Here is a 57,671-nt window from a genome sequence, read left to right on the forward strand (position 1 = left end):
TTTTACCCACAAGTAAACAACATTAAACAAGGGTTGGTCCGGTCGGCGGCGGAAGCCGTACTTGCCGGTCTCTCAGGAACTAAAGGGTAAGGGGTATCCGGGCGAATGGGCACAAGCGTGTCCGCTCAGCGAATCGCCTGGTTGGCGCCTTTCGCTGCTTATCCCAATGCGAGTTACTGACTGCCTTTGTGGCTGTCAGGGGCGGGTCGATGCGGGGCTAGTGAGTGCGTTTATGGCGGCGGCTGAAGGCTAATCGAAGTTACTGACTGCGTTTATGACAGAAATGGGGCGAAAAATGGCTTGAAAGTGTCATAAAGTTGCACAGTTTCAGATTTGCAGCCCGTATCCACGCATGCTGCCCGCGTTCACAAGTATGGCCTCCAATCGCGTGCACAATCCGTCCATCACAATTACAGCCCCAGTTCACACGCAAAACCCACAAACGCATTCGCAACTACGTCCAACTCGGTCCAAACATGCTTCGACAGCGCACAGGTTACCTTCGATAGCGCGCCAGTTATCCCCGTTATCGATCGCTGCAAACAGGCCAGTACCTGTATAAATTAGCCAATACTAAACGATTGGAAGAACCCTGCCCTAAATATTGCGCAAATTCATAACGTATTTATTTGTTAAATAGGGAACCCTAAGCTAATGTTTGCCAGGTAATGATTACCTAAGTTAGTGATTGGGTAACCGCGTCCACCGGACGCATGTTTAACAATCCTACTGTGACCGAAGGGATGCCTTTAAGTGGCGCGTTCTAACTCCGGCCGTATTCGCAATATCGTAGTCGCATCTGTTTCGAGCCTGGGGCTTGTACTTGGTGCATGTTCTACTGATGCCGGTAACGAGGATAAGTCTGCAGCTGCAGGCAACAAATCCACCGTTACCGTTACTGACAATCACGGTGAGCAGACCGTACCGGCCGAAATTGACTCTGTTGTGGCAACGGATAACCGCTCCTTCGAGATGCTCGATCAGTGGGGTATTAAGCTGGCTGCAGCTCCGAAGCCGATTATCCCGTTTACGGTTTCCGACTACAAGGACAATCCTGACGTTCAGGACATCGGTAATCACCGCGAGCCGAACCTCGAGATCGTTGCAGCTGCGGACCCGGACTTGATCGTCAACGGTCAGCGTTTTGACAAGTACTACGACGACCTGAAGAAGCTCGCTCCGAACTCCGCCATCGTGGACTTCGAGCCGCGCGAGGGCAAGTCGCTGGATGAGGAGCTCAAGCGTCACGCCGAGGGGCTTGGCACCATCTTCGGTAAGGAGAAGGAAGCCGATCAACTCATCGCGGACTTCGACAAAGCTCTGGAGCGCGCTCGCAAGGCCTACAACCCGGACGTGAAGGTTATGGCGCTGAACTCGTCGGGAGGCACGCTCGGCTACATTGCTCCGACTGTTGGTCGCACCTTCGGCCCGCTGTTTGATCTGATTGGCATGAAGCCGGCACTGGAGGTCGACAAGGCCAGCGATGATCACCAGGGTGATGAGATTTCCGCCGAGTCCATCGCTAAGGCGAACCCGGATTTCATCATGGTTCTCGACCGCGATGCTGGCACCTCGGTGCGCGGTACCGATGAGTACCGTTCGGCGCAGTCTGTGGTCGAGGAAGCTGCTCCGCTGAAGAACGTGAAGGCCGTCAAGGAGGGCAAGATCTACTACGCCCCAGAGGACACTTACACCAACGAGTCCATCATCACGTACACGGAGATTTTGAACGAGCTTGCCGACGCCTTCGAGCAGGCCTAATAGTTCTCTGGCCAGTCACAGGAGTACCTCACCAACTCTATGCAGAAGTTACTGGAACCCCGATTAGCCATTGGGATTGCCGTTGTGGCAGTCCTGGTGGCTATGTCGCTGTTTGTAGGCCAATACGACATCCTGGGCGCCGACGACGGCTGGCAGATGTTCGCTACCACGCGTATTCCGCGCACCATTGCGCTAGTGCTCTCGGGTGCCGCGATGGCGATGTGCGGCCTGGTCATGCAGCTGCTTACACACAACAAGTTCGTCGAACCCACCACGACGGGAACCACGGAATGGGCTGGGCTTGGCCTGATCTTCGTGATGTATTTCTTCCCCTCAGCGTCGTTGCTCGGCCGGATGAGCGGCGCGATTATCTTCGCTTTCATCGGCACGGCAGTGTTCTTCCTGTTCTTGCGCCGAGTGACGTTGAAGTCGAGCCTGGTCGTACCCATCGTGGGTATCATGCTGGGCGCGGTAGTCAGTTCGATTTCGACTTTCTTTGCGTTGCAGACAGACATGCTGCAGTCGCTGGGCGTGTGGTTTGCAGGCTCCTTCACTGATATTTATAAAGGGCAGTACGAATTCCTGTGGCTGGTCGTCATTGTGGTCGCAATCGTCTTCGTATTCAGCGATCGGCTGACGGTAGCAGGCCTTGGTGAGGATATCGCGACCAACGTTGGACTGAACTACAAGCGAATCGTGTTCCTGGGTACGGGACTAATCGCGATTGCAACAGGCCTGGTCACAGTCGTGGTGGGCAATTTACCCTTCCTGGGCCTCGTCGTCCCGAACATCGTCTCCATGTTTCGTGGTGATGACCTGCGTTCCAATTTGCCATGGGTGTGCCTGGTGGGCATTGCCATCGTGACGATCGCGGACATAATTGGCCGCGTCATTATCGCCCCCTTCGAGATTCCGGTATCGGTGATTCTCGGCATCCTGGGTGCTGCCATTTTCGTCTATCTGATTGTGGAGCGGCGTCGTGCTTAATCTCAGTTCAACTCACACGATGGCCAACCAGGTTGGGCCGCAAACGACGTCGTTTAGCACGGGCGCCGCGGCGCGCAGGTACTGGATTATCATTGCTGTGCTGGTGGGCTTGGCGACGTTGTTTACCGCGGGTCTGCTCACATGGGACAACCCGTTGCCGTTCGGCACGGAGGGCTTTTGGCTGATTGCGCGTCGTCGTCTTGATGCCGTGATTGCCATGATTGTGGTTGCCTGCTGTCATGCAATTGCGACGGTTGCGTTCCAGTCGATTGCGAATAACCGAATTATTACGCCGTCGATTATGGGATTTGAAGCGCTGTACGTGGCTATCAGTACCGCCGCGGTCTACTTCCTCGGCGCGACGGGTCTGATGAATGCCGGCTCGGTTGGGGCGTTTGTCCTGCAGCTTACGCTGATGGTGGGGCTGTCGCTGGTGCTGTACGCGTGGCTGCTGACTGGGAAGAGCGCGGATATGCACAGCATGCTGCTTGTGGGCATTGTCATCGGTGGCGGGATGGCCTCGGTATCGACGTTCATGCAGCGCATGCTGACGCCTTCGGACTTTGACCTGCTGACGGCGCGGTTGTTCGGCTCGGTCAACAACGCTGATCCGGAGTTTTTCCCAGTGGCAATTCCGCTAGTGATAGCGGCAATCGTTGTAATCGCGCTGCATTCGCGGGCGCTGAATGTCATGTCGCTAGGCCGTGAGGTTGCGACGAATCTGGGCGTGAATTACCAGGTTCGGTCCATCACCGTGCTGGTTGCGGTGTCGGTGCTAATGGCAGTATCGACGGCTATGGTCGGCCCGATGACATTCCTCGGCTTCCTGGTCGCGACCATTGCGTACCAGGCTGCGGATACCTATGACCATCGCTTTGTACTGCCGATGGCGGGGCTGATCGGCTACGTCACGTTGGCCGGTGCGTATTTCATTCTCAATCACGTTTTCTATGCTCAGGGCGTGGTGTCCATCATTATCGAGCTGGTTGGCGGTTCGATCTTCCTCTACGTCGTTTTGAAGAAGGGACGGCTATGATTCTCCTCGACAGTGTAAGCAAGAGCTATACCAGCGAGGTGTCAATTGGCCCCGTTGACCTGGAAATTCCGACCAACTCCATCACGGCGCTGATCGGACCGAACGGTGCGGGCAAGTCCACGCTCTTGACTATGATTGGCCGCCTTCTGGCCGTCGATTCCGGCGACATCAACGTCGGCCCGTACAACGTGGGCAAGACCAAGTCGAAGGATCTGGCGAAGGTGCTGTCGATTCTGCGTCAGGACAATCACTTCGTCACCCGTCTCACCGTGCGCCAGCTAGTCAGCTTCGGCCGCTTCCCGTACAGCCAGGGGCGCCTGACCGCCGAGGATGAGCGCATCATCTCTCAGTACATCGAGTTCCTCAACCTTGAGGCGCTCCAGGGCCGCTACCTGGATGAACTCTCGGGCGGTCAGCGTCAGCGCGCGTATGTCGCAATGGTGCTCTGTCAGGAGACGGATTACGTGCTTCTCGACGAGCCGTTGAACAACCTGGACATTTCTCATTCGGTCGACATCATGTCGCACCTGCGCACTGCAGTGCGCGAGTTGGGTCGCACGATGGTGGTGGTGTTGCATGACATCAATTTCGCGGCTCGCTACGCCGATTACATCTGTGCGGTCAAGGATGGCCAGATTGTTGAGCACGGCCCAACCTCAGAGCTGATGCGTTCGGAGGTTCTGAGCCCAATCTTCAACACTCACATTGACATCGTCGAGGGCCCGCACGGCCCGGTCGCCTGTTACGGCTCTTAAGCCAATTCCGAGCCGGCCCCACGCAGCCGATACAATCTAGCCTCATGACTATTACTGCTGCCGTTGACGGTTCCGCCTTGCACAACCCCGGACCTGCCGGGTGGTGCTGGTATATCGACGACAGCTGCTGGGCCGCCGGCGGATGGAGAGAGGGAACCAACAACCGCGGGGAGCTCACTGCTCTTGCCGAGCTGCTCCGCGCTACCGCGCACATCCCCGACGAACCTCTTTTCGTACTGTGTGATTCGCAGTACGTGATTAACTCCGTTACCAAGTGGATGCCGGGGTGGAAGCGCAAGGGATGGAAGAAGCGCGACGGCAAGCCCGTCCTCAACGTCGATATCTTGCAGGACATCGACCAGCTGCTCGTCGGCCGCAATATCCACCTCGAGTGGGTTAAGGGACACTCCGGCCACGACATGAACGAGGCCGCTGATCAGCGCGCCCGCGCGGCCGCCACTGCGTATCAGAAGGGCACCGCAGTGCCCGAGGGGCCAGGTTTCGCCGGCGCGGGGAGTCGCGGGCAGACGAATGCAGCACAGGCGAATGCAGTGCCGACAAAAACCACGCCCGCCGCGCCTATCTCCGAGCCCAAACAACCCAAGACCGCAACCTTCGAGCAGGAGGGTCTCTTTGACCTCGCTGCCGACACCACCGTGATGCCCGAGGACGCCGCCAAGGAAGCGCTCACCGTTTTCCGCCGCGCCGCACATCGCGCTGAACAGGGCAATGCTCGCGCCCTCAAGGCATTGCTTAACGACGCCCTGGGCGCCAACCTCGCCGTGCCAGACGGGCTTTCGGATGCCGAGCATGAGCTCCGCGTCGAGGGAACCACCGCTACCGCGCAGTTCACTACCGACGGCTGGATTGGCTTGGCTGTCTGGGATTTGTCCCAGGCAGTGGGGAAGGCCACAGGTTCCGCGCGTTTGCTGGGCTGGAATGTGGGTAGGTCTTAGCAGTAGTATGAAAGTTTGGTCTTTTAGGTAGACCACCAGGCAATCCGGGGTTACTGGTAGCCTGAAAACACATAAATTCTTTTACTCATTACATATAAGGAGCTCCGACTTCATGGCTGAGCACGTAGGTCCTCGTTCCGGCGAAGGCCGAGGAAATCGCGGAAACCGCGGGTCTAACCGTTCCCATGGTCGTGGCGAGGGCGGCTTTAACGGGCGCAACCGCAACGATCGTCGTGGACAGGGCGGTGGCCCAGGTGGTCGTGGCCGTGGTGGTCACGGTGGTCATGGCGGCAACCGCGATTCCCGTGGTTCGCGGGGCTTCCGTCGTGATGATCGCGACGATCGTGACTTTAACCGCGGTGACCGCAATGAACGCGGTGGTCGTGGCGGTCGTGGTTACAACCGCAACAATCGCGATGATCGTAATGAGCGCGGCGAGCGCGGTTACAACCGCAACGACCGGGGCGACCGCAATGATCGTCGCGGCCCGGGCGGACGCGGTGGCCAGGGAGACCGCAACTTCGACCGTCGTGGTGGTAAGCCACGTCGCTCCAACCGTGGTGGCCGCTTCCAGGATGAGAAGCGTACGCACCGCACCGGCCCGCAGCGCCCAGGTTTCCGCGAGGAGCGCATTGAGGCCCGCAAGAACGAGCCGAAGCTGCCAGATGACATTCGTGCAGACGAGCTCGACCCGAGCGTGCGCCAGGATTTGAAGAGCCTAGCTAAGGACAACGCCGACAAGGTCGCTCGTCATATGATTATGGCTGCAATCCTGATGGCTGAAGACCCGCAGCGTGCCCTGGAGCACGCCCGCGCAGCGAAGGACCGCGCAGGCCGCGTCGGTGTCGTTCGTGAGACCGCTGGTGTTGCCGCTTACCACGCAGTTGAGTGGAAGGAAGCCCTGGCGGAGCTGCGTGCTGCTCGTCGCATCTCCGGTGGTCCGGGCATGCTCGCGGTGATGGCGGACTGTGAGCGCGGCCTCGGCCGCCCGGAGAAGGCCATCGAGCTGGCTCGCTCCGAGGAAGCCAAGCAGCTGGACAACGAGTCCAAGACTGAGCTGGCTATCGTCGCCGCAGGTGCCCGCCGCGATATGGGCCAGATTGATGAGGCTCTGGTTGAGCTGGAGACCCAGGATCTGAACCCGGACCGTGAGGATTTCGAAGCAGCTCGTCTGTTCTACGCCTACGCTGATGCGCTGATGGAGGCCGGCCGTAAAGACGATGCCAAGGTGTGGTTTACCCGCTGCGCCAAGATTGATGTCGACCAGATGCTCGATGCTCGCGAGCGCATCGAAGAGCTGAGCAAGTAACCGGCCTCGCCGTCCGGCTCGCACAACCAGCCACCGCTGGCGCACCGCTGGCGCAATCCGGCTGCGCATCTACAATTCGTCGTAAAGCGTTCCTATTTCGTAAAAGGAGAAATGCACCCCCATGGCTTCTGTCGCTTCTTCCTATGATGCCGCTCTGCTTGATTTGGATGGCACGATTTACGAAGGTGGCGCGGCGATTCCGAACGCCCTGGAGGGGCTGACCGAGGCGGCGCTGCCGATGGTGTTCATTACGAACAACGCCTCCCGTGCGCCGCAGACGGTGGCGGATCAGCTCAATGGGCTGGGCTATGACGTTCACGCGGACGATGTGATGACGTCGGCGCAGGCGGCCATCGAGATGGCGGCGGAGGTCATTGAGCCGGGCTCGAACGTTTTTGTGTTGGGTGCGGAGTCGTTTAAGCAGTTGGCTCGTGAGGCGGGGTACAACCTCGTGGATTCTGCTGATGACAACCCTGCGGCGGTGTTCCAGGGGCTCAACCGTGAGATGACGTGGAAGCAGATGTCGGAGGCGGCGCTGGCGGTGTCGCGAGGTGCGCGCTTCCTGGTGTCGAATTTGGATACGACGCTGCCGTCGGAGCGCGGTTTTTTGGTCGGCAATGGTTCGGTCGCTGCGGCGATTTCGACGACCACGGGTGTTGCGCCGCTGTCGGCGGGTAAGCCGAAGCCGCCGATGTTCATTAAGGCGGCGGAGCGTGTGGGCGCGAAGAATCCGCTGGCGATTGGGGACCGTCTCGATACCGACATCGCGGGTGGAAATGCTGCGAAGATGGACACGTTTATGGTGGTCACGGGCGTTTCCACGCATATGGATGTCGTCGCGGCGCCGCCGGAGCACCGTCCGACGCTCATTGGCGCTGATATGACCGCGCTGAACCGTGAGCTGGATCAGGCACGTCCGGCTCCGCAGGCTGGTTTCACCGCGCGTTACGACGACGCGGAGGCCGGTGTCATCGTTCTTTCTGGCGGTGACACGGAGGATCCTCGGTTGGCGAACCCGGCGGAGGCCGCGGTGGCGGCTCTGCTGACGGTCGTGGATGTGGTGTGGAACTCTGAGGCTGGTCGTGCTGGCGCAGTCGAGGTCACGCAGGTCCGCGCAGAGGGCCCGGCTGCTGAGGCGGCGCTGGCTGCCTGGCGGAAGTGATAGCTGATGAGCGAGATCGCACCGAAGCCTGGGCAGGGGCCGGGGCAGGAGTCTGGTCCCGTGCCGGGGCCGAAACCGGGTCCCTCTGCTGCACCCAGCCCGGCGGCAATGCCCGGTGCGCGCGAGGTAACTCCGGAGGCCGTCCGGGAGCAGGTTGCGGCTGCACTATCCGCGCCCGCGCCGACTCCGCAGGAGAGAGTCGCGCAGTTCGAGCGGGCGCATGAGATTTTGTATGAGGCCCTGGGCTCGTCACGCAGGGAAGGAAAGTGAACGCGGTGGCAAAGAAAGCTCCTAAGCGCAGGCTCGATGCGGAGCTGGTGCGAAGGAAGATTGCTCGCTCCCGTGAGGCGGCAGTGGACATGATTAAGGCCGGCCGAGTCGAGGTCGGCGGTTTTGTCGCCTCCAAGCCCGCGACCGCGGTGACAGGCGACGTGTCCATTCGCGTCAGTGGCCTGGAAGAAGACAAGAACTGGGCATCGCGCGGGGCTCACAAGCTGCTCGGAGCACTGGAAGCTTTCGAGCCGCAGGGCCTGGACTTGAAGGGCCGAAAGGTGCTGGATGCCGGTGCCTCCACGGGCGGTTTTACCGATGTGTGTCTGCGCCGCGATGTTAATACCGTCTACGCCGTCGATGTCGGCTACGGTCAGCTGATTTGGCGCCTGCAGGATGACCCACGGGTGGTTGTGCTCGACCGGACTAATGTCCGCACGCTGACCCCGGAGATTCTCGGTGGCACGGCCGATGTCATGGTCGGCGATCTGTCGTTTATTTCTTTGAAGCTGGTCCTGCCAGCGATTGTCTCCTGCTTGGACGAGGGCGCTGACCTGCTGCCGATGGTCAAGCCGCAGTTCGAGGTGGGTAAGGAACGTCTTGGCTCCGGTGGTGTCGTGCGCAGCGATGCGCTGCGTCAGGAAGTTGTCCAGGAAGTCGCCGAGTACGCCCGCACGCTGGGGTTGTCCTTCCGCGCGGCTGTGGCCAGCCCGCTTCCGGGTCCGAGCGGCAACGTGGAGTTCTTCCTGTGGCTGGTGAAAGACGGCGGCGCCAGCGATATTGGTGATGAGGCTATGGCTGCGGCCATCGCTAAGGCCGTCGAGGAGGGGCCGCACAATGACTAGCTCACCGACCGAATCACCGACCGGCTCACCGACTAGCGCGAGGAGCAGCTCAGGGATTAGCAAGCCGAAGACCAGAGCGGGCAAGCGCGAGATCCTGCTGGTCCCGCACACTGGCCGTAGCGCCAACCTGGAAATGGCCGCCGAAGCGGCCGAGCTGCTTGAGGCCGCGGGTATCGATATCCGCGTGCTGGCCGGTAAGAACCCGGAGGCGTTGGCCGCGCACCCAACGCTTGGCAAATACCCGCGCTACTGGCATTCCCCGCAGGCGGCGTCGGGATGCGAACTCGTCCTCGTCCTCGGCGGCGACGGCACCTTCCTGCGCGCCGCAGATATTGCACACTCGGCTGACCTGCCGGTGCTCGGCATCAATATGGGGCACGTGGGCTTCCTCGCCGAGTGGGAGCAGGAGTCCATGACGGAGGCGATTAACCGCGTCATCAAGCGCTCCTGGCGTATCGAAGACCGCATGACCATCCGCGCCACCGTCCGTGACACCACCGGCCGCGTAATTGGCTCCGGCTGGGCGCTGAACGAAGTCAGCATCGAAAACGTCAACCGCCGTGGCGTGCTGGACGTCATTCTAGAGGTCGATCGCCGCCCGGTGAGTTCCTACGGCTGCGATGGCGTACTGATTTCCACGCCGACAGGCTCCACCGCGTATGCCTTTTCCGCAGGTGGTCCCGTACTCTGGCCAGAGCTCGACGCAATGCTCGTCGTGCCCAACAACGCCCACGCGCTGTTCTCCCGCCCGCTGGTGATTTCGCCGCATTCGACCATCGCGATTGAGACCAACCACGACACCGCCGAGGCTGTCGCGGTGCTCGACGGTTTCCGCAACATCACCATGCCACCGGGCAGTCGCATCGAAATCGAGCGCGGCGCGCAGCCGGTGCGCTGGGTGCGTCTGGACGATCAGCCGTTCGCCGATCGTCTGGTGCACAAGTTCCGCTTGCCGACGTCCGGGTGGCGCGGCCCCGCCGAGGCCCAATAGCATTTTACCCACGGCAGACAAGACCCAACTTCAAGGGAAGGACTGATTGCAGGCGCCATGCTGACTGAGATTTCCATCCGCGACCTCGGCGTTATCCCCGACGCGACGCTTGAATTCAGCCCAGGCCTGACCGTGCTCACAGGTGAAACCGGTGCGGGTAAGACCATGGTGGTCACCAGCCTCAAGTTGCTCTGTGGCGCGCGTGCCGACGCCGGCCGCGTGCGCACCGGCGCCGACAAGGCTCTGGTGGAAGGCCGCGTTTCCACCGAACACCTCTCGGAGGAAGAGTCAACCACCATCGATGCTGTGGTCGCCGAGCTCGGCGGCGAGCGCGATGAGAATGACGAGTACCTGCTTGCCCGTCAGGTCTCCGCGAAAGGCCGCTCCCGTGCGTGGGTTGGCGGCCGCAGTGCGTCGGCTGCGGCGCTGGCGGATGTCTCCACGCGCCTGATCGCGATTCATGGCCAGAATGATCAGCTGCGCTTGCAAAGCGCTGATGAGCAGCGCGCGGCCATCGACCGCATGGATGCCGAGACCATCGCGCCGACGCTGGAAACTTACCGTCAGCAGCGCGCACACTGGCGCACCCTGGTCAAAGAACTGGAAGAGAAGACCTCTAAGCGCCGCGAGTTGGCCATGCGTGCCGACCAACTCAGCTTCGCCATCGAAGAAATCGACGCAGTCTCGCCCGAACCAGATGAGGACCAGGACCTGGCCTCCCAGATCCGCCGCATGCAGGACCTGGATGGTCTCCGTGACGCTGCAGCCGTGGCGCTTGCCGCCATCGATGGCGCCGCCGCCGTGAGCACGACCGGTATGGATGCCGCCACCGAGGACTCCGGTGCTGCCGAACTGCTCGGTGCCGCCGCAAACGAGCTCGCCGGCTCCAATGATGACGAGCTCACCGAGTTTTCCAACCAGCTCAATGAGCTGACCAGCCAGCTCTCCGAGATCTCCGCTGGTCTCGGTGCGTTTCTCTCTGGCCTGCCCGAGGAAACCGAGTCCCTGGACAAGCTCATGCAGCGCCGGGTGGAGATTAAGAATCTCACCCGCAAGTACGCCCCGGACATCGCGGGCGTGTTGGCCTGGCGGGATAAGGCGGAGCGCAAGCTCGCCACGTTGGATGTCTCCGGCGAAGCGCTGGACAAGCTGACCGCGGAGATCAAGACCGCGGAGAAGAAGCTCGGTAACACCGCGCGGAAGCTCTCCAAGGCTCGTGCAAAGGCCGCACAGCATCTGGAACAGGCCGTGACCAAGGAGCTCAAGGGCTTGGCCATGCCGCACACTTCGCTGGTGGTGGAGATCACCAAGGCCGACACCTTTGGTCCCGCTGGCGTGGACAATATCGAGTTCAAGCTCCGTGCCCACGAAGGTGCCGAGCCGCGCCCGCTGGCCTCATCCGCATCCGGCGGTGAGCTTTCCCGCATCATGCTGGCATTGGAAGTTGTCCTCGCCGAAGGACAGGCTGGACACACGATGGTTTTCGATGAGGTCGATGCCGGTGTTGGTGGGCGCGCGGCTGTAGAAATTGGCAAGCGCCTGAAGCAGTTGGCGGTGAATAACCAGGTGATCGTCGTCACGCACTTGCCTCAGGTGGCGGCGTTTGCGGATACCCACTTGGTGGTCAGCAAGGATGCGCGCTCGGGTGCGGTGTCGTCGAAGGTGACGAGCCTGGGCGATGAGGAGCGGATCGACGAACTCGCGCGGATGATGGCGGGTTTGGACGATTCGGACTCCGGGCGGGCGCATGCCCAAGATCTTCTGGATCAAGCTCGGCGCGCCTTCGCGGCCAAGTAGCTGCACTTATGTTTCACTAAGTGCCATGAGTCTGTTCTCTCGGAACGAAAAAGATCTTCCTGGCATTTCGGGGACCGTGCGGGACGGTTCCCGCCTGGAGCGTGCGCTCAAGCGCATGGGCGAAGGCGACATCGTGGTGATTGATGCGCCGGATATCTCGCGTCCACTGGCACAGCAGTTGATTGATGCCAAGGTCGCCGCAGTGGTGAACACCGGCGCGTTTACCACAGGTTTTGTGCCGAATTACGGCCCGCAGATGATGCGCGACGCCGACATTGAAATGGTTCAGAACGTCGGCGACGAGGTCTTTGAGAAACTCAAGGACGGCAAGAACGGCAGGCTTCACGACGGCAAGCTCTACCACGGTGACCGCCTGATTGGACAGGGCGACGAGGTCGACCAGGACGAGCTGGAGCGCGCCTTCGACGAGGGCCGCACCAGCATGGTCGACCGCCTGGAGGCGCTCTCCGGCAACTTGGTGGAGTTCGCCAAGACCGAATCCCCGCTGTACATCGATGGCCTGGGCATTCCGGATGAGACGGAGCCGCTGCGTGGCCGCAAGGTCGTTGTTGTTAGCCCTGGTGAGGGACACCGCAAGACTCTGGAAGATCTGAAGAACTTCATCCGTGAGTACGAGCCGCTGCTCATCGGCGTCGACACCGGTGCGGACACGCTGTTCGACTTGAAATACGAGCCGGACTACATCATCGGCGATCCAGAGAACATCAACTCCGAGGCGCTGCGGTCCGCCGGTTGCGTGATTCTGCCTGCCGACCCGGACGGTCACGCAGTCGGCCTTGAGCGCATTCAGGACCTCGGCATTGGCGCCATGACGTTCCCGGCGCTGTCCGATTCCGCCACTGACCTGGCGCTGGTCTTCGCCGCGCATCACGAAGCCGACATGGTCGTCTCCGTCGGGGCCCCGCAGAACATCGACAGCATCTACCACGACGAGGATCAACGTGGTGTGCCATCGGCGCTGCTGTCGCGTTTGAAGGTCGGGGAGAAGCTTGTCGACGGCCGCATGGTCGCCGACCTCTACCAAGTCAATAGCCGCGGTTTCGGTGTGGCTTGGGCAATCCTGGCCATTTTCGTTGCCGTTGCGGTGATCTTCGCTATCGCTGGTACCTCCGGCGATGGTTCTGTCAGCGAGAATCTAATTGATACCTGGAACTCTATTGCACTGTGGTTCCAGGGACTGTTTAAGTAGTTATAGCGGTATCTTGAGCATTGTGAGCGCCTGAGTTTTCAGCTGTCCGAGCTGATCGAGGCGTCGGCGAAAGGAATAAGGGACGGGCGATGGGGAAGAAGCGCAGGAGCGGGAAGTTTACAGCCGGTGTGACAGGTGCTGCCCTCGGTGTGGCGGCAGGTGCTGCGCTGGGTGCTTATGTGCTGAACCCCGCTGGTGCTAGCATTGATTTCGGTACCGGTGCCGCCTCTGAGCGCGATGCTGCCGTCGCGCGCGCTGATGCGCAGCAAGCGCGTGCCGATGAAGCCAATCGCATTATCGAGCCCATCGTCGGGGAGATCGTCAAGGATTCACTGAAAGATGTGCCTGTTCTTGTTATCGCGACTCCCGATGCCACCGATGAGCAGCTTGTAGGGGTTTCCGAGACCCTGCGCGCTGCTGGTGCCCCGGATGCGGGCGTGTTGAAGTTGACCGATAAGTTCCTCTCTTCTGCTGGCGCGGATGAGTTGAAGGACACAGTCGCTACCTCGTTGCCCGCCGATGTGGAGCTAGATCCGGAGCGCCGCGAACCAGGCCGTCAGGCTGGCCAGGCGTTGGCACCGGTGTTGGAGCTGGATAAGGATGGGGGAGAGCGAGCTTCCGCTACCGACCGAAAGCTACTGCTGGAGGCTCTGAAGGGCGGCGGGTTCGTCGAGTACGACGAGGGGACGCTCCGCCCGGCTGCTGGCATTGTGATTGTTGGTATTCACGGCACTGTCTCGCGCGCTGCGATTGATAAGGGCGAGGACTCGGAGTTTGGCGCTGGCTTGGTTGCGGATCTGGCGGTGGCGCTGGCTGAGGGCTTCGGTGCTGGTGAGGATGCGGCTGGTCACGTTGTGGTGGGGACGGACAGCTTTGGCCGTGAAGGTGTCAGTGCTCTACCGGACGAACGCTGGGGTGCCGACCCTGCTGTGAAGCGTGTGGACGCGGTGTCTGATGCTGCGGGGCAGGTTGGGGTTGTTGGGGAGTTGAAGAGGTAAAAAACACATGGAGGTTAGTCGGGAAACGGTAGAGCGGCTTTTCAAGTTCTCTTCTGACAGAAAGTGGGAGGTTTTCCATACTCCTGAGAATCTTGCTAAAGCGATCTCAATTGAGTCTGCTGAGTTGCTCGAGCTTTTTCAATGGGATGCAGAATATGAAAAAGCTGACCTCGAGGATGAGCTTGCAGATGTGCTGAGCTACTGCCTTTTACTGGCTCGTAGGGCTGAAATCGATCCGAATGAGGCGATTGCGAAGAAAATCGCCTTAAATGAAGTGCGCTATCCGCGTAGTAAAAGCACGGGAAGCTCGCTTAAGCACGACAGGTTGTAACGTGACCAAGAGAAAACTGCTTCCAGCGCCAAGGGCATTTGTTGAACAAGTCGACTACGCAAGTAGTGGCATCGACGAGCTAAAGGGTAAAGATACTCCTTACCGCCGTTTTATTATTGACTACCCTACGGTCTACATCATTTCATTGCGGGATAACAAGGGATCGTATCGAGTCTATGTGGGGGAAACGAACTCGATCGTCCAGCGAACGACCCAGCATCTCGAGGGAGATACAAAGGCATCTAACTCCAAGCGAAATCTCTGGATTGATTTACGTGATGGCGTTGGAACCCAGATGTACGTGATTGGGCACTCTCTATTTAATAAGTCGTTGACTCTGGATATTGAGAATCGACTTATGCAGTACTTGCCTAGCAACGAATCGGTGAAGTCTGCCAGTGAGACCAGTGTTGCTACTGAGAATGCGCGAACAAATGCGCAAGGTGATTACTTCACCAAAGAACATTTAGACAAATCTTTCACCCAGATTTGGTCTAAACTACATGCTCTGGATCGACAGCTATTTCCAGCTGAACGTATTATTCGCGAATCTGCACTTTTTAAAACATCACCTTTCCATGAGCTAACTAGAGAGCAGTCTGATGCAAAGTTTGAGATAATTAATGCAGTTGTAGATCAAATGCAATCAATCGCTGACTCTAGGCTGATTATGGTTTCAGGCGCTGCTGGAACTGGCAAGACAGTATTGCTTAGCAGTGTTTTTTATGATTTGAATCAAAAGCTCCCAGCTATTGAAGAACGTCTTGGGAAATCGACCCTTGACGCGTATATGCTAGTCAACCACGATGAGCAAGTTACTGTTTATCAGCAGGTTGCTGAAAAACTCGGCATTTCGAGTACTAAGAATCTTAAAGTCATGAAACCGACATCCTTTATCAATCATCGGAATCCTGGGGAAAAGGTGGATGTCGTTCTAATCGACGAAGCTCATTTGCTGTGGACACAAGGAAAACAGTCGTACAGGGGTAAAAACCACCTTAAAGATATTCTGGAACGTGCACATGTAGTGGTAGCAGTGTTTGATCCTGACCAGATTCTTGCCGCAAATCAGGTGTGGGAGCCGGCGGATTTGGAATGGATGGAGCAACGAGTCGATAAAAATATTGATTTAAAGCTTCAGATGAGGATGCTTGCTTCGGAGGATACCATTCAGTGGGTACGCTCTTTTGTCGATGACGGTATTATCCATAAAATTCCGAAGGATAATAAATATAGTATTAAGATTTTCGATGATCCTAACCAGCTTTACGAGTCAATTAAGGACAAAGCTTCGAATGTAGAGGAAGGATTGTCCAGGTTAATAGCCACTTATGATTGGCAGTTCTCGAGTGCTCGCCCACCTGCGGAGAATGAATTCTGGCAGGTTCGAGTCGGTGATTTTTCAATGCCATGGAACAATCAAAAAAAGAGTACTGAGAAGAAGACTGCAGGTCTGCAGCTGAGCTGGGCAGAACGCCCACAAACTATTGATGAAATTGGTTCTATTTTTACCATCCAGGGTTTTGACCTGAACTATGCTGGTGTCATTATTGGTCCCTCTGTCAAATACCGTGATGGAAAGATTATCTTTGATCCATCTGAATCGTGGAACCCAAATGTAAAGAATAAACGAACGTTGAAAGACGGTTCGAAACAGTCGTTCGCTGAAAAGCTGCTGAAGAATCAGCTTAATGTCTTACTTACTCGAGGGGTACACGGGCTACATATCTATGCTGTGGATCGCGAACTTCGTGAAGCGTTGGCTGCTGCCGCATCTGGAATAGGGGGTGATTAACTGGGTTCGGTCTCGGCATATTTAACTTGCCGAAGAAGTACGGCATTTCTCTGTTTCGCGTTCGTAATCGTTTCAAGGGGGCGGACTTCCATGGCTAGCGAATAGGGAATTGAAACCGGAGATACCGGAGTTGTAGCTCTCTGTTTAATTGTTAATAGAAGCTTTAATTTGTTTTAGATGTTGATTTCCGAAATCATTATTTACTACCTACATGCTCTTCCCTCATTCAATCAATCTTTCATTTCAATACCCTGAAACAGGACTTTTTCACAGTTCTGGTCTGAAATAATAACTAGCCTCAGTTGTCGTCTCCTCTCTTACCCCAGGTTATTTTCAGAAATTGCTAGAAGAACCTTGCCGACGCTCTTAAATGCGTAACTTGCTTGGACAGTACTTCCATTGGCACATCCTCCAACGCAATTGGTGCCGACACAACCGTGTTCCAATCAATCTGGGAGCCTGCCAGAAACTTCACCGCCTGTTCCAGGTGTCGCGGTTCGTAGTTATGGACACCGGTGATGGTGCGCCAACCGCGGACCAGCCACTCGGGATCGAGGGTATAAGCCGGGGAAGTAGCAACGCTTCCCGCCAGCACCGCTCGACCACCGATGTCGAGGCTGTCGAAGCAGGTGGTCACTCCAAACCCACTACCGGAGAATTCGAGGGTGACATCGAAAAGCTCTGGTTCGGCTTCATCACCAGACACTGAAGAGTCAGGTACAACTGCACCCAACTCCCGCGCCCAGCCAAGCCGAGTCTGATTGCGGTCAACGGCCACAACCTCAGCGGCGCCACCACGAACAGCCGCCTCAACGGCGATCAGGCCAAGCATGCCGATGCCCACAACAAGAACCCGCTTACCTGCAAGAGCCCCAGCCTGCTCCATACAGGCCATAACGGTGGCGCCGGCGCAGGGGGCGATGGAGGCAGCGACATCGGGAAGCGGTTCGGGGACTACCACCACTGGTTGATAGTTGCGCAGCATGATGTGGGAGGCGTAGGTTCCCGAAAGTGGCCATTCGCTATCGAAGGCCTCGTGACCAGTCTTTTTCAAGTTCCGGCATTTGGCGGTCATGCCTCTTTCACAGCGGTCACACTCCATGCACGGAGCAGTGACAGAGAAAACAACGCGCTGGCCAACCTGCAAATCTGGGTTGCGGGTGGCGTGGACGACTCCGACTCCCTCGTGGCCGAGAACGCTAGGGCAAGGCGCGCTGCGGCGACCGAACACGGTGTGACGGTCAGAGCCACAAATCGTAGCAGTGGTGATTTCCACCAGGGTTTCGCCTTCTTGCAAAGCAGGGATAGGAACTTCTTGCATGCGAAAGTCGCTACCGCCGTGCCAGACGAGCGCCTGGGCCATTTCTACTGGCGCAGTTGAAGAGGAAGTCGTTGGGGGAGTCGGAGTCGTCATTAGCGTTGTGTACTTAGTTGGTCAGATCTACAGTCCAGGGCTTACTTTCCGACGATGTCCAGTAGGTTCGCGGAGGAATCCAGAACGTGATCAACACCGAGGGACTCGAACTGTTCGCGAGTCAGGTGGCCGGTGAGGACACCGACGCTGGTGACACCAGCGGCCTGGGCGGAACGAACATCGGCCTCGGTGTCACCGGAGCTAATGACGGCAGCCTTGTCGGTTACACCGAGTTTCTCCATGACAGCCAGGATCTGGTCGGGCTCGGGGCGGCCGTGCTCGACTTCGTCACCGGCGACAACGGTGTCGATGATTCCGTTGTCCCACCCCATAGAGGAGACAATGATATCGACGATTTCGCGCGCAAAGCCCGTCGTCAAGCCGACTTTGATGCCTTTGTCGTGGAGAGCGTTCAGCATATCTTCGACGCCCGGCAGTGGGGTCGGCGGGTTTTCCTTGTAGGTGCGAGCAAGCTCGGCGCGGAAGAAGTCCCAAGCGTGGTTGTGGATCTCTGGGGTCGGCTCGATGCCGCCTTCATGGAGCAGATTGCCGATGGCCCAGTACTTCTCGGTACCCATGTAACGCTGGAAAGTCTCGTCGGAGTAACGGGCCCCTTCGCGTTCGGTGGCTTCGCGGAGGACGCGGTAGACCTCGTCACGGTCGTCGATGGTGGTGCCAGCCATGTCGAAGATAGCGAGCTGGTAAGTCATGGAGTTTTCCTTTTCGGTAGAAGGGGACGGGGCTTGGGTGGGGAGTGGATTAGCGAACGGCGGCACGCAGCCACATGGACAGCGCCTCGACGACAAGGACGACAGCGACCATGAGGATGAGAATGTAGGTGACGACGTCGAACTGGTTGACTCGAGAGGCATTGAGCAGCTGAAAGCCAATGCCGCCGGCACCGACGACGCCGAGCAGCGTGGCCGAGCGGATGTTGGTGTCCAACAGGTAGAGGCAGTGCGCAATGAAAGATGGGATTGCCTGGCGGACAGTGGCGGCGAAGAAAATCTGTGACTCGGTCGCACCGGTGGTGCGCAGAGCTTCTTGGACGTCGGTGTCGGTTTCTTCCAGCGAGTCGGCGACTAGCTTGGACAGCAGACCAACGGCGCCGAGTGCCAGCGCGAGCGTGCCGGCGACCGGGCCCAGCCCAGAGATGACCACGAAAATGATGGCCAGAATCAGCTCCGGGATGCCGCGGATGATCACGATGAGCACGCGGAAGAAGCCGTGCACCCACTTGTTGGCGACCACGTTGGAAGCGGCCATGATTCCAATCGGGATGGCGACGATGGCGCCGAGGAAGGTGGCGGCGAAGGCGATTTGCAGGGTATCGAGAAGCAGATGGAAGATCTCGCCGGCGATACCACCGGAGGACGGCGGTAGGAACAGCGCCATGGTCGATGGAAGGTTGGCCAGGCCGCTGAAGAAGTTAGAGGCGGAGATCTCTGTCTCGGCAAATGCGGCGATGGTGATGACCACAAGCGCGATGGCGGTCAGCACGCGGGAGACGCGAGCTGCGCTCCACGGCGGGTTAATCGACAGCTTGGCCTCGGACGTTGCAGCTGCCGTCTGCTTGGCGGTTTTGCGCTTGTCCCTGACTTTGGTGCCCCACATGCGGTCAACCCAGGTGCCGGCCAGCAATGAAGAGTGGGACTTGCGCATAATCAGCGCACGCAACGAACCGGAGAGAAGCTCCATGAGGATGCACAGCAACAGCACCACAAGAGCCAGTGCCATGCCCCCGCGGTAGTTGAGGGTGCGCAGCGAGTCGGCGATTGCCATACCGATGCCGCCGACACCGACATAACCCAGCAGCACCGAGGTACGCAGATTGATATCGAAACGGTGCAGCGCGGTGGCAATGAGCTGCGGGGTCAGCGCCTGCGGGATAGCCGAGACAATCTGCTGCGTGCGGCTACCGCCGACCGACTCGATTGCTTCGCGGGGGCCGTCGTCAAGCTCTTCGATAGCGTCGGCGTAGAGCTTTGCGACCATACCGACAGAGTGGATACCCATAGCGAGAATGCCGCCGATCGCGCCGATACCGAACATGCGGATAAACACGATGGCCAGCACCAAATCGGGAATCGCGCGAGCCAGCACAATCAGCGCGCGGGAAATCCACCGGGCGGTGGGCGAGAACGTAGTGGTGCGCGCGGCGATGACAGCCAGCGGCACAGAGAGAATCACCGACAGCGCGGTGGCGAGGAAGACGATCGCCAGGGTCTCGCCGATGAGGCTGAGCAGCTCGGCCATCGGCGGGAATTCCAGCGGGAACATGCGCGCGACAAAGCTGGCGGCATTGTCCGCGGACTCGCTGATGGTGACGAGGTTGATACCAATCGAATTAACAGACCACGCGCCGACAGCTGCGAGCAGAATCAGCACGGCAGTCGCGGCGATGGAATTGTAATTGTGGGGCTTATTTTCAGCAGCCGACGCACGCGGCTGGGAAACGGCAGGAGCGGTCATTGGTTTACGCCTCCGTCTTGAGCGATGCTCTGTTGGTTGCATCCTCGCTGGTCTCGGATACCGACTGGTAGATGGTGGCGGCGGTCTCCGCAGTCATGCCCCTGGTCTCGCGGTCGAACTTCACACGACCTGCCTGCAGACCAATGATGCGGTCCGCAAAATCCACAGCCAGCTGCACCTGGTGCAGAGAGGAAATCACGGTGAGGTTATCCTCGCGAGAAATCTGCTCCAGCAGCTCGATGACCTGGTTAGACGATACCGGGTCAAGGGCAGCGACGGGCTCGTCGGCAAGCAAAATCTTCGGGTGCTGCATGAGTGCACGCGCAATGGCAGCGCGCTGCTGCTGACCTCCCGAGAGCGTATCGGCGCGCTGATGAGCACGGTCGGCGAGTCCCACGCGGTCCAGCACCTCAAGAGCCTCCTGCTTAACCCGCTTCGGGTACGAGAGCAAGGAAATGCGCGGCCCCTTCAGATCTCCCAGAGCACCAGTGCAGACATTTTCCAGCACCGACATCCGGTCGACCAGGTTAAAGCTCTGGAAAATCACGCCGATGTCCTTGCGCAACTCACGCAGTTCGCGCTTCTTCAGCTCGTTCAAGTCCTGACCCAACACACGCACCGTGCCTGACGACGGAGTGTGCAGCGCATTGATATGGCGGAGCAGAGTTGTCTTACCCGAGCCCGACAGCCCCAGGAGGACAGTGATCTCGCCGGTGCGGATACCGAGCTTGACGTTATCGAGGCCAAGTGTGGACCCGAAGTTCTTGGTGACATCGTGGAATTGCACTGCGAACTGCTGATCAATGGCGCGCTGCAGTTCGGGTGTCATTTTCTCAGCGTTAGAAGGCATAGTGATGTCCTTTAGTTTTTGATTGCGGGGCCGAAGATGGCTTTCGGACGATGGGATTGTGGGTTAGCGGGGTTTGAGGTTTGGGCCCTTTGCAGGGCCCTGGCGTGTTGGGTCTTAGGAGACAGCGTTGCAGGCGTCAGCCTTAGTGGTTTTGCAGATCTCGCGGATGGAATTGAAGTCCGCGTCGGTCACCGGCAGGTAGCCCCACTCGATTTCCTCCGGCAGGGTGCAGTCCTCTTCGCTGGTGCAGATGCCTTCCTTGACCAGAGCTGGTTTATTCGCCTTCTCGGTCAGGGCCTTCTTGATTTTGGTCAGATCCTCAGCAGAGATGGTCTCGGTGTTTAGCGCGATTGGGTCTTCGGTGATTGGATCCGATTCCCAGATGGACTTCAACGCGCCCGGCTTAATCTGGCTCGACTTCTCAAGGGTTTTCAGCATCGCGTCATGCGCGAAGGCCACGTCGCAGCCACCGTCGTTAAGCGTGAGCAGCGATGCATCGTGACCACCAGCCATGACGGGCTCGAGGTCGGCATCCGGCTTCAGCCCTTCATCCATAAGCCCCTTGGTCGGGACCAAATAGCCGGAAGTGGATGCTGGGTCGACGAAGCAGACCTTCTTGCCCTTGAGATCCTTTAGCGATTTGATGTCGGAACCATCCTTGACATAAGCAAGCGAGGTGTACGCCGGATCCTTACGCTCATCATTGGTAGGGGAGGCAACAGCTTCGATTGACACGCCGGAGTCATGAGCGATGACGTAGGAGAACGGGCCGTAAGAGGCGATGTCGATCTTGCCGGCGCGCTGGCCCTCGACGACTGCAGCGTAGTCGGATGTGTTCTGGAACTCGACCTTCTTGCCGGTCTCCTTGGCAATCAGCTTGACCAAATTGTCGTAGTCCGACTGGAGGGACTGAGAGGACTCGGTCGGAACGGCGGCGAAAGTGATGGTGTCATCGGCAGCTTCGTTGGAGTTGTCGCCACATGCCGCCAAGAATGGGGTAGTCAGGGCGACGAGGGCCAGGGACTGGGCAATCTTGCGGGTGGCGCGGGAGTTGTTGAACATGGCGGAGCTTTCTGTGTGAGGCCTTGCGGGCGCGAGTTGTGGGGTGTGGAAACAAGGTTCTGGAATGATTGTCAAGCCAACTACTCAACCTGTCTAGTCGAGTTGAGAGAATTTATGTACAGGTCACTTTGAGTTCAGCTTGGCGGGTTGTTGGTAACCTTTTAGGGCTTTAGAAGTCTGAGAGCTCCGTCGGCTTTGTGCCTTGTAGGGCCAAGTCGGCAATGCCGAAGGACAAGGTCATTCCAATGCCAGAAGTGACGACGACAACTGTGGTCTGTGAGTCTGGCTGCTCAAAAATGAGATTGGTCTTGGTCGAATCTGAGTAGCGACCCTGCCAACGCTGGATGACCTTCGGCTCCTGAATGCCGAAGTATGTGCAGGCGGTATCCAGCAGGAGATTTGAGGTCGTCTCTTGCAAGAATGGGTCGGGGGAGAGGTCGTAAGCGTGGGAGTCGCCGATGAAGAGCCCCTCTTCGATGCCGGTAGACATCACATTTGCGACGCAATTGACCAGCTCTGGGGAGTTGTCGCGCAGCTCCTGTTTTAGTGATGCTGCACTTGGCAGGCCAGCGAAGCCGTCATAGCGTGCGAGTGAGGTACCCGTGAAAAGTGCGATGTCTTTCGGGATGCGGGTTGGACGTTCAATGAGTGCCATTTGTAGGGTGCAGACGCGCACCTCGTATTCGTCGGCAAGCTCCGGGAACAGATTGGTGAGCCAGAAGTTTGTACAGCAGATTACGCGTTCTGCCTGGTAATTTTTGCGATTTGTGCCGACGCGGCCGCCCGCGACAGTCTTGACTTCGTGACGCCAGTTGAAGATAACGCCCTGGCTCTCTAGCCATGCGGCCAGCCGTGGGGCAGCTTCGCGAGGATTGACGCGCATGTCGAGGGGGAGGTGCGCGCCGCCGAGGCATTTGAGGTCTGGGTTGCCGATGGCGGTGGCAATTTCGGAGTGGCTCAGCAGCTTGACCTGGTCGGAGCTGCGGTGGTTGGCGAACTCTTCAAGGAGTTGCATTTCGGTTTCGGTGACAGCTGGGATGTAGGTGCCGGAAGTTGCAGCCCATAGTCCGGTTTTTTGGGCGGCTTCGGCCCAGCCGGAGCGGGCGTTCATAGCGACATTTTGTATGGCGTCGGCCTGGCCGGTAAAGCAGGCGTGACCGAAGTTCATGATGGATGATCCGACCGGGCGCTCGGCGCGGTCGATGACTCGAACGGATAGTCCTTGTTGGTGTGCTCGGAATGCGGTGGCGAGGCCAAGAACGCCAGCGCCGACGACAATCAAATCGGTGTGTGCATCTGTTTGCATGAGCTCATTGTGTGACACGGTAGGCAACCTGTCTATACAGGCGAGGCGTATTTCATGGGGAGTTTGCCAAGATGTCGTTTAGTTAACCGTCTGTACGGGTAAATTTCCGTTTGGGAGGGATAATGTGGCTCATAGTCGTGTTTAAACTTGGTTATCAGGTCTACTACTTGTGGCGTAGATGGTCAGAGTTTGAACCAAGTAGTGCTGTACTTGGCTAGATGTGGCCGGGCTAAAAGCGAATTAGCTCGATCTGAAGATAAAGAGACGAAAGGATGCTGCGACCGTGGCACGCAAACAACAGCATCAAGAAATTGCCTCGTACCTGCGTAAGGCAATTCGAGATGGTTCGATGCCGCCGGGTTCTGCTATTCCCTCGGAGGCGGAGCTTGGTCGGCAGTTCGGCGTGGCTCGTGGCACAATTCGGCAAGCCATTGCCACGCTGCGGTCCGAGGGTCTGGTTTCCTCTGGGCAGGGCCGACGGACTCGCGTGCTCGATACGGTGCCGACCTTTTCTTTCGACGAAGTCATTTCCTTTACTCAGTGGTGCCAGAAGACCGGTGCGGAGCCAGGGCAGCAGACGCAGTGGGTAACACGACAGCCTGCAGGGTCGGAGCTAGCAGCGCATTTGGAAATCGCGGACACGGATCAGGTTGTCTCCGTACTTCGGCTCCGGCTTATGGATGGGGAGCCAGCTATGGTCGAGAGGCTGAATTACCCTCTGGACGTCGGCAAGCACATTCTGACCTTTGATACTGATTCGGGTTCCATCTACCGGCACCTGCTGGATAGTGGTGTGGACATTGCGTATGCGACGCGCACGATCGACGCGGTTCCGGCCAATGAAGAGGATGCTGCACTGCTGGAGATCCAGGCGGGTGCGCCTTTGCTGCGAGTCCGGCGCCGTGCATTCACGCTGGACGGAGTGCCGATTGAGGCCTCCGATGACCGCTACCTGGCGAGTAAGGCGAACTTCTCGGTGACGACGGCACGGGGCAATGCGTCACCAATCTCGCTGCAGGCTGGGGAGGGCGTGCGGTAGGGGCTTGTGGGGATTTTCTTGGGGAGGGACGGTGGTGGCTATGAATTGAATTGGCGAAGCTGCCACTGTGAATGATTCTCGGCGAAGGCGGCTGCGGCTCCTTAATTCAACATCGCGCGACACTCTTCCTCGGAATGACCAGAGTTCAGGCAATCTGCCCAGTCGATTTGGCCTTGGACCCACGGGGATGGCTCGTTGTTCTGAGGCTCCGGGGCAGTGTTTGTGGAAGGGCCGTCATAGAATTTGTTAGCGCAATACTGCGTCCAACCGGAGGTGCCGTCGGTAAACCAGGTGGTGCCCTGCTCGTAGAGTCCCTGCGAGGATTTCGCGCAATGCGAAATCGTTTTGTTTATAGCTGTCGGCTCGCCGTTGGGTGCGCCGGTGTAACCGGTGGGTCTCGAGCTTTCTGTCGTCCGGGTCGGGGGGGGGTTGACGGGTTAGGGGTCTTGGTGGTGGATTGTGTCGTCGATTCTGTGCTGCTTTCTGAGCTGGTGACAGTTTTTGTAACCGTAGTTGGTTCCGGTGCTTTTTCCGGTTCTCCGTTGGAGCAAGCCGAAAGGCACAGTGCTGGAATAGTCAGTGCGAGGGCGAAAATGTGTCGTTTGTGCATGTGAAATACCTTACTGTACGGGCAGGTGAAAAGGTGTTTTCATTGAGTTCTGCTATCAGTGACGTGGTTTCCTCGCTGGAGGTGTAAGGCCCCGCATTGATGATGGTCCGACATGATTGTGGAACAGGTGTTTAATCTCACCGGCGATTTGGACTTCGGCAGCAATCCCGTGGGATTGCAAAGAAAGTAGGGCTTGTTTTGGCCTGTGGTCGATATCACTTTAAAAGCCTGCGGGCTTGTAAGTGAATAGCATTATAGTTATATTTAGTTTACTTTTTATTCACCCCTTTGAGAGGCTTTCATTGATCGCCTTTCAGAGTACGATAACGATTCGTAGCCTGATTTTTGCTTTTGCCCATGCCGTAGTTCTTATTGGAAGCGTTTTACTATTCACTGCTCTAGGCAAGGAGTAATCATGGGCACTCAACGAGCATTTGCAAAACTGGCACGGTCAGCCACGGCACTCGTGGCTGCAGCTGGTGTCGCTATGGTAGCTGCTCCCATCGCGGCTGCTGCACCGGCTTCGGCAACTGGTAATGATCAGGTTCTGTCCTGGACCGAAATGGGCGCTTGGGGACCGAAGGCAAATGATTTCCCTACCGTCATGATTAAGCAGGGGATGACCGAAAACATCAGCCCCGAGGGCACGAATGTGCAGTGTGTTCCTGCTCCTGGTGAGAATCCGGTCGTCATGATCCATGGTATGAACACGAACTCGTACCAGACCTATGTTCGCATGGCACCGGAGCTAAAGGCAATGGGTAAGTGTCTGTACGCATTTAACGTCGGCAAGCTAGGCCCTGACGAGTTTTCGGTGCTGGGCTCTATTCCAACCATGCGTAACATGACCCCGTTGGATACCGCTTTGGCAGAGCTGACTGCGAAGATTGACACCCTCAAGGCGGAAACTGGTGCAACCGCCGTTGATATTGTTGGACACTCTGCCGGTGGTGCCTTGGCTGCCGCCTACGCCAAGCAGGAGCAGGGCCGGGGGATTGGCACTATCGTTTCCCTGGCGGGCGTGCTGCATGGCACAACTCTGCTGGGCGCTTCCTACGGCTTGGAGCAGCTCAACCAGTTCGACAACGCTGGTGACAAGGCTGCGGGTTTCATTGTCAGCCCGAGCCTGGTGGATCTGCTGCAGCACAGCCAGTTCATGGCCAAGATGAATGAAGGTGGCCTGGAGCAGCCGGGCGTCAACTACGTTGCAATCTCGACTCAGGTTGATGAAGCCGTCACGCCAATGGCTGCAAGCCAGTGGAATGCACCGACTTCCAACAACATCCTCCTACAGGATGGTTGCTCTGCGGATCTGTCGGGCCATATTGGTCTGACCTTCTCGCCGCGAGCAATCGCGCTGGTAGCGAATGCGCTCGGACGTAATGTTGAGGTTCCGTGCGTGCCGGTAACCGCAGTTTTTGAAGGCGGCATCAACGACAATGCCAATGTTCGCCCAGAACACGTCAATGCCGTCTCTGATGGCATCACGGAAATAGACGGACGCATCGCTCAGGCTGCCGGGTCGCGGTAGCGATAGTCGCGAGCAGTAGTTCTTGATAAAAGGCGCGAGTCGACAGCGATAATAGCTAGTCGGATCGCGCCTTTTTCGCCATCAAATCCAGGGCAATAGCGGCACCAATAATGGCCGCGCGTAGCTCTGGTGGCAAATCATCCTTGAGCTGCAAAACATAGCGCTCATTGCCGGATAGGAGATTCGCAAACCCCGACCACTTGCGTGACATCTGTGCAACTTTGATGTCGTTGATCATAAAAGTGGCGTCGTAGTGCCAGAGGTCTCCGTCGACACGGCAGTCAGCAAAACCGGGGATTGAAATTTCCAGCTTCCGCTGAAAGAACGCAAACTTCTGCTGAATAGTTGCCAAAAGGCGCGATGGCCCTACTCCGCCCTGCTGCTTGCCCTCAGAGTCTGTCGCCTGCGAGCCAGGGTAGTAGACCTCGTAACGGTCAAGGGTAAAATCGGTCGGGTCGGTGATAACGAATACCGGAGTGCCGTCCGGCTCGGACACTGTCAGACGACGAGAGCCCATAAACATTCGGCTCAGCGTGCTGCCCGTAGTTTCGATCTTTCCGATGCAGTGGCCCTCGGTATCCAGTATGTCGAAATCATCCGCCATGAAATTTCGAATCTGCTGGATAACGATGTTGTTGTGCGAGAGCAATCCCTGGTGGCGCCCTTGCTGCGGCGGAAGCTGCTCGGGCGCGGGAGGCTGCTCCGGCGCGGCAGGCTGCTGCCCGGAAGCATCTTCCTGATCGTGCTGTGGAATCTGATCCCACAGCGACTTTGGGTTATCCCAATATGAACTCATGGCAACAGCCGTCCTTTGGTGGTGCTAAAAGCTGAGTGGCTTAGAAGTTCTCTACGAGTGCCTTGTTGAAAGCCTCGTTGAAAGCCTCGAGGTCGGCCGGGGTGCGGGAGGAAATCAGGTTGCCGTCAACGACAACTTCCTCATCGACCCAGTTGGCACCAGCGTTAATAAGGTCAGTCTTGACGCTGATGTAGGAAGTAATCGTACGGCCCTTCAGCACATCCGCATCGGTGAGAATCCAACCGCCGTGGCAAATCACGCCAATCGGCTTGTTGGCTGCGGCGAATCCCTTCACTAGCGCCACGGCATCCTTATCGATGCGAATCTGGTCTGCATTTACGGTGCCGCCAGGCAGAATCAGGGCATCATAATCATCGGCAGAAACGCTGCTGATCAGCTTATCGACATCCACCTTCGAGCCATTCTTGCCCTCGATGGATCCATCCTCGGTGGAGATAACGTGCACGGTCGCACCGGCATCCTTCACGGCCTCAGCCGGGCTAGTCAGCTCGGAGTCCTCGAATCCGTTAGTGGCCAAAACTGCAATGTTCTTATTCGTTAGGTCAGTCATAGCCCCGAGGGTAACGACGTGGTCGCGTTTATGCATCCGCCCGAGTATTGTTTTGCTTGCAATATTGAAAATTACTTTAACGGAGGGCGGAAAATGCCTCATTATGAAGTTCTTCAGGTGGTTCTGAAGGAAAAGTTCATCGGTACCGGCTCGGCTAATCTGACAGAGCTTGAGAGGGTAATCAACGACAAGGCTTCGCAGGGGTTCCGGTTGCACACGATTACTACTGCCTCTTCGGGCAGTAAGGGACTGATGGGCGGGGACCGCATCCAGGCGACCATGATTTTTGAAAGCCTTACCTAGTTGCGTAAGTGATCTCCGCCATTGTGAAAAATAGCTTGCGCTTATACCCGCGCAGGCGATATTCTGAAGTCCCGTGGTTACGAAATACATCATCGTTACAGGAGGCGTTGCCTCCTCCCTCGGCAAAGGCTTAACTGCGGCTTCGCTCGGCCGCCTGCTTACCTCGCGTGGTCTGAAAGTGACTATGCAAAAGCTCGATCCCTACCTCAATGTGGATCCGGGCACCATGAACCCCTTCCAGCACGGCGAGGTCTTCGTCACCGAAGACGGCGCGGAAACCGATCTGGACTTGGGGCATTACGAGCGCTTCCTCGACCGCAATCTCTCCGCCGGCGGCAACGTCACCACCGGCAAGGTCTATTCTTCGGTCATCGCTAAGGAACGCCGCGGCGAATTCCTCGGCCAGACCGTGCAGGTCATCCCGCACATCACCGACGAAATCAAATCCCGCATCGTCGCTATGGGCAATGCCGACGCAAGCGGCGACAAGCCCGACGTGGTCATCACCGAAATCGGTGGCACCGTCGGCGATATTGAATCGCAGCCCTTCCTGGAAGCTGCGCGGCAAGTGCGTCACGACGTCGGCCGCGAAAACGTCTTCTACCTGCACGTGTCACTGGTTCCGTACCTCGGCCCCTCCAAGGAACTGAAGACCAAGCCCACCCAGCACTCGGTGGCCGAACTTCGCTCGATTGGCCTGGTTCCCGATGCCGTCGTTTTGCGATGCGACCGCGACGTTCCCGACTCCCTCAAAAACAAGATTGCGCTGATGTGCGACATCGACCGCGAGGGCGTGGTGTCCTGCCCAGATGCGCCGAGCATCTACGACATCCCGAAGGTCCTCTACGACGAGCACCTGGACACCTTCATCATTCGCCGCCTCAATCTGCCGTTCCGCGACATGGATTGGGCCGTGTGGGGAGACCTGCTTGAGCGCGTCCACAACCCGAAGGGCGAGGTCACGGTGGCGCTCGTCGGCAAGTATATTGACCTGCCGGACGCCTACCTGTCCGTCGCGGAAGCTGTGCGCGCCGCCGGTTTCGCCCACCGCGTGAAGGCGAACATTCGCTGGGTTGCCTCCGACGACTGCGAAACCCCCGAGGGGCTGAAAGAAAACATGGCCGGCGTTGACGCGATTGTCATCCCCGGCGGCTTCGGCGGGCGTGGGATTGAAGGCAAGATTGCGACCATCCGCTACGCAAAGGAAACCGGCACGCCACTTTTGGGAATCTGCCTGGGCATGCAGTGTGTTGTCATCGAGGCGGCACGCACCGCGGGCGTTGAAGGCGCGTCGTCCACCGAGTTCGACGAGAACGCGGCCGAGCCAGTGATTGCCACGATGGAGGAGCAGCTCCAGGCTGTCTCCGGCGAGGCTGACCTGGGCGGATCCATGCGCCTGGGTTCCTACCCGGCGAAGCTTGCTGAAGACTCCGTCGTCGCGCGCCTCTACGGCACCACCGATGTCACCGAACGCCACCGCCACCGCTACGAGGTCAACAACGCCTACCGCGCGCAGCTCGAAGAAGCAGGCCTGGTCATCTCGGGCACCTCGCCGGACGGCAAGCTCGTCGAATTCGTTGAATATCCCACAGACGTGCACCCATACCTCGTGGCCACGCAGGCGCACCCGGAGCTGAAGTCACGCCCCACCAACGCGCATCCGCTTTTCGACGGTCTCATCGCCGCAGCCCTCAAGCGCAACTAGCCTCGGCTCCGCCAGGTCCAATCCGGCCTACCTATTAGAGTAAATCTCATGGCGCACCAATTTGACGTTGTTGATTCCGAGATCGTTCTCGAGGCACCTATTCTCGCGGTCCGCCGCGACCAGGTGCGAATGCCGGGTGGGAATGTGTCCGCCCGTGAGATTGTGGAGCATTTCGGCGCTGTTGCAGTCGTTGCCGCAGATGAGGATAACCGCCTCTACCTGCTGAATCAGTGGCGGCAGGCGGCAGGGGAGCGTCTGGTGGAGCTGCCGGCCGGGCTCCTCGATGTCGCAGACGAAGCCCCACTGGAGGCCGCCAAGCGTGAGCTGGTCGAGGAAGCCGGACTGGAGGCCGAGTCCTGGTCCCTGCTTACCGATATGTTCAGCTCGCCCGGCTTCGCAGAGGAAGCGGTCCGGATCTACCTGGCTAGGGGTCTCCGTGCCGTCGATAAGCCGGAAGCCCACGATGAGGAAGCGGACATGACTGCGTCGTGGATTGACGTCGAGGAAGCGGTGGCGATGGCGCTGCGCGGAGAGATCCTCAACGGCATCGCACTGTCCGGCATTCTGCTGGCGGCGGAGGTGCTGCTGAGGGGTGCGACGCCGCGCTCGGTCGCGGAGCCGTTCGACATTCGGCCGACGGCGCTGGCGAAACGCCGGACGGAGCAGCTCGGCGCCGGAGCGGACCTGAAACGCATCCGATGAGTTCAATTGATCCGCTTGTCGACGCCTTCGTCACCTACCTCGCGGTGGAAAAGGGCCTGTCGGCGAATACGCTCGCCAGTTATAAGCGCGACTTGGAGAAGTACCGCACCTACCTGCGGGAGATCGGGCGCACGGAATTGGCGCAGGTCACCGAGCAGGACGTAACAGAGTTCCTGGCGTATCTGGCGCGGGGAGATAAGTCGGCGGGTAGGCCAGCGTTGGCCCCGACCTCGGTGACGCGGTCGCTGTCGGCCGTGCGGAGCTTCCACAGGTTCGCGGTGGGCGAGGGGGCGTTGGAGGCGGATGTCGCCAAGCGAGTGGCGCCGCCGAAGCAGCCCTCGCGGTATCCAAAGGCACTCAGCATTGACGAGGTCACCCGCCTAATCGAGTCCATCCCCGCCGACGACACCGCAGACGTGACCGACCTGCGCAACCGCGCACTGGTGGAGTTTTTGTACACGACAGGTGCGCGAGTTTCAGAAGTCACCGGCCTGGATATCGATGACGTGGATCGCGAAACCAACCTCGTGTTACTGCGCGGCAAGGGCGGAAAGGAGCGCATCGTGCCAGTGGGCTCGCCGGCCATGGCTGCGCTCGATGCGTGGCTCACGCGCGGGCGGCCGAGCTGGGTGCGGGCGAACTCCGGGCCGGCGCTGTTTATCAACTCGCTGGGACGCAGGCTGTCGCGACAGTCGGCCGGAAATACGCTGGCGGAGTTGGGTGAGCGCGCCGGGCTGAGCGTGAAAATTTCCCCGCACACCCTGCGCCACAGTTTCGGCACGCACCTCATTGAAGGCGGTGCCGATGTGCGCGTGGTCCAAGAGCTGCTCGGACACGCCTCCGTGACGACAACCCAGATTTACACCATGATTACCGCAGAGAATATGCGACGAGTCTGGGCGGGGGCTCACCCACGGGCTGAATACTCGCGGTAATATGCGGCGGTAGTATGTAGCGCTACTACGCGGCGGTAATATATGGCGGTATTACGTGGCGCAGTAGAATTGATGAGAAATCTTCAAGGAAGAGGGATTGACTGTGGCTGAAGAAGGGTTGTTTGAGGCCGATCGAGTTGAACTCGGTCTCACCGGTCGTCCGGTGCGCGAGCTACCGGAACCCGCACCCCTGACCAGTCACGGCCCCGCGGTCATCCTGGCAATGTGTAACCAGAAGGGCGGCGTGGGTAAGACCACCTCGACCATCAACCTGGGCGCAGCACTGGCGGAGTTCGGCCGTAAAGTCCTGCTCGTTGACTTGGACCCGCAAGGGGCACTATCCGCCGGTCTTGGTGTCCCTCATGAGGAACTCGACCTGACTGTCTACAACCTCATCGTCGACGACACCACCGACGTCCGTGATGCCATCCACCACACCAAGGTTTCCGGCCTGGATCTCGTCCCGGCCAACATCGACCTGTCGGCGGCGGAGATTCAGCTTGTCAACGAAGTCGGTCGCGAACAGGCCTTGGGGCGCGCGCTGCGCCCAGTGATGAATGACTACGACTTCATCATCATTGACTGCCAGCCGTCGCTAGGCCTGCTGACCGTCAATGCGCTGACCATCGCCGAGGGCGTCATCATCCCAATGGTGGCCGAATACTTCTCGCTGCGCGGCCTGGCACTGCTCACCGACACGGTGGCCAAGGTTCGCGACCGCCTGAACTTCAACCTGGAAGTCTCCGGCATTCTGGTCACCATGTTCGACCGCCGCACGCGCCACGCCAAGGAAGTCATGGAACGCCTCATCGAGGTTTTCGGTGACAAGGTCTTTGACACGGTCATCACCCGAACCGTCCGCTTTCCGGAAACCTCCGTCGCCGGTGAGCCCATCACCACCTGGGCGCCAAACACCCCAGCCGCGGCACAGTACCGCAACCTGGCCCGCGAGGTCATCGAGCGCAAAGGCCGCAAATAATAGGTGACTTCCCCGGATAGTTACACTCCCGAACCGTCGTCAAGCGAGGGCGTGCAGGAAGAAATCACCGGCTTCCGCGTCGCGCTCGCGAACTTCAACGGGCCCTTTGACCTGCTGTTGCAGCTGATTAGCAGCAAAAAGATGGACGTCACCGAAGTCGCGCTGGCGGCGGTCACAGACGAGTTCATCGCATACACGCGCAGCCTCGACGCAGTCAGTGACCTCGACGAAATCACCGAATTCCTCGTCGTGGCAGCGACGCTGCTCGACCTCAAAACCGCACGGCTCCTACCGCGTGGCGACGTCGACAGCGAAGAAGACCTCGAACTGCTAGAAGCGCGCGACCTGCTGTTCGCCCGACTGCTGCAGTACCAGGCGTATGGCAAGGTGGCCGACCAATTCGAGGAGTGGCAGAAGACTGCGCCGCGGCGCTATCCGCGGGCCGTGGGGCCGGACAAGCAGTTCGAGGAGTTGCTGCCGCCCGTGCGCCTGGGCATGACGCTCGGGGAGTTTGCCGAGTTTGCGGCCGTCGTAATGCGGCCAAAGCCACCGGAGGAAGTCGGTGTCGGCCACATCCACGGCGTGCCGGTGTCCGTGCCAGAGCAGGCGGGCAAGATTCTGGACTCGCTGCGGCTGGCAGGCGAGGGGACCTGGCTGACTTTTACGCAGCTGACATCGGAGTGCCGCGTGTCCATGGAGGTCGTCGGGCGGTTCCTGGCACTGCTGGAGCTCTACCGCGCCAAGGCGATCGGTGTGGAGCAGGAGGAAGCGCTGGAGGAAATCCACGTGGCCTGGACCGGGCTCGACGTGGACCCGGCCGTCGTGGCGGCGGCGAACTGGGAGTAGGTGGCTGTTGATTTGTGCTGGCTGTTGGGCTCGGTCGGGCTCGGGCGGGCGTGGTTGGGCCCTGCTCGGTGCGGGCTCGGTCGGGCTTGGTTGGGCTGGGGCTGAGTTGGGGCCCAGCTAATTAGCGGCCACTAATTAGCGCCCGGCGCGGGAGGTTGCGTAATCTGACGCGCATGAGCGAAACCAGTTCCGCACCATCCGAGCAGGCCACGGAGTCTGCGTCTGCTTCTCCGGCGCAGTTGCCACCCATTGACCCGTTGCGAGCAGGCGTGGAGTCGATTCTGCTTGTGGTCGATACGCCGGTGGCGGCGGAGGATATGGCGCGGGCGCTGGATGTTTCCGCAAGCGATATCCGTGACGTGCTTCGCGAAATCGAGTACGAATACCGTGCGCGCCGCAGCGGCATTGAGCTGCGTGAAACGGATGAGGGCTGGCGCTTCTACACGGCTCCCGCGCACGCCAGCGCGGTGGAGCGCTTCTTGCTGGATGGCTCGCAGTCGAAGCTCTCACGTGCAGCTATGGAGACGCTGGCAGTGGTGGCGTACCGGCAGCCGGCCACGCGTGCGCAGGTCTCCGGTGTGCGCGGCGTCAATGTTGATGGTGTGATGCGCACGCTGGTCGCGCGCGGGCTGATTGCCGAGTCGGGAGAGGACCCGGCCACCGGTGCGCATTTGTACGTTACGACGACGCTGTTCCTGGAGCTTTTGGGGATTGATTCGCTAGACCAGCTGCCTGACTTGGCTCCGCTGCTGCCAGAGGTCGACTTGATCGACGAGCCGTTGGACTAGGCAGGGCTTGGGGTGGTGGCTAGGCGAGCTACTCCGTTTTTAGATTCACTTCACGGTTATCGATCCACTTCACGACACGCGTGTCACCTCATGCCACCTCCAAAGCTGCCACGAGGTGACATGGGTGTCGTGAAGTCGCGTTTAGGGGCTGCTCACTGCCGCTCGCTGCGCACTACGGGTCTTTGCCCCCCTGTTGCGCCCACCGCATGCCCTGTGGATAACTCCCGAAAACTGCAAACTATCCACAGCCAACGCCAAATCGACGCCTCCTGACCCTCCGCGTGTGTCAAAAAATGAGAACGTAGCACTCGCAAACACACAAACACGCAACCACTCGCACCGCCCAGCACACACCACCCACCGACCAGCAGTTGCCTGGACCTCAGGAGCGCAATCCGATGCCGCAGTGGATCTACGACGCCGACGACATCATCCGTACCGGCCAGCAGCGCGAATGCGCCCGCCCCAGCACCTTCGCAATTTCCCGAATCGGCCAGCACTCCGACCGTGATCTCCACCGGCGGGCCAAACGCGGCAGCCTTCTGTGGCTCGCGCATGGCGCGTACGTGCCCGTCGACAGGTGGCTCGCCTTACACAGCACCGAACGCTACGTTCTGGAAATCAAAGCGCTCATTCATCGCGGCACCGCCACCGTAATCACCCGCGATGCTGCCGCTGCCCTCCATGGTTTACCTCTACTGACGCATGGCACTCCCATCGCGATAGCCAACTCCGGCCGCACGCGTGGGCAATTGCGAAGCACACCGAATGGCCCGTACCAGCCGCACAAACGCCTCATCCGCGTCTCCGGCCGGATTCTCCCCGAGGACGTCGTAGAAGTCGATGGCCGCCTCGTCACCGATGTCCCAAAGTCCGTCATCGATGTCTGCCGTTCTCGCACCCCGCATAATGCACTAGTGCTTGCCGACGCCGCCCTCCAGCGCCACACCGATACCGAGGAACTGTTGGCCACGTTGGCTGCGTATCCCCGTGCTCCGGGAAATGCACAGGCCAGGAGGTTGTTGCGGCAAGCGACAGCGTTGTCGGAAAGCATTGGGGAATCGCTCACTAAAGAAGCAATCGTCCAGGCGGGGCTAGCTTCTGTCGACGATTCTCGGGCTCCGTTGCTTCAGCAGGTTTCCTTTCGGGATGATCGTGGCTTCATCGCACGCGTGGACTTTTATCTGCCCGAACTTGGGCTGGTCGTCGAGTTCGATGGCCGTATGAAATACACCGACGGCGGGGTTGCGGACACGCAGGTGGCAATCGCAAAGGAGTTGGAGCGCGAAAAGCGCCTGAAGAATCTCGGGCTGAATGTCATCCGGATTGTCTGGTCACAGCTTTTCGACGGCTCCGCAGTAGCCACCTTGAGGCAAACGGCCGCGGAAATCCGACATCACCTGGCAAGTGGTGGCAGTTGCTATAGCGGTAACTACGCCTTCGCTCGGCCGCCCATCACGATCACAGGAAAGGCGGCTGAGCTGGCTATGCGTCGCCGACAGGTGTGGAGCCAAGCGGGACGGTTGTACTAGCTGGCTGGCTTATCGGGTTTAGCCCCCTGCCGGTGCCGCTGCCGCGCCCGGCCCGCTGCCGCTGCCCTCGAGCCCAAAATTTCACTTCACGACACCCCTGTCACCTCATGCCACCTCCACAGCTGCCACGAGGTGACATGGGTGTCGTAAAGTCGCTGAGACTGTCTGTAATCCTTGCGAAAAGTCCCAAACACCAACCCCGAACAGTGTTCAAGTCTGGCGCTGTACAGGTACTATGCTTGAGTATCATGACAGCCTCGGAAACCACCCAGCCGCTCGTACCGTCGTCTGCACCAGCATCCGCGAAGTCGCCTACACCGCAGCCAACGCAAGCATCCGCCGCCGACCTCGCAGCCTTCGACGCCGACCACATCTGGCACCCATACGGCCCCATCCCGTCGCCGGTCGCGCCCAAACTGGTCGAGTCCGCCGAAGGCGTCAACCTCCACCTAGCAGACGGCCGCACCCTGATCGATGGCATGAGCAGCTGGTGGGCCGCATGCCACGGCCACTCGCACCCGAAGCTGGTCGCAGCCGCGAAGAAGCAGGCCACCACCATGTCGCACGTCATGTTCGGGGGACTGACACACCGCCCGGCCATTGAGCTGGCGGAGAAACTCTTGAAGCTCGCGGGCCCCGGCTTCGATGCCATCTTCTACTCGGACTCTGGCTCGGTCTCCGTCGAGGTCGCCATCAAAATGGCGTTGCAGTACCAGCAGGCCAAAGGCCATCCCGAGCGCACCCGCCTGGCCACCTGGCGCAGCGGCTATCACGGCGACACCCGCGCGCCCATGACCGTCTGCGACCCCGAGGGCGGCATGCATTCGCTGTGGACGGGCCAGTGGACTCCGCAGGTCTTCGCCGACAAACCACCCGCCCGCGGCGCAACCGAAGAGGAACGCGCACGTTATCTCGCGCACTTCGATTCGCTTATCGACGACTCCGTCGCCGGCATCATCGTGGAACCAGTAGTCCAAGGAGCTGGTGGCATGCGGTTCCATGACCATGAGCTGCTTGTGGGGCTCCGGAAGCTGTGTGACAAGCACGGTATTCTCCTCATTGCGGATGAGATTGCCACCGCCTTCGGCCGTGCCGGTGACCTGTTCACGACGCAGACGGCCGGGATTGTGCCGGATATTATGTGTGTCGGTAAGGCGCTGACCGGCGGCTTCATGAGCTTCGCAGCCACCCTCACTACCGCCGAGGTAGCCCGCACCATTTCCAGTGGGCCAGGCGGAGGCATCATGCACGGTCCGACCTTTATGGGCAACCCCTTGGCCTGTGCGGTGGCCTGCGCGCAGCTCGACCTGATTGCAGAAGGGCAGTGGCGTGAGGATGTCCCGCGCATCGAGTCCCGACTCCGCGACCAGCTCCAGCCCCTAACCGGCAGCGATGCCGTGGCCGATGTTCGTGTCCTCGGTGCTATCGGTGTCGTGGAGATGCAGCGTCCAGTGGATATGGGCCTGGCTACCGCAGCGGCTGTTGATGCCGGGGTGTGGCTGCGCCCATTCGGCAAGCTGGTCTACACCATGCCGCCGTATATCAGCACCAATGACGAGGTCGACCGTATCTGCGAGGCCATCGCCGCCATCGTCGCCGCAGAGGAAAAACGTAGGTAGCGCAGCGAAGCAGCACAACGAGTAGCGCAATCAGCACGACGACCAACCGCGCAGCAAGGCAACACAACAGCGTCACAGCCTCAGAATCACACCACCACAAGCAGAAGGAGCATCATCCACCATGAGCACCGTCCTTGTCACCGGCACCGGTACGGATATTGGAAAGACCATCGGCGCGGCAGCCCTGGCGGCGGCACTACGCGGGGAGGGTAAGGAGGTGCACGTCGTCAAGCCAATTCAGACCGGCTTCCCGGGCCCTGACGGCGGTGATTTGGACACTGTCGCGGAGCTGACGGGGATCGACAACCTGCATGGTTTCGAGCGTTACCCCGAGCCGATGGCGCCGGTAGCGGCGGCGCAGCGCGCGGGCATGCGACTGCCGAAGGCCACGGAAATTGCGGAGAAGGTCAAGCTTATCGACGGGCCGAACCGCGTTGTCCTCGTGGAGGGCGCGGGCGGGCTGCTAGTGAGGCTCGGCGAGGACTGGGCGCTGCCGGAGCTGGCGGCGTTGCTGCCGGGGAGCCAGATGGTGGTCGTGACGCGGTTGGACCTGGGGTGCCTTAACGAGGCGGAGCTCACCGTCGAGGTGGCGCGGGGCCGTGGGGTCAATGTCACGGCGCTGGTGGGCGGTTCGCTGCCGGCGGAGGTCGATCCGATCATCGAGACGAACCTGGAAGAACTGCCACGCATCACCGGGGTGCCGCTGCTGGGGTCGGTGCAGGCGGGAGCGGGCACGCTGGGCCGGCAGGAGTTTGTGTCGAAAGCTACGCAGTGGCTACCGGGCGTGCGAGAGTGGGCCGCAGCGCTGTAGGGGAGCCGCAGCGCTTTAAGGGGCGCTCTGGCGGCGCCTTGAAGTAGAGGCCGCGCGGGACGTCGTTAAGCTGGCGTTTTGCGAGAAACGTGCTAAGGTGACTAGACGACAAGGCGCGAGGCTTTCTCTGTAATTCTCTTTATTAACCTGCTTCCACCGGCCATTTTGGGCCCACGGGGGAGAGAACAGCGTCGCCTGGCGCTGACGTTCTAACAAACAGAACATTCTCCAACGCTTGAAAAGGATGTAGGTCAAGTGGCTAAACCCGCTCGCCGAGAAGGCACACCGGCACACAAGAACCGTAAGAATCACTCCAACCGCGCACACGGCTCCACTAACGCCCAGCGCAATCGCAGCCGTCGCGACAGTGGCGCGAAGATGGAGACCTCCAACGTCCACGCGAAGGACATCTACGTATCCAACGCCCGCCCGGCGCGTCATCAGCACGTGGACTCCGACCGTCGTAGCTCGGGCAAGCGCGCTCACAGCCAAGCAGGTGAGGGCGTGCGCCTGCAGAAGGTGCTCGCGCAGGCAGGCGTGGCGTCGCGTCGCATGGCGGAAAAGCTTATCGACGAAGGCCGCGTCGAGGTCGACGGCAAGATTGTGACGCGACAGGGCGTACGGGTGGATCCAAACACATCTGTGATTCGCGTTGATGGTTCCCGCGTCATCGTCAATGAGGACATGCAGTACTTCGTCCTGAACAAGCCGCGTGGTGTGCAGTCGACCATGCACGATGACATGGGCCGTCCGTGTGTGGGCGACATCATCGGTGAGAAGATCAGCGCTGGTCAGCGACTCTTCCACGTTGGTCGTCTGGATGCGCCCACCGAAGGGCTGCTGCTGCTCACCAACGACGGTGAGCTGGCCAACCGCCTGATGCACCCAAGCTACGAGGTCACCAAGACCTACATGGCCACCGTTGTCGGCGAGGTTGACCCCAAGGTCATGCGCGAGCTGGAAAAGGGCATTGAGCTTGATGATGGCATCGCCAAGGCGGACATGGCGCAGATTATCGACGTTTGGCAGGGCCGCTCTATCGTCCGCATCGAGCTGCACGAGGGCCGCAAACACATCGTGCGCCGGATGCTCAAGACCGCGGGCTACCCGGTCGAGCGCCTGGTGCGCACTAAGATTCACACTGTCCAGCTGGGCGAGCAGACTCCGGGCGCTCTCCGCGCACTCAACCGCGCTGAGCTGACCTCTCTCTACAACGCGGTGGGGCTGTAAATGGCACTAGTGAAGAAGAACGAAGAAAACCACGGAGTGGAACAACAAGGAGCTGAAGGAGCCCACATGAGTGAGCAGAACACTGACGACATGCTGTTGGTTGCCATCGATGGCCCTTCCGGCACTGGCAAGTCGACTGTCTCTCGGATGGTCGCAACCGAGCTGGGTGCAAAGTACCTGGATACCGGCGCGATGTACCGTGTGGCCACCCTGTGGGTACTGCGCCAGGGCATCGACCCGGCCGACGAGGAAGCCGTGGCCAAGGCGACGGCCGCCCTGCCACTGGAAGTCTCCGATGACCCGAACTCCACCGCTGTCCTCCTCGACGGCGAGGATGTCTCCGGCGAGATCCGCGGCCCGGAGGTTACCCGCAACGTGTCGGCTGTCTCCGCGATTCCGGCCGTGCGTACCAACCTGGTCGCGCTCCAGCGCTCGCTGGCCGCATCGGCGGTGCGCTGCGTGGTGGAAGGCCGCGACATCGGCACGGTGGTGCTCCCGGACGTTCCGGCGAAAATCTTCATGACCGCCTCCGCTGAGGTGCGCGCCCGCCGCCGCTACGACCAGGACATTGCTGCTGGTCGTCAGGCTGACTTCGACACCGTGCTTGCCGACGTCATCCGCCGCGACGAACTCGACAGCAACCGTGCGACCTCGCCGCTGAAGCCAGCCGAAGACGCATTCATTTTGGACACCTCTGAGATGGACATCGAAGAGGTCGTGGAAAACGTCCTCGATGTCGTTGAGGCCGGCTACCCGGGGTCCACCATGGACTGGGACGATGTCGACAACGAGGAGTTCGAGGGCTCTTACGAGGACTCCGAGGACGACACCGCCGGACACCTGGTCGCAAACGTGGAGACCGAAAACGCGCCAGGCACCGCAGGCAGCCACACCAGCGCAGACGAGTTCATCGACCGCACGATTGCCGACCACGAGACGATCATCTCCGAAGCGATCGAGCGCGCCGAAACCGGCCAGATTGACGATGACGCCGACTGGGAAGAGCTGGAAAACGCATTCGCAGCACTTGGCGTGAGCGACGAGGAGGAAGAAGCCCTTCCGACCGTGGCCATAGTGGGACGACCGAATGTTGGTAAGTCCACCATGGTTAACAGGTTCATTGGCCGTCGTGAAGCAGTTGTCGAAGACTTCCCGGGCGTGACTCGCGACCGCATCTCCTACCTGGGAGAATGGGGCGGACGTCGCTTCTGGGTGCAGGACACCGGCGGCTGGGATCCGGACGCCAAGGGCATGCACGCGGCGATTGCTCGTCAGGCGGAGACCGCCATGGAGACCGCCGATGTGATTGTCATGGTCGTTGACACCACCGTCGGCATCACCGCCACGGAAGAGGTTATGGCCCGCCGTCTGCAGCGCGCGGAGCAGCCGGTTATTCTCGCCGCCAACAAGTTTGAGTCGGATTCGCAGCTTGGCGACGTCGCGGAGTTCTGGGCCCTCGGGCTCGGCGAGCCGCACCCAACCTCGGCCCTCCACGGTCGTGGCAATGCCGACGTGATGGACGAAGTCGTGGCCTCCTTCCCGGAGGTGCCGCGTGCGAAGTCGCTGCCGACCGGGCCGCGTCGCGTGGCGCTGGTGGGCAAGCCGAATGTGGGCAAGTCCTCGCTGCTGAACAAACTCTCCGGTGAAGATCGCGCAGTAGTCAGCGACGTGGCCGGTACTACGGTTGATCCGGTGGACTCGCTGGTGCAGATGAACGACACGCTGTGGCGTTTCGTGGATACCGCTGGTATCCGTAAGAAGACCAAGACCGCCAAGGGCCACGAGTTCTACGCCTCGCTGCGTACTCGTTCGACGATTGACAACGCCGAGGTTGTGATCTTCCTGGTCGATGCCTCTGAGCAGATTACCGAGCAAGATCAGCGCGTGCTGCGCATGATTCTCGACTCCGGTCGCGCACTCGTGGTGGCCTACAACAAGTGGGACCTCATGGATGAGGACCGCCGCGACCTGCTCGAGCGCGAGATTGAAGAGCAGCTTTCGCACGTGCCGTGGGCTCGTCGGGTGAATATCTCCGCCAAGACCGGGCGTGCTGTGCAGAAGCTGGAGCCGGCAATGCTGGAGGCTGTGGAGTCGTGGGATAAGCGCATCTCCACTGGTCGCCTGAACACCTGGCTGCGCGCGATCATGCAGCAGAACCCGCCACCGCTGCGTGGTGGTCGACAGCCGCGCGTGCTGTTTGCCACCCAGGCGTCCTCGCGCCCGCCGGTGATTGTGCTGTTCACAACCGGCTTCCTGGAGCACGGCTACCGTCGCTTCCTGGAGCGCAAGCTGCGTGAAGAATTCGGTTTCGAGGGCTCGCCGGTGCGCATCGCGGTGCGTGTCCGCGAGAAGAAAAAGCGCCGGTAGGAAGCTGCTAGGAAGCGCCGCTGGGACGTGCTTTTAAGCCCTGCTAGTCGCTCGAACTGAGCTGAGAAAAGCCCAAAATGTGATTTAGGCAATTGCATTTTGGGCTTTTCGTTGGCATTTTGGAGTTTTAGGAAATTAGCGATAAGGAGAACTGACAATGGTCAGGCGCGGCAACAACCGTGACGGCTCTCAGCACGACGGCCGAGACAACAGCTACGGACGCGATTCCTCAAGCTCATACGGCGATGACTCCGCGACTCGCTACATTCCGCGGGGCGAGGGACATCGCGGGTACAACCCAGATGCCGACTTTGCGGGCGAGCAACCGACCGAATACTTCGGTGGCGACTCCTCTGAGACGCAATTCCTCCAGCGTGGCGGTGAAACACGATTTGATAACCCGCGAGGTGCCGGTGTCGGCTCAGGCGCGGGTGCCGGGGCGCAAGGTGCTGGCGCACAGGGCAGTGGCCAGTACTGGGCGCCGCTGTCTGAAGAAGAGCGCGGCTATAGTCAGGCGAGCCAGCAGGCAGGTCAGACCCAGCAGTACGCTGCAGGTGGTGCAGGTGTCGCAGGCGGTTACGGCGACCCGAACAACGGCAACAACCGCGGTAATAACCGCGACAACCGCGGTAACGATGACTCCAAGAAGGGCTGGGGTAAGCCTGTCGCCATCGTGGCCATTGCCGCGATGGTGGCCGTAGTCGCGCTGGTAGCCCTGGTTTTGTCCTTTACTTCCGGAACCGAGGACAAAAACGACAATATGGCGGAGCCGACGCAGGAGACGTCGTCAAGCCCGACGCCGACGACAACCTCGCCGGAGGAAACCACGACAAGCCCTACCGATCGTTTGGACCCGTCGGGCACGATTAACGACACCCGTGAGCGCCTTGAGCAGGAGCTGGATCAACTTCGCGAGTCGCCACCAGCTATCCCTGGGCCCGGTGAGCGCAGTAGCGGCTGGGGTACTATCCCGCAGGGTGTGGTGGGCAAGAGCCCGGCCTCGGTCGAGGTGGAGCTGCGTACCAACGGCTACCAGAACGTGACAGTCGTCGACGCAGAGGGCAACCAGACCAATTCTGTGGCCGCGATCATGGGCAAGGTTGCCTCGATCGATCCGCCGGAGGGGCAGATGGCGGAGACATCCACGCCTGTGACCATCTACCTGCAGTAATGCGATAGGCGGGGCATGCGTCAGGGGCGATTTCCGCCAGCAAACACCAATGATGTAACCTATAGATCGTTGCACTTTCGTGCACACGGGCTGTAGCGCAGTTTGGTAGCGCACCTCACTGGGGGTGAGGGGGTCGTCGGTTCAAATCCGGTCAGCCCGACAAAATATCCGCCGTCTTCTGGAAGATTCCGGGAGGCGGCGGTTTTTGTTTACGGCTATTGCTTACGGTTTGTTTGCCGTCTAGCGCACGATGCTACTAGCGCACGACAATACCGTCGGAGTCAGCGTAGAGCGTCTCGCCCGGAACGAAGTCAATGCCGCCGAAGGAGACAACGACGTCGCGCTCGCCTTCGCCGGTCTTGGTGGACTTGCGCGGGTTGGTGCCAAGCGCCTTGCACCCGAAGTCCATCTCACCAATCAGCTTGGAGTCGCGGATCGCGCCGTTGACGACCACACCAGCCCAGCCATTGTCCTTGCCGAGCCCCGCAATAACGTCACCGACCAGCGCCGTGTGGACCGAAGCGTCACCGTCGATGACAAGCACGCCGCCCCCAGACGGCTCGGAGAGGACCTTCTTCAGCAGCGCATTGTCCTGGAAGCACTTGACCGTGGAGATCTTGCCGCAGAACTCCACGCGACCGCCGAGGTTGCGCATCTGGGTATCGCAGGAACGCACGTCCGGGCCGATCTCGTCAACCAGGTCAGCGGTGGGGATGAATTCGATTGCCATAGGGGATTTCAAGTCCTTCCGAAAAATGATCACAAGAATGTGTTCGTAACAAGTGTTAACTCCATTGTTTCAAACTCAAGATGTGACCAAAGACATATGGTGCAAATTCGCTGGCAGCGATTGACGCTCCGAAGGCCGGTCCAGATTGATTACTCTGGTGAGTCAGAACGCGCCGACAACCACACGTGCGCAGGAAGGGTAGAAGATGGCTGGGTTTAATTGGTTTTGGAAGGCTCTTGGCGGCAAGCAAGGGCGCAACCAAAAACGCAGCGTAGGGCTGGTGGCGCGCGCTGCTGAGCTCGAGCCACAGGTACAGGCGCTTTCCGACTCCGACCTCGCCGACTTCGCCCGCCAACACGCCACCGATGCACCGGAGCTTTTAGCCGCGCTCCGCGAAGTCTCCCAACGCACCCTATCCATGCGCCCCTTCGATGTGCAGCTGCAAGGCGCGCTGGCGCTCATGGAGGGAGACGTTATCCAGATGGCCACCGGTGAGGGCAAGACTCTCTCCGGCGCCCTGGCCGCAGCCGGGTTCGCGCTGCGTGGCCACCGCGTGCATTCCGTGACTGTCAACGACTACCTCGCAGGCCGCGACGCGCAGTGGATGCAACCGCTGTTCGGGTTCCTTGGACTCTCGGTGGCGGCTATTTCGCCGCAGGATGGTCCGGGGGAGCGTCGTAAAGCATATGCGGCAGACATCGTCTACGCCGCCGTCAACGAACTCGGCTTTGACGTCCTGCGCGACCGCTGCGCGCCGACCATTGAAGACCGCGTGCAGTCGCCAGCTGATGTCGCCATCATCGACGAGGCCGACTCAGTGTTGGTCGATGAAGCGCTGGTCCCGCTCGTGCTCGCCGGCAACGAACCTGGCACCGCGCCAACCGGGCAGATTACCGACGTGGTGCGCCGCCTGCAGCTCGGCGATGACTACACCGTCGACGAAGGCCGCCGCAATGTCTTCCTTACCGATACTGGCGCTGCGCGCGTCGAACGGCTGCTCGGCATCAGCTCGCTGTACGACGCCGAACACGTCGGCACCACCCTGGTTCAGGTCAACGTCGCACTGCACGCCCACGAGCTGCTGCAGCGCGATGTCGACTACATCGTGCGCGACGGCAAGGTACAGCTCATCGACGCCTCGAAGGGACGCGTGGCGGAACTGCAGCGCTGGCCGGACGGTCTACAGGCGGCGGTAGAGGCCAAGGAGGGCCTGCAAGTCTCGGAGGGCGGTCGCATCCTAGACTCCATGACCATCCAGCAACTCGTCGGCCGCTACGACATCACCTGCGGCATGACCGGCACCGCCACCTCCGCGGGCGACCAGTTCCGCGAGTTCTACGGACTCCACGTCTCTGTCATTGAACCCAACGTCCCATGCATCCGTGACGACGAGCCCGACCGCATCTACGCCACCACCGACGACGCGTTCGCCGCGCTTGTCGACGAGGTCGTGGAACTCAACGGCACTGGTCGACCAATACTCGTAGGCACCCGTGACGTGGCGGAATCGGAACGACTGGCCGATGCGCTGGTTCTGCGCGGCATCGAATCGTCGGTACTGAACGCGAAAAATGACGAGCTGGAGGCCCAAGTCATCGCCAATGCTGGCGATATTGGCCGCGTCACGGTGTCCACCCAGATGGCCGGCCGCGGTACCGACATCCGCCTCGGAGGGGCGGACGAATCCAACCGCGATGCCGTAGTCGAACGCGGTGGCCTATGCGTCATTGGTCTGGGTAAGCACCGCACTGACCGACTGGATAACCAGTTGCGTGGCCGCGCCGGACGCCAGGGCGATCCGGGCTCGTCGGTGTTCTTTGTCTCCCTGGATGACCCGGTGATTTCCGAAGGTGCTGCCGGCGAAACACTGAGCGTGCTGCCTGAAGACGACGGTCGCGTCCGCGATAAGCGGGCATACCAGTTCATCGACCGAGCACAGCGAGTGACAGAGGCGACCATGCTGTCCATTCATGCGACGACGTGGAAGTACAACAAGCTCATCGGCGACCAGCGCGAGATTCTGGATGAGCGCCGGGAGAAACTGCTGACTACGAATGCTGCCTGGGAAGAACTGTCCAAGCTGGCATCGGCGCGGGCGAAAGACGTGGAAGCCGCAGCCGGGCGCGACGTCGCCGAGGACGCTGCCCGGGAAATCATGTTGAGCCACCTGGATCTCGGATGGTCGGAACACCTGGCGGATCTGGACGACCTGCGGGAGTCGATTCACCTGCGCGCGCTGGCTAAGGAAAGCCCCATTGATGAGTTCCACCGCGCCGCCATCGGTGCCTTTAAAAACCTGGTCAACAATGCCGTCACCGAGTCGGTGCAGACCTTCCAGGAGGCCGAAATCGATAGCGATGGCGCGCATCTGGAGGACACGGGACTTGCCCGCCCGAGCTCGACGTGGACGTACATGGTCAACGACAACCCATTGAGCAATGGTGGTGGCTCGGTCGTCGGTTCAATTGCAGCGATGTTTAGGTAAGCCGTAACCACAGGTTTGGTAACAATTTGAAAATATTTCTCAAGTGACCGGCCTAGGTACACCCACGGAGAAAGCTCTCCGATGTCGGTATTTACGCATATCAATCATGTTGTACATACCCTCTCGGTGAGCTGCGTCACAACATGGTTGGGATTAGATAACAACACGAAAGCGGTTGGGGCGCTATTATCTAAAAAGTAACGAGTAAATCGCCCAAGGTTATCCCGGAGGGAAAGATATGACTAGCAATAGCGGCCAGCCAGAGGCATCGGTCGAGACCACCTCGGTCTTCCGTGCAGATTTGCTGAAGGAGATGGAGTCCAGCTCTAACACGGACTCCACGGTCTCCGGTGTTGAAGGACTTCCGGCAGGCTCGGCACTCTTGGTCGTCAAGCGGGGGCCAAACGCGGGTTCTCGTTTCCTGCTCGATCAGGCAGTCACCACCGCTGGTCGTCACCCGGAAAGCGACATTTTCCTCGATGACGTGACTGTTTCCCGTCGCCACGCAGAGTTCCGCAAGAACGGTGACTCCTACGAGGTTGTCGACGTGGGATCGCTGAACGGCACCTACGTTAACCGCGAGCCGAAGAACTCCGCGGTTCTGGCTAATGGTGACGAGGTCCAGGTCGGTAAGTTCCGCCTCGTATTCCTTATCGGTAACTAATTCGACATCGGTTAGTGTCGACGTCTGTCGGCATTAACCCCCTTATTTTTGTAAAGGCTCGGAAAAGACCAGTGGCAGCAGTACACAAATCAGCGGTTTCGCAGCCGGCTTCGTCAGAAAGCACTGCGAAGCAAGCACGCTCGGTGGGCAAGAAGAAGACCATCGGTGCTGTGCTGAAGGAAGTCAAGGTTGAGTTCCCTGATGTAACGCTGTCCAAAATTCGTTTTCTCGAGTCGGAAGGGCTGCTGTGCCCGTCGCGTAGTTCCTCGGGCTATCGTCGCTACAGCCAGGCGGACATTGACCGCCTGCGCTACATTCTGACCGTTCAGCGCGATAACTACTTGCCGCTGAAGGTTATTAAAGAGCAGCTCGACGAAATTGATGCGGGCAACGCTGGCGGCGACGGTCTGGCTTCGGTTACTCCACTGGTGACGGCGGATCAGTTCCGCGAAGCTGCAGTGGTCTCGCTGACGCAGGCGGAGCTGGCAGAGCGCACCGGCGCTAGCGAGAAGTTCATCACTGAGCTGGTCCGCGTCGGCTTGATTACTCCGGACACGCTGAACATGTTCGACGGCGATGACCTGCTCATCACCGAGACGGCAGTCAAGCTGTCTGAGTTCGGTCTGGATGCCCGCCACCTCAAAACTGTGCGTACCGCTGCGACCCGTGAGGCTGATTTGGTGTCGCTGGCAGCTAGTCCGCTGAGTAAGTCGCGTGCGGCTAGTGGCAAGCAGAAGGCTGTGGAAATGGGTCGTGAGATGACCGCGCTGATGGTCACGCTGCACGGCACTTTAGTCAAGCGCCAGGTCAACAAAGATCTGGGGAAGTAGTCAGTAGTCCCGCGTGAATAGCGGCTCGCTACAATTATCGCTGTTATGGACGAAAAACTCGTAGAAGTCAAGTTTCTAGACTGGATGGCGCACCCTCCTGAGGATGATCCGGTGCTGCTCCTGCATGCCGAAGAGACTAACCGGATTATCCCGATCTGGATTGATTTGGCGACGGCGACGGAGTACTCCGCCCGCGAGACCGGCGCTACGCAGCGTCGTCCGGGCATGCATGACGTCTTTGTCGATACGCTGGACATGGTGGGGCAGAGCGCCCTGCGTGGTCAGATTACGGGCGTGCACGAGGGCGTTTTCATCGCCAGCCTGGTGCTTGAAGGCGGCGCAGAGATTGACATGCGCCCCTCCGACCTAATCCTTATCGCCAGCGAGCTTGAGGTGCCGCTATATGTTGCACGCGATGTGCTCGATGCCATGTCGGTGTCGGCGCGTCTTGTCGCTACCAATGGCGGTTCGCTTACCGACGACACGGAGACCGACTCTGTCGAGGCGTCGGTGTCGGAGTTTGCTGAATTTCTCGACAGTATTGATGCTGACTACTTTGCCGAGCCGTATGGTGATGCGGAGGGTAGGGAGTCCGATGGTGAAGCCGACGGTGGCGCCGACTCGGCTTCCGATAGCGACCGTTAGCAGTGTGACTGGAGTGAACACCTGACAACTTTTGATGTAGTTGTGGCGCGTATTTCCTCCGGCACGTCGCTGAATGACCCCATAAAAGGGGTAACTTTTCTTAAGTTATAGTTTCACCCCTTCCTGGGGTTTTTCTCCCGGGCTGTGCTTGAGCTGGGGAAACTGCGACTCCAAACTCTAAACCTTAACTTTAGGTTTAGAGATTCGGCGTGTCGTCCTGTGATGTATTGACAGCCGATTAACCTTGGCGAAAGATAAATAACGGCAGTGAAACTACCTCGGGAGAATTTATATGGTCGACGACAACAGCGGTTCGCTCTTTGGCGACAATGAGCTCCGTGCGTCGGACTCGCAAGAGCCACGCGCGGTCCAGGAATCCCTGTTCGACATGGGACCGGACGAGCAAGTTGGCTACCGCGTCCCCATCGCATGTCAGGTAGCGGGCATTTCTTACCGTCAGCTGGACTACTGGGCGCGCACCAAGCTGGTTGAGCCTTCGATTCGTACCGCCAAGGGCTCGGGCACCCAGCGTCTGTACTCCTTCCGCGACATCCTCGTTTTGAAGATTGTTCGCGGCCTGCTGGACACCGGTATTTCCCTGCAGAACATCCGCCTGGCTGTCGACCGCCTGCGCGACCTCGGTGTCGATGACCTGGCTACCATCACGCTGGTTTCCGACGGTCGCACCGTCTACCAGTGTCGCTCCAATGAAGAAGTCATTGACCTGCTCAACGGTGGCCAGGGAGTGTTCGGCATTGCTGTCCCGGGCATTATGAAGGAACTGACTGGCACCATCGCCTCCTTCCCATCCGAGCGTATCGACGGTACTCAGGAAAATCCAGGTACTGGCATCGACGAGTTGGCTGAGCGCCGTCGCCGCCGCATCTCCTAACAGCCAGCGATACGGCTAGATAGTGGCGTTGCTGCTACGGCCGCCGCTCAAAGAAGCGAAACAAAACTAAACGAAAACCGCCTTCCACAACTGGTTCCGTTTTCCTCTCCCGAGGTTGGGCCAGATGGAGGCGGTTTTTTGCTGGTTACTCGGTACCGATTGCCGCAGCCAACTGAGAGGCCAGGCCATCGCCATAGTCAGCCGCAATGCGCAGAGAACCAGTGGTCATATTCGCCACTTCCTGCAGTTCAGGGATGGAGCTGTCCCCGTCGGGAAGCACGATGACCTCAATCGTTACCGGGCGGTCCGGGCTAATGAGTTCCTTGATTCGCTCGACGGACTCGGCGGCATCGGCGCCCGAGGCATCGCGCCCCGAGGTGAGCACGACGAGCCGGTTCGGCTTGTCAGGGGAGTAGGTGTCGCGGGCGGCCTGGTAGGCATCGATAAGCGCTGGCCAGAACTGCGCCTCACCACCGGCCGGAAGTTCGGCCAGCGAGCTCTTTACGGCGTCTGCGCCATTGTTGGCCTCGTCATCGGGGGCTGGAAGTTCCGCGAGACGGTTCACCTCGGGGGCGAATGTCCACAGGCCGTAGCGGCCACCAGGTGCGGCATCGATAGCGCCGGTCAGAGCAGCGGATAGCGCCCCGACATCGACGCCATCGGAGGTGTCAGCGAGTAGGAGCGCCGAGCCTACCGCAGTTGCGGGCTGTTGCGCATCCGGCTGCTCCAGTGCTGGCGGCAGCGCAAAGGAATCTGTCTGGATCTGCGAGAGCACTCCAAAGTTCTCCGCTACTTTAGGGCTGAAAGTACTCTCAGCAGCTTCGCCGTCGGCGCCGTGATCTGCGGCGAAGTTACGGAAGTCCTCGGCCGCGCGAGCCGTGTTCTCGTCGATCTTGCCGCCGGAGCCAAAGGTGACAACTGGCGCGTGCAGCTGGGGTGCATCCGCAGGGGAGACCAGCTTCAGCCCCTCGCCGGCCATCTGCAGCATGGGCTGGGTTGCGGCCACACCGTCGAATTCGGCGACATTCTGGCTGAGCATGGTCAGCAGAGTATTGGAGGTGTAGACCTCACCCAAGTCCGCGCGTTCGTGAGCGAGATCCGGGCCGCCAAGTCGAGCACTGATCACGGCAGACAGTGCAGCATCGGAGCCACCGGGGGCGGCCACGCGCAATCCCGCAAGCTCTTCCCAGGTGGCGTTGTTCAGCTGGTCAGCACGATTGGTTGTGAAGGCCACGCCACTGGCAATCGGTGGCAACCACGTCTTGGGGTTGTTGACCTTGACCTTGTCTGAATTCTTCGCTTGATCCACGAAGGAGATATCGGCGGGAATCCAGACTCCCGGCGTCATAATTCCGGCGCTGGCCTCGTCAGCTGCAGAATCATCCGCAGCGGGGTCCTCCGGAGCCCCCTCACCAGCTTCAGCACCGTCAGCATCAGCCAAGGCGTTCACAACCTCCTGCGAGCCGGCCACAGTAATCTGTGGCCGCACGCAGAAGTCCCTCACCACGGGATTTGACTCGCCATAGTCCTGCACGAGTTTCTGTGCCGAGCCCACCGCAGCAGGGTCAGCGGTCACCACCAGTGTCAGATCACCCTTGGTACACCGTGCACGATCCGCATCAATCGACGAATCGTTGCTCTTGCGCAGATTAACCCAGGCAAAAACCGCAGCCACCAGAACAATGACGACCAAGACGGCAATAAAAGGCCCCTTAGCCACTCGATAGTTGTTCTCACCCGAGGCGTGTCGTCCCATGTCGTTTTAGCCCTTTCTATGCTGAGTGTGCTCGGCGCTGTCGACTCGCAGCAGACCTCGTCGTAAAGCACAAACGCGCACGTAACTCCTGCCAACTCTACTGCGTGGACAATGCGACATCTACTACTTGCAGCAAACGCCCGCGCAGGACGTCGGCACGCGCGCTGAGCTCACGCTGGCGGCGGACGTACTCGGCCTTGCCCTCGGGAGTCTCGATGCGAATGGGAGCAAAGCCCCAATCCCGCAGATCGTAGGGAGCGGCGCGCATATCCAACTCACGGGCACTGCACGCGAGCTCGAAAGTATCCAGCCACAGGTCGCCGGGGACCGCCTCGCCGAGCTTGGTCGCCCATTTATACAAGTCCATGTTGGCGTGCAGACAGCCCATCTGCTCACAGTGCGGCTGTGTCTCGCGCGTCGGCGCAAACTCGTTGAGCGGGACGGCGTCGGGCGTAAAGAAGCGGAAGGCGTCGAAGTGCGTACACCGCACTGTGTGGGCCTCGACGACCTCGTCCGTGCCTGCCTGACCAAGCCGCAGTGGCTCCGGGTGACGATGCTCGGGCTGGCGATACACCATCGCCCATTCATGCAGGCCGAAGCAGTCAAAGTGCGCTGGATTCGTGCGCGTCGAACGCAACAGATTGCCGATGTACGCCACCGTCTTACCTCGCTTATCGACGTACGCCGAAACATCCATGCGTGCCGTCCCCGAGGCGGTATCGGTGGGCTCCTTGCTAGCAGGACTGTCGGTAGCGTCATCCATGTCGAGGGTAAAAAACTTCAGGTGACTGATGTCCTTGGCTGTCGCACCGGGAAGATCTACGCCGATGCCCGGTGACCAGCGGCGGAGTTGACCGGGCTTGACGGGGTAGTACTCGAAGATGAAGTCCCACACCGGGTGGCGCTGGCCACGACTGCGACGGGACAGGTGATCGCGGGTCAGGGCATCGACGCGGGCGATATGCCTTGCTTTGGCTTCACGCCAGTCGAAAGACGAATCGGGCGTAGATGTCACTGCTGGTGTCCCTGCGTGGTGCCCGGCCGGATTCGGGGCTGGTTCACGATTGGGTACTGCTTTGGTGCACCGCTGCGACGCGGGGAGACCTCGTGGGTCCAGTCACGCACGACACCGACCTGCTCTTCGATGAGGTCCTCCAGAGCCACGATGCCGATCTGCTCCGCGCCGGAGAAAGCACCGGTCTTCGGGGCGATACTTGCCGGGGCGCTTGCGCGCAGGTGCGGCTTTGGCATGCGAGCGCGTACAGCCACTGCCATGTGGGCGCTGTAGCGGCGCATGATGCGCAATCCCTCATCCAGCGTGGCATCGATCGGAATCTCGATCATCGGGCGAATCTCGTCATCAGGGATGGCTGTCTCCGGTCCGGAGGCAGGGTCCATGACGCGGTCGAGGACATCCTTGACGTGAACGTAGCCACGGTACTCGTTGGGTTCATTGTTGGCCGCAGCGACGGGGAACCGGGAGAAGCCAGTTTCGGTGACCGCCGTCTCTAGGTCGCCCACAGTCGGTGCAGTGGGGAGGCGCCGAATCTGCTCGTGCGGAATTAGCACCTCCTCAATGGTGCGCGTGGCCGAGGCCAGCGTGCGACGAAGTCGGACGTGCTCCTCGCTGTCAAGGAGCCCCTCTTGACGAGACTCCGCAATCATCGATGCCAACTCAGTGGAATCAACAGTGGTGTCAAGCTCATCGCGCTGCTCAATGCCGAACAGCCTCAGTGTATGGCGAGCCAACCAGTTAAACAGCAGCAACAGCGGTTTGGTCAGGCGGTAGAAAACCATGTGAACCGGAATAAGCAGCATGGCCACTGTCTCTGGGCCGGCTAGGGAAATGTTTTTTGGAACCATTTCGCCGAGCATGATGTGCAGCACTGACACCAGCATCAACGCGATGGCAAAGCTCAGCGGGTGTAGCAGTGATTCCGGAATACCCATGGCGTGGAAAGGAGCTTCCAGCAGATGTGCCAGCGCCGGTTCAGAGACCTTACCCAGCAGCAGCGAGGCAATGGTGATGCCCAGCTGTGCGGCGGCGAGCATCATCGACAGGTGCTCAGAAGCATTGATAACTGTGCGAGCGCGCTTCTTTCCCTGAGCCAGCAGCGCTTCCAAACGGTCACGGCGAGCAGCAATAAGTGAGAACTCCGCGCCCACGAAAAACGCGTTGACCAACAACAAGACGAAGGTCAGGAGGATTCCAAACCAGTCACTCATAGGTTGAACATCTCCTTAGCGCGCTCGTTGGTCACAGGAATCAAAATGGCACGATCCACGCGGCGGTCATCCATCTCCAGAATGCGGGCGTACCAGCGTCCGGCGATACCCGATTCGAATTCGTCCATGAAGTCGCGTTCGGTCTCTGGCAGCAGGACGACATCACCGACCTCTGGGATGCGACCGAGCGCAAACATAATCAGGCCACCGAGGGTTTCGAAGCTGCCCTCCGGGGCGAAGTATCCGACCTTGGTCGGAAGTTCGTCGGTACGCACAAGGCCGGAGCAATTCCAGCCTTCAATTGCGCGCTTGACTTCCTGCTCGGACTCCTTGTCGTCGTACTCATCCCAGACCTCGCCGAGAATTTCCTCGACGACGTCCTCGATGGTGACAATGCCGGCGATGCCGCCATACTCGTCCGCGACCAGCGCAATCTGCGAACCAGCCGAACGCACGGCCTCCAGTACGGCATCGCCGTCCAGCGACTGCGGCAGCGTGGGCACTGGCCGTGCAACCTCCCGCATGGTGGTAGTTGAGCGCTTCGCCGCAGGCACCGCGAATGCGTCCTTGACGTGGACAACACCGACAGTGGCATCGAGGTCCCCGTCAGTAATGGGGAAGCGGGAATGTCCTGATTCGATGGCGACAGCCAGCAGATCCAGCGCCGTGTCATCGACATCGAGAGAAGTAATCGTCGACCGCGGCGTCATCAGGTCCTCCGCAGTAGTTTCGCCAAAGCGTAACGACGACTCGAGCACAGCAGCCTTCGACTCATCCAATGCACCCTGCTCCGCAGAATTGCGCACCAGTGCTTCCAGCTCCTGCGGGGAACGCGCCGAAGCCAGCTCATCCGCCGGTTCAATGCCGAGCTTGCGCACCAGCCAGTTCGCCGAGGCATTCAGCGACTGGATGAAGTAGCGGAACACCCAGTTAAACGCCATCACCGGACGAGCCGTAACGCGCGCCGAAGCCAGCGGCTCTGTAATCGCGACGTTCTTCGGCACCAACTCGCCGTAGACCATTGACAACATCGTGGCCACAATGAGCGCAAGAATCAGTGCGGTCGGTCCCGCTGCAGACTCGCTGAGCCCCATCCAATGCAGCATCGGCGTGAAGTACTGCGCCAGTACCGGTTCCGCGAGGAAACCAGTTGCCAGCGTCGTCAACGTAATGCCCAGCTGTGCACCGGAGAGGTGGAAGGACAGTCGATTATGTGCATTGTGAACGGCCTCAGCAGGTGCATCCGCTGAACGGGCGCGGTCGGCGTCAATCGTAGAACGCTCCAGTCCCGTCAGCGCGAATTCAAACGCCACAAAGAGGCCGGTGCCAGCGGTTAGCGCGATAAAGCCGACAACCGCGACAATATTGAGAACAATATCCACTGATTATCTCTTCTTCTTTTTCCCTCGCTTGGGGCGGTGTACGCGACCGCCAGCACGATTCTTTCCGCTTGCCGACGGGCCGCCGCGCCCGCGGTACCCGGAACCACTAGCACCGCCTGCCGATTGGCTCTGATCTTGACGAGCCCGGCGCGGACGGCGTGCGCCCAGTTCCTTGACAAATCGCGGCAGCCCCGGAGCTGCGCGCAGCTCTTCAGCTTCAACGCCGGCTCCTGCCAGCAGCTCACGGGCCTGATCAACCTGGCGGTCACGCACAATCATCGCTACCGTGCCGGAAGCACCTGCACGCGCCGTGCGACCCGAGCGGTGAATGTACGTCGCGGAATCCCTTGGCGGATCCGCGTGCACAACCAAGTCAAGAGCATCGATATCAATGCCCCGAGCGGCCACATCCGTGGTGACGAGGACATTGATTTCACCGTCGGCAAAGGCCTTGAGGACTGTGCGACGAGTTGCCTGGCCGCGATCGCCGTGGAGGAAACCTAACTTGATGTCGTAGAACTGTAAAAACTTAGCCAGCTGCACGACACGCGCCTTAGAGTTGGCGAAGATGACGCACTGATCCTTGCGGGAGGCAATCCAGGCGACCACTTCGTCTGCCTCAGTGTTGTCCTCTACCCGAAGTAACAGATGCCGCATATTGCGCATGGTCAGCCGGGATGCAGTGACCTTGTGTTTCGCAACTTCGGTGCTACTTGCGCGACGATCGCGGATAAGCCCCGCGGCGTCGTCGTTAATCGTGGCGGAAAAGACCATGCGCTGTGCCGACTTCGGACACGCACGGACTAGGCCCAGAACATCGGGCAGAAAGCCCATGTCAGAGAGCATGTCCGCTTCGTCTACGACAACGGTAAGAACCTGCTCAAGATTGAGTAGACCGCGGCGGCGCAAATCGTGTGCGCGACCCGGTGTGACCACAGCGATATCGACTGGTGCTGCGAGCAGAGTCTGCTGCTTGGCCACGGAGTCACCGCCGACCAAGCTCAAGACACGCAGACCTGCAGCGGCGCCGATGTCAGCGAGGACATCAGCAATTTGATCTGCAAGTTCCCGCGTCGGCGAAATAATAAGCGCGCGCGGGTAACGGGGAAGCGCTGGAGAGGCGTTATTGAGTAACGTGACCAGCGGAATGCCGAATGCGAGCGTTTTGCCCGAGCCTGTGGGGGCCTGTGCAAGAACGTCCTTGCCAGCGAAAGCATCTGGCAAAGTCGCCACCTGCACGGCGGTGGGCGAAGTTATGTGCTGGGCACGCAGAATACTCACAATTGCTTCCGGCGTGCCCAACTGTCTGAAATCACTGGACTCAGCAGGAGGGGGCATGCTTGTTAGGATACCGCTATCCCCGGACTGCCATGCAATAGGCACGTCCGGTGAACTGGAAACCACCGTCCCATGAGATTTACCAACCGCGCCCCGGTTGCGCGTAGGCCTCGCGCTCAAGAACAGCAGCTCGACGGAAGATATTGCGGATAGATTTGAGCTCCGCATCGCTGGCCGTGGACATATTCTCTTCAAGGACCTCGAGAGCCTGCTGAACACTGTCAACATACTCGGGGTCGGAATACACCTCCACCCAGTCCGCAATCGTGGAATCCCCATCAACCAGCGATTTTCCTTGCAGAGTCAGCTCGGCTGTAACCCACATTTCGGCGACGATACTGGTTACGGCGACCCGATATGGATTGAAAGCGCTACAGGAAGAATGCACGTCCAGCAAAAGCTGCGTGATGGTTGTCGGCTCGATGTCCTCGAGCGCCGAAGAAGCCTCTTCCAGCGTGTTATTGCTCAATTCCAACGCACGCACCAGGGCTTCCTGCGCGACCGATGACCACAGAACCTGTTCCTTTGGGCAGGGTGCTTTCGTTGCCAGATGCGACAGGACTGGGAAAACTTGGTGCAAGTACCAGGCCTCTTGCGCTACGAAGAAGTTGGTTTCTTCCGAGGAAAGGTCGCCGCGGAGCATCGTGGGGACGCTGAACATTCCGCCAATCTCGGCAACGATGTCCTCGATGTCCCGCCACAGCTGGGAAGTAAAGGGGCCCGCCGGAGCAATCTGGAGTGAGTGCCCGAAGAAAGATTCCAACTCTTTTGGCGATTGCGCAGTGTCAGTGCCTTCGATGGCTCCTGGGGAAAAACTGGAGTTCAGATGTACTGGTTGCATTCGCCGAAGCGCGACCTTTTCCAGGCGACGAGCCCTGTGGCCGTGGTCAATGGGGCCGTGCCCCTGGCCGACGTTGAGGTTATCCGCGAAACGAATGGACTCGCTGAGCCAGCGCGTAGTCCAGCGCAGGGCATCATTAATCGCAGAGCCCCCACCAATCCGTGTGGCGAGAGCAGCGGACAGCGAACAACCCGTGCCATGGGTGTTCTCAGTGTGAATGCGGGGAGAAGAGCTGAAGAAAACCTGGCCATCGGGGGATGCCACGGCATTTCCGGCTTCCTCATCACTTAAGTGACCAGCTTTTGCAATCACGATGACATCGTTCTTGCCCGCGAACTCCAGCGCCTGCTCAATCAGCTCAGTGAAGTCGCTGGCCTCCGGGGCGTCGGCAAGCAACGCCAGTTCGGGAACATTCGGCGTGATGACGGTGGCTTCCGCGACCAAGTCCCGCATTGCATCCATGGCATCTTCGTCAAGCAGACGGTCGCCGGAGGTAGCGACCATAACCGGATCGAGAACAACCACGGCTGGCTTGGTCTCCTGAACCCAGCTGGTGACGGCCTGCGTGAGTTCGCGTGACCCCAACATGCCAATCTTCACCGCGTCGATGGTGACGTCCTCAGTCACAGCAGCCAGCTGCTCGACGAGGAAGTCAACAGGTGGGGTGTGGACGGCACGAACGCCCACGGTGTTCTGAGATACCAAAGCGGTGACCACGCCCATGCCATAACCACCGGCGGCAGCAATTGACTTTAAATCGGCATGCAGTCCAGCCCCACCGGTTGGGTCTGTGCCGGCGATGGAAAGAACTCGTGGCACAAAATCAGGCTTCGCCTTCAATGGAAATGGCATCTCAGACCCCTTTTAACTTCAAGAGTGTGAAGCGACAGACTTCAACACTATGCTTCAACCTCGGAGCGGTCGCCAGACCAGAGGGTGTGGAAAGCGCCCTCGCGGTCAACGCGCTTGTAAGTGTGTGCACCGAAGTAGTCACGCTGCCCCTGAACCAGCGCTGCCGGCAGGCGCTCTGCACGCAGGCC

The 57,671-nt window shown here is 59.6% G+C and carries 51 protein-coding genes and 1 tRNA gene (1 of these 52 running past the window's edge); 36 read left to right on the forward strand and 16 right to left on the reverse strand.

What is annotated here, in order from left to right; genetic code table 11:
• The first annotated feature begins 753 nt into the window (after positions 1 to 753).
• The 15 genes from HMPREF2860_RS01805 (at position 754) to HMPREF2860_RS01875 (ending at position 16,203) form a co-directional block, all read left to right on the forward strand.
• On the forward strand, positions 754 to 1,761 hold the full coding sequence (locus HMPREF2860_RS01805) for a siderophore ABC transporter substrate-binding protein (RefSeq protein ID WP_038625614.1): 1,008 nt from the start codon (positions 754 to 756) through the stop codon (positions 1,759 to 1,761).
• A gap of 39 nt (positions 1,762 to 1,800) precedes the next feature.
• Positions 1,801 to 2,748 (forward strand): ABC transporter permease, encoded by a 948-nt coding sequence (locus HMPREF2860_RS01810; protein WP_038625612.1) that lies wholly within the window; start codon positions 1,801 to 1,803, stop codon positions 2,746 to 2,748.
• Positions 2,749 to 2,767: 19 nt separating this feature from the next.
• On the forward strand, positions 2,768 to 3,784 hold the full coding sequence (locus HMPREF2860_RS01815) for an iron chelate uptake ABC transporter family permease subunit (RefSeq protein ID WP_038625611.1): 1,017 nt from the start codon (positions 2,768 to 2,770) through the stop codon (positions 3,782 to 3,784).
• The gene (locus HMPREF2860_RS01820) at positions 3,781 to 4,539 is read left to right on the forward strand and encodes an iron ABC transporter ATP-binding protein (protein ID WP_038625609.1); all 759 of its coding nucleotides are present in this window, start codon (positions 3,781 to 3,783) and stop codon (positions 4,537 to 4,539) included. The genes HMPREF2860_RS01815 and HMPREF2860_RS01820 overlap by 4 nt, the downstream gene beginning before the upstream one ends.
• A 44-nt stretch (positions 4,540 to 4,583) precedes the next feature.
• On the forward strand, positions 4,584 to 5,495 hold the full coding sequence (locus HMPREF2860_RS01825; RefSeq protein ID WP_038625607.1) for an RNase H family protein: 912 nt from the start codon (positions 4,584 to 4,586) through the stop codon (positions 5,493 to 5,495).
• Between the two features lie 112 nt (positions 5,496 to 5,607).
• Complete coding sequence (locus HMPREF2860_RS01830) at positions 5,608 to 6,804, forward strand: tetratricopeptide repeat protein (protein WP_070628510.1); 1,197 nt, start codon at positions 5,608 to 5,610, stop codon at positions 6,802 to 6,804.
• 121 nt (positions 6,805 to 6,925) lie between these two features.
• Entirely contained in the window at positions 6,926 to 7,966 is a 1,041-nt protein-coding gene (locus HMPREF2860_RS01835; protein WP_070628511.1) for an HAD-IIA family hydrolase, read from the forward strand.
• Between the two features lie 6 nt (positions 7,967 to 7,972).
• Positions 7,973 to 8,236, forward strand: a complete 264-nt coding sequence (locus HMPREF2860_RS01840) for a hypothetical protein (protein ID WP_070628512.1) — start codon at positions 7,973 to 7,975, stop codon at positions 8,234 to 8,236.
• A gap of 5 nt (positions 8,237 to 8,241) precedes the next feature.
• Complete coding sequence (locus HMPREF2860_RS01845; RefSeq protein WP_070628769.1) at positions 8,242 to 9,081, forward strand: TlyA family RNA methyltransferase; 840 nt, start codon at positions 8,242 to 8,244, stop codon at positions 9,079 to 9,081.
• Positions 9,074 to 10,072 carry an NAD kinase gene (locus HMPREF2860_RS01850; protein ID WP_070628513.1) on the forward strand — a complete coding sequence of 333 codons (999 nt, stop codon included), beginning with the start codon at positions 9,074 to 9,076 and terminating at the stop codon, positions 10,070 to 10,072. The genes HMPREF2860_RS01845 and HMPREF2860_RS01850 overlap by 8 nt, the downstream gene beginning before the upstream one ends.
• 57 nt (positions 10,073 to 10,129) lie before the next feature.
• Entirely contained in the window at positions 10,130 to 11,869 is a 1,740-nt protein-coding gene (recN, locus tag HMPREF2860_RS01855; protein ID WP_070628514.1) for a DNA repair protein RecN, read from the forward strand.
• 25 nt (positions 11,870 to 11,894) lie between these two features.
• Positions 11,895 to 13,079 carry a putative cytokinetic ring protein SteA gene (gene steA, locus HMPREF2860_RS01860; protein ID WP_070628515.1) on the forward strand — a complete coding sequence of 395 codons (1,185 nt, stop codon included), beginning with the start codon at positions 11,895 to 11,897 and terminating at the stop codon, positions 13,077 to 13,079.
• An 89-nt stretch (positions 13,080 to 13,168) separates the two neighbouring features.
• Entirely contained in the window at positions 13,169 to 14,077 is a 909-nt protein-coding gene (locus HMPREF2860_RS01865; protein WP_070628516.1) for a copper transporter, read from the forward strand.
• A 7-nt stretch (positions 14,078 to 14,084) separates the two neighbouring features.
• Positions 14,085 to 14,408: a nucleotide pyrophosphohydrolase gene (locus HMPREF2860_RS01870; RefSeq protein WP_070628517.1), complete on the forward strand. Its 324-nt coding sequence runs from the start codon at positions 14,085 to 14,087 to the stop codon at positions 14,406 to 14,408.
• 1 nt (position 14,409) lies between these two features.
• A complete protein-coding gene (locus tag HMPREF2860_RS01875) occupies positions 14,410 to 16,203 on the forward strand; it encodes a DUF2075 domain-containing protein (protein ID WP_210386741.1) in 1,794 nt (597 codons plus the stop codon).
• Positions 16,204 to 16,546: 343 nt separating this feature from the next.
• On the opposite strand, the gene HMPREF2860_RS01880 is transcribed toward HMPREF2860_RS01875, so the two are convergent.
• The 6 genes from HMPREF2860_RS01880 to HMPREF2860_RS01905 form a co-directional block, all read right to left on the reverse strand.
• Entirely contained in the window at positions 16,547 to 17,524 is a 978-nt protein-coding gene (locus HMPREF2860_RS01880) for an alcohol dehydrogenase catalytic domain-containing protein (RefSeq protein ID WP_236658585.1), read from the reverse strand.
• 134 nt (positions 17,525 to 17,658) lie between these two features.
• Complete coding sequence (locus HMPREF2860_RS01885; protein ID WP_070628519.1) at positions 17,659 to 18,327, reverse strand: HAD hydrolase-like protein; 669 nt, start codon at positions 18,325 to 18,327, stop codon at positions 17,659 to 17,661.
• A 49-nt stretch (positions 18,328 to 18,376) separates the two neighbouring features.
• A complete protein-coding gene (phnE, locus tag HMPREF2860_RS01890; protein ID WP_070628520.1) occupies positions 18,377 to 20,089 on the reverse strand; it encodes a phosphonate ABC transporter, permease protein PhnE in 1,713 nt (570 codons plus the stop codon).
• 4 nt (positions 20,090 to 20,093) lie between these two features.
• On the reverse strand, positions 20,094 to 20,939 hold the full coding sequence (gene phnC / locus HMPREF2860_RS01895) for a phosphonate ABC transporter ATP-binding protein (RefSeq protein WP_083309493.1): 846 nt from the start codon (positions 20,937 to 20,939) through the stop codon (positions 20,094 to 20,096).
• 114 nt (positions 20,940 to 21,053) lie between these two features.
• Positions 21,054 to 22,001 carry a phosphate/phosphite/phosphonate ABC transporter substrate-binding protein gene (locus HMPREF2860_RS01900; RefSeq protein ID WP_070628521.1) on the reverse strand — a complete coding sequence of 316 codons (948 nt, stop codon included), beginning with the start codon at positions 21,999 to 22,001 and terminating at the stop codon, positions 21,054 to 21,056.
• 169 nt (positions 22,002 to 22,170) lie between these two features.
• Positions 22,171 to 23,307 carry a TIGR03364 family FAD-dependent oxidoreductase gene (locus HMPREF2860_RS01905; protein WP_070628772.1) on the reverse strand — a complete coding sequence of 379 codons (1,137 nt, stop codon included), beginning with the start codon at positions 23,305 to 23,307 and terminating at the stop codon, positions 22,171 to 22,173.
• 283 nt (positions 23,308 to 23,590) lie between these two features.
• Here HMPREF2860_RS01905 and HMPREF2860_RS01910 point away from each other — a divergent pair, with 283 nt between their 5' ends.
• Both HMPREF2860_RS01910 and HMPREF2860_RS01915 read left to right on the forward strand, forming a co-directional pair.
• Positions 23,591 to 24,346: a GntR family transcriptional regulator gene (locus HMPREF2860_RS01910; RefSeq protein WP_070628522.1), complete on the forward strand. Its 756-nt coding sequence runs from the start codon at positions 23,591 to 23,593 to the stop codon at positions 24,344 to 24,346.
• A gap of 1,025 nt (positions 24,347 to 25,371) precedes the next feature.
• Positions 25,372 to 26,487: a lipase family alpha/beta hydrolase gene (locus HMPREF2860_RS01915; protein ID WP_070628523.1), complete on the forward strand. Its 1,116-nt coding sequence runs from the start codon at positions 25,372 to 25,374 to the stop codon at positions 26,485 to 26,487.
• 55 nt (positions 26,488 to 26,542) lie between these two features.
• Here the strand turns inward: HMPREF2860_RS01915 and HMPREF2860_RS01920 are convergent, their stop codons facing one another.
• Positions 26,543 to 27,283, reverse strand: a complete 741-nt coding sequence (locus HMPREF2860_RS01920; protein WP_070628524.1) for an LURP-one-related/scramblase family protein — start codon at positions 27,281 to 27,283, stop codon at positions 26,543 to 26,545.
• 40 nt (positions 27,284 to 27,323) lie between these two features.
• Positions 27,324 to 27,854, reverse strand: coding sequence for a type 1 glutamine amidotransferase domain-containing protein (locus HMPREF2860_RS01925; protein WP_070560379.1), 531 nt, complete (start codon positions 27,852 to 27,854; stop codon positions 27,324 to 27,326).
• A gap of 18 nt (positions 27,855 to 27,872) precedes the next feature.
• Here HMPREF2860_RS01925 and HMPREF2860_RS01930 point away from each other — a divergent pair, with 18 nt between their 5' ends.
• The 14 genes from HMPREF2860_RS01930 to HMPREF2860_RS01995 all read left to right on the forward strand — a co-directional run bounded on the left by HMPREF2860_RS01930 (position 27,873) and on the right by HMPREF2860_RS01995 (position 43,002).
• Positions 27,873 to 28,157, forward strand: coding sequence for a DUF4177 domain-containing protein (locus tag HMPREF2860_RS01930; RefSeq protein WP_239392972.1), 285 nt, complete (start codon positions 27,873 to 27,875; stop codon positions 28,155 to 28,157).
• Positions 28,158 to 28,230: 73 nt separating this feature from the next.
• Positions 28,231 to 29,862, forward strand: a complete 1,632-nt coding sequence (locus tag HMPREF2860_RS01935; protein ID WP_070628525.1) for a CTP synthase — start codon at positions 28,231 to 28,233, stop codon at positions 29,860 to 29,862.
• A 48-nt stretch (positions 29,863 to 29,910) separates the two neighbouring features.
• A complete protein-coding gene (locus HMPREF2860_RS01940) occupies positions 29,911 to 30,564 on the forward strand; it encodes an NUDIX domain-containing protein (RefSeq protein WP_070560209.1) in 654 nt (217 codons plus the stop codon).
• Positions 30,561 to 31,499 (forward strand): site-specific tyrosine recombinase XerD, encoded by a 939-nt coding sequence (locus HMPREF2860_RS01945; RefSeq protein ID WP_070560210.1) that lies wholly within the window; start codon positions 30,561 to 30,563, stop codon positions 31,497 to 31,499. The genes HMPREF2860_RS01940 and HMPREF2860_RS01945 overlap by 4 nt, the downstream gene beginning before the upstream one ends.
• A gap of 103 nt (positions 31,500 to 31,602) precedes the next feature.
• Positions 31,603 to 32,478 (forward strand): ParA family protein, encoded by an 876-nt coding sequence (locus HMPREF2860_RS01950; RefSeq protein ID WP_038625574.1) that lies wholly within the window; start codon positions 31,603 to 31,605, stop codon positions 32,476 to 32,478.
• A gap of 3 nt (positions 32,479 to 32,481) precedes the next feature.
• On the forward strand, positions 32,482 to 33,324 hold the full coding sequence (locus HMPREF2860_RS01955; RefSeq protein ID WP_187402594.1) for a segregation and condensation protein A: 843 nt from the start codon (positions 32,482 to 32,484) through the stop codon (positions 33,322 to 33,324).
• Between the two features lie 173 nt (positions 33,325 to 33,497).
• Positions 33,498 to 34,112, forward strand: a complete 615-nt coding sequence (gene scpB, locus HMPREF2860_RS01960; RefSeq protein ID WP_038625570.1) for an SMC-Scp complex subunit ScpB — start codon at positions 33,498 to 33,500, stop codon at positions 34,110 to 34,112.
• 398 nt (positions 34,113 to 34,510) lie between these two features.
• Positions 34,511 to 35,644 (forward strand): PDDEXK family nuclease, encoded by a 1,134-nt coding sequence (locus HMPREF2860_RS01965; protein ID WP_070628526.1) that lies wholly within the window; start codon positions 34,511 to 34,513, stop codon positions 35,642 to 35,644.
• Positions 35,645 to 35,892: 248 nt separating this feature from the next.
• The gene (locus HMPREF2860_RS01970; protein WP_083309494.1) at positions 35,893 to 37,263 is read left to right on the forward strand and encodes an adenosylmethionine--8-amino-7-oxononanoate transaminase; all 1,371 of its coding nucleotides are present in this window, start codon (positions 35,893 to 35,895) and stop codon (positions 37,261 to 37,263) included.
• Between the two features lie 121 nt (positions 37,264 to 37,384).
• Positions 37,385 to 38,074 (forward strand): dethiobiotin synthase, encoded by a 690-nt coding sequence (gene bioD, locus HMPREF2860_RS01975; RefSeq protein ID WP_070628527.1) that lies wholly within the window; start codon positions 37,385 to 37,387, stop codon positions 38,072 to 38,074.
• Positions 38,075 to 38,452: 378 nt separating this feature from the next.
• A complete protein-coding gene (locus HMPREF2860_RS01980) occupies positions 38,453 to 39,304 on the forward strand; it encodes a pseudouridine synthase (RefSeq protein ID WP_080972844.1) in 852 nt (283 codons plus the stop codon).
• Between the two features lie 66 nt (positions 39,305 to 39,370).
• On the forward strand, positions 39,371 to 41,671 hold the full coding sequence (der, locus tag HMPREF2860_RS01985; RefSeq protein WP_070628528.1) for a bifunctional cytidylate kinase/GTPase Der: 2,301 nt from the start codon (positions 39,371 to 39,373) through the stop codon (positions 41,669 to 41,671).
• 157 nt (positions 41,672 to 41,828) lie between these two features.
• Entirely contained in the window at positions 41,829 to 42,842 is a 1,014-nt protein-coding gene (locus HMPREF2860_RS01990; RefSeq protein WP_070628529.1) for a PASTA domain-containing protein, read from the forward strand.
• 86 nt (positions 42,843 to 42,928) lie between these two features.
• Positions 42,929 to 43,002, forward strand: a tRNA-Pro gene (locus HMPREF2860_RS01995).
• Between the two features lie 96 nt (positions 43,003 to 43,098).
• Here HMPREF2860_RS01995 and rraA read toward each other — a convergent pair.
• The gene (gene rraA, locus HMPREF2860_RS02000) at positions 43,099 to 43,572 is read right to left on the reverse strand and encodes a ribonuclease E activity regulator RraA (protein WP_049181072.1); all 474 of its coding nucleotides are present in this window, start codon (positions 43,570 to 43,572) and stop codon (positions 43,099 to 43,101) included.
• A gap of 205 nt (positions 43,573 to 43,777) precedes the next feature.
• Between rraA and secA2 the strand changes: the two genes are divergently transcribed.
• The 5 genes from secA2 to HMPREF2860_RS02025 all read left to right on the forward strand — a co-directional run bounded on the left by secA2 (position 43,778) and on the right by HMPREF2860_RS02025 (position 49,088).
• The gene (gene secA2 / locus HMPREF2860_RS02005; protein ID WP_070560218.1) at positions 43,778 to 46,057 is read left to right on the forward strand and encodes an accessory Sec system translocase SecA2; all 2,280 of its coding nucleotides are present in this window, start codon (positions 43,778 to 43,780) and stop codon (positions 46,055 to 46,057) included.
• Positions 46,058 to 46,295: 238 nt separating this feature from the next.
• On the forward strand, positions 46,296 to 46,721 hold the full coding sequence (gene odhI, locus HMPREF2860_RS02010) for an oxoglutarate dehydrogenase inhibitor Odhl (RefSeq protein ID WP_038625554.1): 426 nt from the start codon (positions 46,296 to 46,298) through the stop codon (positions 46,719 to 46,721).
• 71 nt (positions 46,722 to 46,792) lie between these two features.
• Complete coding sequence (locus tag HMPREF2860_RS02015) at positions 46,793 to 47,551, forward strand: transcriptional regulator FtsR (protein ID WP_070560220.1); 759 nt, start codon at positions 46,793 to 46,795, stop codon at positions 47,549 to 47,551.
• 45 nt (positions 47,552 to 47,596) lie between these two features.
• A complete protein-coding gene (locus tag HMPREF2860_RS02020) occupies positions 47,597 to 48,196 on the forward strand; it encodes a bifunctional nuclease family protein (protein WP_070628530.1) in 600 nt (199 codons plus the stop codon).
• 388 nt (positions 48,197 to 48,584) lie between these two features.
• Complete coding sequence (locus HMPREF2860_RS02025) at positions 48,585 to 49,088, forward strand: MerR family transcriptional regulator (RefSeq protein WP_172620271.1); 504 nt, start codon at positions 48,585 to 48,587, stop codon at positions 49,086 to 49,088.
• Positions 49,089 to 49,233: 145 nt separating this feature from the next.
• Here HMPREF2860_RS02025 and HMPREF2860_RS02030 read toward each other — a convergent pair whose 3' ends face one another.
• The 7 genes from HMPREF2860_RS02030 to gndA all read right to left on the reverse strand — a co-directional run.
• Positions 49,234 to 50,844: a vWA domain-containing protein gene (locus tag HMPREF2860_RS02030; protein WP_070628531.1), complete on the reverse strand. Its 1,611-nt coding sequence runs from the start codon at positions 50,842 to 50,844 to the stop codon at positions 49,234 to 49,236.
• A gap of 97 nt (positions 50,845 to 50,941) precedes the next feature.
• The gene (locus tag HMPREF2860_RS02035) at positions 50,942 to 51,859 is read right to left on the reverse strand and encodes a 3-methyladenine DNA glycosylase (RefSeq protein ID WP_070628532.1); all 918 of its coding nucleotides are present in this window, start codon (positions 51,857 to 51,859) and stop codon (positions 50,942 to 50,944) included.
• A complete protein-coding gene (locus HMPREF2860_RS02040) occupies positions 51,856 to 53,070 on the reverse strand; it encodes a hemolysin family protein (protein ID WP_070560228.1) in 1,215 nt (404 codons plus the stop codon). The genes HMPREF2860_RS02035 and HMPREF2860_RS02040 overlap by 4 nt, the downstream gene beginning before the upstream one ends.
• On the reverse strand, positions 53,067 to 54,452 hold the full coding sequence (locus tag HMPREF2860_RS02045; RefSeq protein WP_070560230.1) for a hemolysin family protein: 1,386 nt from the start codon (positions 54,450 to 54,452) through the stop codon (positions 53,067 to 53,069). The genes HMPREF2860_RS02040 and HMPREF2860_RS02045 overlap by 4 nt, the downstream gene beginning before the upstream one ends.
• A 3-nt stretch (positions 54,453 to 54,455) precedes the next feature.
• Positions 54,456 to 55,790, reverse strand: coding sequence for a DEAD/DEAH box helicase (locus HMPREF2860_RS02050; protein WP_236658583.1), 1,335 nt, complete (start codon positions 55,788 to 55,790; stop codon positions 54,456 to 54,458).
• Between the two features lie 79 nt (positions 55,791 to 55,869).
• The gene (locus HMPREF2860_RS02055; RefSeq protein ID WP_070628533.1) at positions 55,870 to 57,483 is read right to left on the reverse strand and encodes a bifunctional hydroxymethylpyrimidine kinase/phosphomethylpyrimidine kinase; all 1,614 of its coding nucleotides are present in this window, start codon (positions 57,481 to 57,483) and stop codon (positions 55,870 to 55,872) included.
• A gap of 47 nt (positions 57,484 to 57,530) precedes the next feature.
• Positions 57,531 to 57,671, reverse strand: partial view of an NADP-dependent phosphogluconate dehydrogenase gene (gene gndA / locus HMPREF2860_RS02060; RefSeq protein WP_197914494.1) — the final stretch only. Its footprint extends 1,302 nt past the window's final position; only the last 141 of its 1,443 coding nucleotides appear in the window; its start codon lies off the right edge, out of view; it ends in the stop codon at positions 57,531 to 57,533.

The organism is Corynebacterium sp. HMSC064E10 (assembly GCF_001812505.1).
In the GTDB taxonomy this organism is placed as follows: Bacteria; Actinomycetota; Actinomycetes; order Mycobacteriales; family Mycobacteriaceae; genus Corynebacterium; species Corynebacterium amycolatum.

Bases quoted from the DNA above. Each gene is read 5' to 3' on its own strand.
- HMPREF2860_RS01810 (WP_038625612.1), top strand. From the start codon at position 1,801: ATGCAGAAGTTACTGGAACCCCGATTAGCCATTGGGATTGCCGTTGTG.
- HMPREF2860_RS01815 (WP_038625611.1), top strand. From the start codon at position 2,768: ATGGCCAACCAGGTTGGGCCGCAAACGACGTCGTTTAGCACGGGCGCC.
- HMPREF2860_RS01820 (WP_038625609.1), top strand. From the start codon at position 3,781: ATGATTCTCCTCGACAGTGTAAGCAAGAGCTATACCAGCGAGGTGTCA.
- HMPREF2860_RS01825 (WP_038625607.1), top strand. From the start codon at position 4,584: ATGACTATTACTGCTGCCGTTGACGGTTCCGCCTTGCACAACCCCGGA.
- HMPREF2860_RS01830 (WP_070628510.1), top strand. From the start codon at position 5,608: ATGGCTGAGCACGTAGGTCCTCGTTCCGGCGAAGGCCGAGGAAATCGC.
- HMPREF2860_RS01835 (WP_070628511.1), top strand. From the start codon at position 6,926: ATGGCTTCTGTCGCTTCTTCCTATGATGCCGCTCTGCTTGATTTGGAT.
- HMPREF2860_RS01840 (WP_070628512.1), top strand. From the start codon at position 7,973: ATGAGCGAGATCGCACCGAAGCCTGGGCAGGGGCCGGGGCAGGAGTCT.
- HMPREF2860_RS01850 (WP_070628513.1), top strand. From the start codon at position 9,074: ATGACTAGCTCACCGACCGAATCACCGACCGGCTCACCGACTAGCGCG.
- recN (WP_070628514.1), top strand. From the start codon at position 10,130: ATGCTGACTGAGATTTCCATCCGCGACCTCGGCGTTATCCCCGACGCG.
- steA (WP_070628515.1), top strand. From the start codon at position 11,895: ATGAGTCTGTTCTCTCGGAACGAAAAAGATCTTCCTGGCATTTCGGGG.
- HMPREF2860_RS01865 (WP_070628516.1), top strand. From the start codon at position 13,169: ATGGGGAAGAAGCGCAGGAGCGGGAAGTTTACAGCCGGTGTGACAGGT.
- HMPREF2860_RS01870 (WP_070628517.1), top strand. From the start codon at position 14,085: ATGGAGGTTAGTCGGGAAACGGTAGAGCGGCTTTTCAAGTTCTCTTCT.
- HMPREF2860_RS01880 (WP_236658585.1), bottom strand. From the start codon at position 17,524: ATGCAAGAAGTTCCTATCCCTGCTTTGCAAGAAGGCGAAACCCTGGTG.
- HMPREF2860_RS01885 (WP_070628519.1), bottom strand. From the start codon at position 18,327: ATGACTTACCAGCTCGCTATCTTCGACATGGCTGGCACCACCATCGAC.
- phnE (WP_070628520.1), bottom strand. From the start codon at position 20,089: ATGACCGCTCCTGCCGTTTCCCAGCCGCGTGCGTCGGCTGCTGAAAAT.
- phnC (WP_083309493.1), bottom strand. From the start codon at position 20,939: ATGCCTTCTAACGCTGAGAAAATGACACCCGAACTGCAGCGCGCCATT.
- HMPREF2860_RS01900 (WP_070628521.1), bottom strand. From the start codon at position 22,001: ATGTTCAACAACTCCCGCGCCACCCGCAAGATTGCCCAGTCCCTGGCC.
- HMPREF2860_RS01905 (WP_070628772.1), bottom strand. From the start codon at position 23,307: ATGCAAACAGATGCACACACCGATTTGATTGTCGTCGGCGCTGGCGTT.
- HMPREF2860_RS01915 (WP_070628523.1), top strand. From the start codon at position 25,372: ATGGGCACTCAACGAGCATTTGCAAAACTGGCACGGTCAGCCACGGCA.
- HMPREF2860_RS01920 (WP_070628524.1), bottom strand. From the start codon at position 27,283: ATGAGTTCATATTGGGATAACCCAAAGTCGCTGTGGGATCAGATTCCA.
- HMPREF2860_RS01925 (WP_070560379.1), bottom strand. From the start codon at position 27,854: ATGACTGACCTAACGAATAAGAACATTGCAGTTTTGGCCACTAACGGA.
- HMPREF2860_RS01940 (WP_070560209.1), top strand. From the start codon at position 29,911: ATGGCGCACCAATTTGACGTTGTTGATTCCGAGATCGTTCTCGAGGCA.
- HMPREF2860_RS01945 (WP_070560210.1), top strand. From the start codon at position 30,561: ATGAGTTCAATTGATCCGCTTGTCGACGCCTTCGTCACCTACCTCGCG.
- scpB (WP_038625570.1), top strand. From the start codon at position 33,498: ATGAGCGAAACCAGTTCCGCACCATCCGAGCAGGCCACGGAGTCTGCG.
- HMPREF2860_RS01965 (WP_070628526.1), top strand. From the start codon at position 34,511: ATGCCGCAGTGGATCTACGACGCCGACGACATCATCCGTACCGGCCAG.
- HMPREF2860_RS01970 (WP_083309494.1), top strand. From the start codon at position 35,893: ATGACAGCCTCGGAAACCACCCAGCCGCTCGTACCGTCGTCTGCACCA.
- bioD (WP_070628527.1), top strand. From the start codon at position 37,385: ATGAGCACCGTCCTTGTCACCGGCACCGGTACGGATATTGGAAAGACC.
- HMPREF2860_RS01980 (WP_080972844.1), top strand. From the start codon at position 38,453: ATGGAGACCTCCAACGTCCACGCGAAGGACATCTACGTATCCAACGCC.
- der (WP_070628528.1), top strand. From the start codon at position 39,371: ATGAGTGAGCAGAACACTGACGACATGCTGTTGGTTGCCATCGATGGC.
- HMPREF2860_RS01990 (WP_070628529.1), top strand. From the start codon at position 41,829: ATGGTCAGGCGCGGCAACAACCGTGACGGCTCTCAGCACGACGGCCGA.
- rraA (WP_049181072.1), bottom strand. From the start codon at position 43,572: ATGGCAATCGAATTCATCCCCACCGCTGACCTGGTTGACGAGATCGGC.
- secA2 (WP_070560218.1), top strand. From the start codon at position 43,778: ATGGCTGGGTTTAATTGGTTTTGGAAGGCTCTTGGCGGCAAGCAAGGG.
- odhI (WP_038625554.1), top strand. From the start codon at position 46,296: ATGACTAGCAATAGCGGCCAGCCAGAGGCATCGGTCGAGACCACCTCG.
- HMPREF2860_RS02020 (WP_070628530.1), top strand. From the start codon at position 47,597: ATGGACGAAAAACTCGTAGAAGTCAAGTTTCTAGACTGGATGGCGCAC.
- HMPREF2860_RS02025 (WP_172620271.1), top strand. From the start codon at position 48,585: ATGGGACCGGACGAGCAAGTTGGCTACCGCGTCCCCATCGCATGTCAG.
- HMPREF2860_RS02030 (WP_070628531.1), bottom strand. From the start codon at position 50,844: ATGGGACGACACGCCTCGGGTGAGAACAACTATCGAGTGGCTAAGGGG.
- HMPREF2860_RS02040 (WP_070560228.1), bottom strand. From the start codon at position 53,070: ATGAGTGACTGGTTTGGAATCCTCCTGACCTTCGTCTTGTTGTTGGTC.
- HMPREF2860_RS02050 (WP_236658583.1), bottom strand. From the start codon at position 55,790: ATGCCCCCTCCTGCTGAGTCCAGTGATTTCAGACAGTTGGGCACGCCG.
- HMPREF2860_RS02055 (WP_070628533.1), bottom strand. From the start codon at position 57,483: ATGCCATTTCCATTGAAGGCGAAGCCTGATTTTGTGCCACGAGTTCTT.